Source organism: Paraburkholderia yinzeri, assembly GCF_046581065.1.
GTDB lineage: Bacteria > Pseudomonadota > Gammaproteobacteria > Burkholderiales > Burkholderiaceae > Paraburkholderia.
The window spans coordinates 1-56,431 of sequence record NZ_JBFOCJ010000002.1; the positions used below are offsets into that span (position 1 = coordinate 1).

Sequence of the window (56,431 nt, forward strand, 5' to 3'; positions counted from 1 at the left end):
GGCAATCTGCTGCTGCACCGCGTGGGCGCCCGCATCTGGATGTGCCGCATCATGGTGAGCTGGGGCGTCGTCTCGGCGGCCACGGCCCTCGTGCACACGCCCGCTTCGTTCTGCACGCTGCGCTTTTTGCTGGGCGTGGCCGAGGCCGGGTTCTTTCCCGGCATCATCTACTACCTCACGCAGTGGTTTCCGCAGGCCGCCCGTGCGCGCGCCATCGGCGTCTTCTACTTCGGTGCGCCGCTTGCGTTCATCGTCGGCGGTCCTTTGTCCGGATTCCTGATCGATCTGCACGGCACCTTCGGCGTGGCGGGCTGGAAGTGGCTCTTCCTCGTCGAGGGCGGACTCGCGTCGGCGGTAGGCGTATGGGCGTTCTGGTATCTGACCGACCGCCCCGCCGACGCGCGCTGGCTCAGCGCCGACGAACAACGCGCCTTGAGCGACGCGCTCAGGGTCGATGCGCGCGAAGCCGCCGCTCACGGTCCGCGCGACGCGCTGGCCGCACTCGTGGACCGGCGCGTGCTGGCCTGGGCGGCGATCTATGCGCTGATCCAGATGAGCGTCTACGGCGTGATCTTCTTTCTGCCGCAGCAGGTGGCGTCGCTCGTGGGGGCGCGCGTGGGGCTCAAGGTGGGTCTGCTCGCGGCACTGCCCTGGCTGTGCGCTGTGGCGCTCACGTGGGTCGTGCCGCGTCGCGCCGACCGGCTCGGCAACCATCGCGCATGGGCCGTGCGCCTGCTCGTGCTGGCGGGGCTCGGCATTGCGGTGTCCGGCGCGGCGGGCAGCCCGCTCGTGGCGATGATCGGCCTGTGCTGCGCCGCGAGCGGTTTCATCGCCGCGCAGCCGCTGTTCTGGACCTTTCCGGCGCGCTATCTGGCGGGCGCCGCTTCGGCGAGCGGCATCGCGCTCATCAACTCGCTCGGCAGCCTCGGCGGCTTCGTCGCACCCATGCTGCGTGCCGGCGCCGATCACGCTTTCGCTTCGCATAGCGCCGGCCTCGAACTGCTCGCCCTTGCGAGTCTCGCGGCCGCGCTGCTGGTTCTCATCGTCGTTCCCCGCGCCGGCGCGCGGGCGGCCTCATCGTTCGAGCCGCCCGTGGGGCGCGTGCGGTAACCCACTTCAAGGAGCAACGCCTCATGGCCATGCCTACCATCAAACACGTGCGCGCCTTTACCGTGCGCGGCGGCGGCGCCGACTACCACGACCAGGCCGCCGGCCACTGGATCGACGACCACATCTCGACGCCGATGGCGCGCTATCCCGAGTATCGCGCGAGCCGCCGCTCGTTCGGCATCGACGTGCTGGGCACGCTCGTCGTGGAAGTGGAGGCGAGCGACGGCACGGTGGGCTTTGCGGTGACGACGGGCGGCGAGATCGGCGCGTTCATCGTCGAGCGGCATCTCGCGCGCTTTCTCGAAGGCCAGCGCGTGACCGACCTCGAGAAGATCTGGGATCAGATGTACTACGCGACGCTCTACTACGGCCGCAAGGGCGTGGTGCTCAATACGATCTCGGGCGTCGATCTGGCGCTGTGGGATCTGCTCGGCAAGCTGCGCGAAGAACCGGTGTATCAGTTGCTGGGCGGCCCCGTGCGCGACGAACTGGTGTTCTACGCCACGGGCGCGCGTCCGGACCTCGCGAAGGAGATGGGCTTCATTGGCGGCAAGCTGCCCTTGCAGCACGGTCCGGCCGAAGGCGAGGAGGGGCTGCGCCAGAACATCGAGAAGCTCGCTACGATGCGCGAGCGCGTGGGCGACGACTTCTGGCTCATGTACGACTGCTGGATGAGCCTCGACGTGCGCTATGCCACGCGGCTCGCGCAGGCCGCGCACGAGTACGGCCTGAAGTGGCTGGAAGAGTGCCTGCCGCCCGACGACTACTGGGGCTATGCCGAACTGCGCCGCAACGTGCCGCGCGGCATGATGGTGTCCACCGGCGAGCACGAGGCGACGCGCTGGGGCTTTCGCATGCTGCTGGAGATGGGCTGCTGCGACCTGATCCAGCCCGACGTGAACTGGTGCGGCGGCATGACCGAGCTCATCAAGATTTCGGCGCTCGCGGACGCGCACAACGTGCTCGTCGTGCCGCACGGTTCGTCGGTCTACAGCTATCACTTCGTGGTCACGCGTCACAACTCGCCGTTCGCCGAGTTCCTCATGATGGCGCCGAAGGCCGATCAGGTCGTGCCGATGTTCACGCCGCTCCTGCTGGACGAGCCGGTACCGGTGAAGGGCCGCATGAAGGTGCCGGACACGCCGGGTTTCGGCGTGCGCCTGAACCCGGACTGCGCGCTCGCACGGCCGTATACACACTAACTGCGCCACTAACCGCGCGCCAGCATTCACGAGGAGAACGACGTGCTGCTCAAGGACAAGGTGGTGATCGTCACGGGCGGGTCGCGCGGTATCGGCCGCGCCATCGCTCTCGCCAGCGCCCGCGAGGGCGCCGATGTCGCGATCAATTACTGGGGGGACAACGACGCGTCGTACGGGCGGCGCGCGGCCATTTCCGAAGTGCTCGACGACATTGCGCGGCTGGGGCGCCGGGCGATTGCCGTGGAGGGCAACGTGGCGGCGCCGCAGACGGGCGTCGACCTCGTGCGCGAGACCGTGGAAAAGTTCGGCCGGGTGGACGTGCTGGCGAGCAATGCGGGCATTTGCCCGTTCCATGGGTTTCTCGACATGCCGCCGGCCGTGCTCGAACGCACGATAGGCGTGAACCTGAACGGCGCGTTCTATGTGACCCAGGCCGTGGCGCGGCAGATGAAGGAGCAGGGCACGGGCGGCGCGATCGTGGCGACGAGTTCGATCAGCGCGCTCGTGGGCGGCGGCATGCAGACGCATTACACGCCCACCAAGGCGGGCGTGCACTCGCTGATGCAGTCGTGCGCCATTGCGCTCGGCCCCTACGGCATCCGCTGCAACTCGGTCATGCCGGGCACGATCGCCACCGACCTGAATGCGGAGGATCTCGCGGACGACGCCAAGCGCGCGTATTTCGAGAAGCGCATTCCGCTCGGCCGGCTCGGTGCGCCCGAGGACGTGGCCGAATGTGTGGTGTTTCTCGCCTCCGAGCGCGCGCGCTACGTCACGGGCGCGGCGCTGCTGGTGGATGGCGGCCTGTTCGTGAACCTTCAGTGAGGCGCGAGCGTTTCCGCGTGTGCGCGATCATGAGCGACGGCTTCGTCCGCCTTGAAAGGCTGGGAAAAACGCCGCAGCAGGCCCACGAAATGCTCGGCCGGCTCCGCGAGCGGTTCGCCCTTGCGCGTGAGCACGCCGAAGCCGGGCAGGCTCTTGCCGATCTCGATCGGCAGCACGGCGAGCAGGCGGCCGCGCACGTGATCGCGCACGACCGACTCGGGCAACATGGCCACGGCGTCGAAGCTTTCGAGCAGTTGCAGCGTGGCGAAGATCGACGCCGATTCCGTGAGATTGACGGGCGTGGCGAGCCCGGCGCGCGCCAGTTCGCCCTCGAACAGCTCGCGGGCGGGGCTCGTGATGGGCTGCACGACCCACGGCCAGTTCATCAGCTCCGCGAGCGTGATTCGTTCGCGGCGCGCGAGCGGATGCTGCGAACGCACCACGAGCACGAGCGGTTCGCGCGCAAGCGGCTCGAAGCCGAAATCGTTGTGCTGCAGCGGCGTGGTGAGGCGCCCGAGCGCGAGATCCACTTCGCGGCGATGGAGCAGTTGAACCACCTGATCGCTCGTTTCGCCGAGGATGCGCACGTTGAGCAGCGGCCGTTCGGTCTTCAGCATGGCCACGGCCTGCGCGAGCAGGTCGGGCGCGGCGCCCATGATCGCGCCCACGGTGAGTTGGCCGTGGCCGCCGCGGCGCTTCACGTCGAGGTCTTCGGCGAAGCGCGTGAGGTCGGCAAGGGCGCGGCGCGCGTAGGCGAGCGTCACGACGCCGAGCGCCGTGGGCTGCATGCCGCGCGCATTGCGCTCGAAGAGGCGAAAGCCGAAGGCCTCCTCGATGTCGCTGAGCATGCGGCTGCCGCTTGGCTGGGCGACGTTGATGGCGTCGGCGGCCTGATGGACGTTGCGCGTGTCGTCGAGCGCGACGAGCAGCGCGAGGTGCTTGAATCGGAGCCGGTTGACGAGTGCGACAACGGCGGTCGGATGGTTCATTAGCGATCCGGTTTATGTATCGCCCGATCCCAACATCGGATTGGTTGGCTATCGATGCGGGAATTATAGTCGGTGAAAACTGCCTGGGAATCCACGAAAACCAGAGGGCAGGATGGAGACACGAGCATGGAGACTATCGCGTTTCGCATGGTGCTCAACCCCGGACAGCGCGACGAGTACGCGCGCCGGCACCGCGAAATCTGGCCCGGGCTGGCGGCGGAACTCACGAAAGCGGGCGTGAGCGACTACTGGATCTTTCTCGACGAAGCCACGAACCATCTGTTCGCGGTGCTCAAGCGCCGCGACGATCACACGATGGAGACGCTGCCCACCCTGCCCATCATGCGCAGATGGTGGGATTTCATGGCCGACATCATGCAGACGGGCGAGGGCAACGTGCCCGTGCAGGCGCCGCTCGTGCCGCTCTTTCATCTGGCGTGAGCGCGAGGGAGCCTCTTATGCAAGTCGTCGATCCGCACGTCCACTTCTGGGACCTCGCTACGCATCATTACCCGTGGCTCGCGAATCCGGGCGTGTCCTTCGTGGGCGACGCGCGCGCGCTCCGCTTCAACTACCTGCCCGCCGACCTGCTGCGCGAGGCCGGCGACATCGACGTGCTGAAGGTCGTGCACGTGGAGGCGAATCACGATCCGGCCGATCCGGTCGAGGAAACGCGCTGGCTGCAAGGTCTCGCCGACGCGGGTCGGGAACATGCGATGCCCGCGGCGATCGTCGCCGCCGCAGACCTCAGTGCGCCGAACGCCCAGGCCGTGCTGGAAGGCCATGCCGCGTTTTCGCGCACGCGCGGCATTCGCCAGATCCTCAACGTGCATGCCGACCCGCTCTACGACTATGTGGGCCGTCATTTTCTGCGCGACGCCGCGTGGCGCGCGAACTTCGCTTTGGTCGCCCGCTATGGCTTCTCCTTCGATCTGCAGCTCTATCCGTCTCAGATGGAGGAGGCGGCTGCGCTCGCGCAGGCGCACCCCGATATCGCGTTGATCGTGAACCACGCGGGCATGTTCGTGGACCGCAACAGCGTGGCCGGCTATCGCGCCTGGCGCGACGGGCTGCGCGCGCTGGCCGCGTGCCCGAACGTGACGGTGAAGATCAGCGGGCTGGCGATGTTCGATCACCAATGGACCGTGGAGAGCCTGCGCCCCTATGTGCTCGAAACGCTCGACGCGTTCGGCGTCGAGCGGGCGATGTTCGCCTCGAACTTTCCGGTGGACCGGCAGTTCGGCAACTATGACGACCTGTGGCAGGCGTATGCGCAGATCGTGAGCGGGGCAAGCGAGGACGAGCGGGACGCGCTTTTTATCGGCAACGCCGAGCGCATTTACCGGATCTAGCCGGCAGGACGACAGGAGACGCGTGTGGAAACCCAGGCAACGACCGGCGCCGTACCCCGGCTCGAACTCAGGCAGGCCAGCAAGTCGTTCGGGCGCGTGCGCGCGCTGGTGGACGGCAGCCTGACGCTGCAGCCGGGCGAGGTGCATGCGCTCCTCGGCGAGAACGGCGCGGGCAAGTCGACGCTCGTGAAGATTCTCGCGGGCGTGTATCGCCCGGACAGCGGCACCCTACTCATCGACGGCGTCGAGCGCCAGTTCGCGACGCCGGCCGAGGCGCGCGACGCGGGCATTGCCGTGATCTATCAGGAGCCCACACTGTTCTTCGACCTTTCGATTGCCGAGAACATCTATATGGGCCGTCAGCCGCTCGACCGGCTCGGGCGCATCGACTACGACGCGATGCATCGCGACGTGGCCGCGCTGCTTGCCTCGCTCGGCGTGGATCTGAAGGCCGGGCGTCTCGTGCGCGGCCTTTCGATTGCCGACCAGCAGGTGATCGAAATCGCGAAGGCGCTCTCGCTGAACGCGAACGTGCTCGTAATGGACGAACCCACGGCGGCGCTCTCGCTGCCGGAGGTGGAGCGGCTTTTCACGATCGCCCGCAAGCTGCGCGAGCGCGGCGTGGCCGTCCTCTTCATTACGCACCGGCTGGAGGAAGTGTTCGCGCTCACGGAACACGTGACGATCATGCGCGACGGCGCGAAGGTATTCGACGCGCCCACCGCCACGCTCAGCACGCAGGAGATCGTCGCGAAGATGGTGGGCCGCGACCTCGCCACCTTCTATCCGAAGGCCGACGTGGCGCCGGGCGAGGTCATGCTGCGCGTGCGTGGGCTCACGCGCCGCGGCGTGTTCAAGGACATCTCGTTCGACGTGCGCGGCGGCGAGATCGTGGCGCTCGCGGGGCTCGTGGGCGCGGGGCGCAGCGAGGTGGCGCGGGCGATCTTCGGCATCGACGCCTGCGATTCGGGCGAAGTGCAGATCGCGGGCAAGCCGCTCGCCATGGGCAAGCCCGCGGCGGCCGTGCGGGCGGGGCTCGCGCTCGTGCCGGAAGACCGGCGCCAGCAAGGGCTCGCGCTGGACCTGAGCATCGCGCGTAATGCCTCGATGACGGTGCTCGGCAGGCTCGTGCGTTTCGGCCTCATCTCCGCCGCGCGCGAAACGCAGCTCGCGGGGCAGTGGGGCACGCGCCTGCGGCTGAAGGCGGGCGACCTGAACGCACCGGTGGCCACGCTCTCGGGCGGCAACCAGCAGAAAGTGGTGCTCGGCAAATGGCTGGCCACGGGGCCGAAGGTGCTCATCATCGACGAGCCCACGCGCGGCATCGACGTGGGCGCGAAAGCCGAGGTCTACGGCGCGCTCGCCGATCTCGTGCGCGAGGGCATGGCCGTGCTGATGATTTCCAGCGAATTGCCCGAAGTGCTCGGCATGGCCGACCGCGTGCTCGTCATGCACGAGGGCCGCATTACGGCCGATATCGCGCGCGCCGACGCGAACGAAGAGCGCATCATGAGCGCTGCGCTGGGCGAAGCCAACGTCCACCTGGGGCACGCCGCATGATGCGTCATACCACGACCCCTCATCCGCCGCTGCCGCACGGGCCGCATGACGGTGCGCCGTCCGAGCGCCGCCGCGTGCCGGCGCTCGCCGAGGCGCTGGCGAAGAGCCGCGAGACGACGCTCTTCGTCGTGCTGCTGCTGATCGTCGGCGGCACGGCCCTCGCGCAGCCGCAGTTCCTGAATTTGCAGAACCTGCGCGACGTGCTGCTCAACGTCTCGATCGTCGCCTTGCTCACGGCGGGCATGACGATCGTGATCCTCATGCGGCATATCGATCTTTCCGTGGGCTCGACGGTCGGTATCAGCGCGTATGCGGTCGGCAGCTTCTATGTCGCGTTTCCGCATATGCCGGTGATCGTGGCGCTGGGCGCCGGCTGCGCGATCGGCTTCGTCGCCGGAGGCATCAACGCGCTGCTCGTGGCGGCGGGCCGGGTGCCTTCGCTCGTCGCCACGCTCTCCACGCTCTATATCTTTCGCGGTGCCGACTATGCGTGGGTCCACGGCGGGCAGATCAACGCGACGAGCCTGCCCGACGCGTTCTCACGGCTCGCCACCGGCACCGTGCTGGGCGTGCCGGTGCTCGCGCTCATTGCGCTCGCGCTGCTGGTCGGGCTCTCGGTCTACCTGAAGCAGTTCCGTCCGGGCCGCGAATACTACGCCATCGGTTCCAATCCCGAGGCTGCGCGGCTTGCCGGCATCAACGTGGAGCGGCGCGTCGCCACGGGTTTTCTGATCAGCGGCACCATCGCGGGACTGGCGGGCGCGCTGTGGCTGGCGCGCTTCGGCACTGTCGAAGCGAGCACGGCCAAGGGCATCGAACTGCAGGTCGTGGCCGCCGCGGTGGTGGGCAGCGTCGCGATCACGGGCGGCGTGGGCACGATACTCGGCGCGACGCTGGGGGCGCTCGTGCTGGCCGTCATCAGCATCGCGCTCGTGGTGCTGCATGTTTCGCCGTTCTGGGAGCAGGCCATTCAGGGTGCGCTGATCGTCGCGGCCATTGCCGCCGACACGCTGCTGGCCCGCTCCGTCGCCAAACGCATGATGAGGAAGCGCGATCATGGCTAAACCCGATTCCGCTCTGCTGACCCGCCGCCCCGGCCTGCCGCTCAGTTGGGAAGCGCTGCTGGTAGTAATCCTGATCGTCTCGCTGGTGGCCGGACGCCTCCTGTCCCCCGTGTTTCTCAGCGGCGACAACGTCGGCAACATCCTGGCCGACCTCAGCGAAGTGTCGCTGATGGCGCTGCCCATGACGCTCATCATCGTGGCGGCCGAGATCGATCTTTCGGTGGCCTCGGTATTGGGCGCGTCGAGCGCGCTGATGGGCGTGCTCTGGCACATGGGGCTGCCGATGCCGCTCGTGGCGCTGCTCGTGATCGTCGGGGGAGCGCTTGCGGGTCTCCTTAACGGGCTCGTCATCGTCAAGCTGAACCTGCCCTCGCTGGCCGTGACGATCGGCACGCTCGCGCTTTTTCGCGGGCTCGCCTATGTCCTGCTGGGCGACCAGGCGATTGCCGACTTTCCGCCGGCGTGGACCGCATTCGGCATGAACACGCTGGGCCATACATTCGTTCCGCTGCCGTTTCTCATCGTGGTCGCGTGCGCGGTGGTGTTCGTCGTGCTGTTGCAGGCCACCGCGTTTGGCCGCAGCCTCTATGCGATCGGCGCGAACAGCACGGCGGCGTCTTTCTCGGGTATCGACGTCGCCAGGATCAAGCTGCGTCTGTTCGTGCTGTCCGGCGCGATGAGCGCGCTTGCGGGCATCGTCTATACGCTGCGTTTCACGAGCGCTCGCGGCGACAACGGCGAGGGGTTCGAGCTCTCGGTGATCGCGGCGGTGCTGTTCGGGGGCGTCAGCATTTTCGGCGGCCGCGGCTCGATGTACGGCGTGCTGCTTTCGCTGCTGATCGTGGGGGTGCTCAAGAACGCGCTCACGCTCGCTGACGTTTCCAGCGAAACGCTCACGATCGTTACTGGCGCGCTGCTGCTTGCCTCCGTGCTGATTCCGAATCTTGCTGCGCGGTGGCGCGCGGCGCGGGACCGGCGCGCGTTGGCGCGGGCGGCGTGATGTGTTGAGTGAAATGCGGCGGTAAAGGTAGCAAGCGGGTAGCAAGCGGCAGTTGTGGCAGCAAGCGGCAGTTGCGGCGGTTCAGCCAGTCGGGAAGGAGGCACGCGGAACGTCAACACGCAGTCAACCATCCGGGCACACGCCCGGTATCCATTGAGGAGACACGTTCATGTTCAAGCCAGTACGTCACATGTGCACAGCGCTGCTGTGCGCGACGCTGTTGGGTGCAGGCCTGGCGGCGCATGCCGCCGGCATCAAGGACGGGCTGAAGATCGCCTTCGTGCCCAAGCAGATCAACAACCCCTATGAAGTGATCGCCGACAACGGCGGCATGGACGCGATCAAGGAGTTCAAGGGCGACGGCAAGGTGGTCGGTCCTTCGGATGCCGGAGCATCGTCGCAGGTGTCGTATATCAACACGCTTATCACGCAGCACGAAGACGTGATCGTCATTGCCGCCAACGACGCGAACGCGCTCGTGCCGTACCTGAAGAAGGCGATGTCCCAGGGCGTCAAGGTCGTCACGTTCGACTCCGATACGGCGCCCGACGGCCGGCAGATTTTCGTGAACCAGGCGGATGCCGAGAGCATTGGCCGTGGCCAGATCCAGTTGGTTTCGAAGCTGATGGGCGAGGAAGGAGAGTTCGCGATTCTTTCGGCCACGCCGAATGCGACCAATCAGAACACCTGGATCAAGTGGATGCAGGAAGAGCTGAAGAAGCCCGAGTACGCGAAGATGAAGCTCGTGAAGATCGCTTACGGCAACGATGACGACCAGAAGTCTTTCGTCGAGACGCAGGGTTTGCTGCAAGCGTATCCGAACCTCAAGGCGATCGTCGCGCCGACTTCGGTGGGGATTGCTGCGGCTGCGCGTTATATCTCTTCGTCGTCGAGCAAGGGGAAGGTGGCCGTGACGGGACTTGGCACACCTAACCAGATGCGTGCGTTCGTGAAGAACGGCACCGTGAAGGCGTTCCAGCTTTGGGATCCGGGTGCACTGGGGTATCTTGCGGCGTATGCGGCCGCGAATCTGGCCTCGGGGAATATTACCGGCAAGGAGGGGGAGTCGTTCGATGCGGGTAAGCTCGGCAAGCGGACGATCGGCAAGAATGGCGAGGTCATACTCGGGCCGCCGACGACTTTCGATGCGCAGAATATCGATAATTTCAATTTTTGAAGTGAGTGGGTTGGAATTTTGATATTTGCGGTTCTTGTTGTTTTGGCGTTTTCTTGTGTTCGTGGTGGTATGCCAGGGTTGCCCCTGTGCGGGGCGGCACCTACTTTCTTTGCCGCGGCAAAGAAAGTAGGCAAAGAAAGCCGCTCACCCCGCCAGTGTGACGCCGTCCGCCACTCGCCCACCTTGGTAGTGGTTCCGGGGCGTCCGTCATCACTGGCCATTAGACGGAGTGACAAGGCGCTCATCCTTCCGGCGGCGCTGCGCGCCCCGAAGGGCATAACCCGAACCAGCGGTATGCACACCGAAATGCCTGACAGCAAGGCCGGTTTCCCTTGCAGACCTGTCTGCGGCGCGCGTAGCGCGCAGCAGGAGGTATGAGTCCTTTGTCAATAGCGTGGAGGGTGCGAGGTGACAGACGCTCCGGAGCCACTGGCTATTGTGGTGCGGGGTGAATGGTGGCTGGCATTAGCGGTGTGAGCGGCTTTCTTTGCCTACTTTCTTTGCCGCGGCAAAGAAAGTAGGTGCCGCCCCGCACAGGGGCAACCCTGGCAGACCGACACGAAAACAAGGAAAGACCAAAACAGCAGGAACCACGAATCAAACACCCCGCGACAAATCCCAAACACGCACCAGACGCAGCCACAGTAAGCACGGCGCCGCCGCGTTACCGAGCCGGCAGGCCCCCACCCCAATTCAGCATCAACTTCTACACTAGAATATCGCATCCACCGCCCCGCACTCCCTCCGATACCGAATGCAAGCGCCCAGCGCCACCGTCCCGATCTCCCTCGTCAACGGCTTTCTCGCGGCGGCTGGCGCGAAAGACGAAGTGACGAACCGTTATCTGAAGCAGGCAGGCATCGCACCGGAACTGCTGGGCGAACCAGGCGCGCGGGTGACCGAAGAGCAGTTCTCGACGCTCTACCAGGCGCTGGCGATCGAACTCGACGACGAGATGCCCGGCGTCTTCAGCCGCCCGTTTCGCAGCGGCACGCTCAAATTCCTCTGCCTGAGCCTGCTCGACGCGCGCAACCTCGAAACGGCATTGCATCGCTTCGGCCAGTTCTTCCACATCGTGCTGGACGACTTCCGTCTCGAGTCCCGCCGCATCGGACCGGTGGCGCAGGTCGAGCTGTGTCCGAACCCCGACTTCGGCCCCCTCGGTCCGCTGGGCCAGGAACTCATGCTCAAGCTCGCGCACGGCGTCGGTTCCTGGCTCATCGGGCAGAAGATCCCGTTGCTGCAAGTGGAGTTCGCCTGCGAGCAACCGCCCCATGCACTCGATCACCGCTACTTCTTCTCGGGACCGGTGCGCTTTGGTTGCCGGGCTACGCTGATGCGCTTCGGCACGGCCTATCTGGATCTGCCGATCCGCCAGAGCAAGCGCAATCTGCGCAACTTTCTCGCGCGCTCGCCCGGCGACTGGATCTTCGAAACGTTCAGCGAGCAGCGAACAGGCCATCGCGTGCGGCAGTTCATGGCCACCGCGCTGCCCGATCTGCCGACCATCGAAGCGGCGGCGCAGAACCTGAATTGCTCCGTGCGCACGCTGTGCCGGCGGCTCGCGGCCGAAGAGACTTCGTTCCAGTTGCTCAAGGACGAGTTGCGGCGCGACATCGCCATCCAGCGCCTCACCGAGACGCAGGACACGATTGCGGCCATCGGCGGCGACATCGGCTTCGACGATCCGAGCGCGTTCCACCGCGCCTTCCGCCACTGGACGGGCAGCACGCCCGGCACCTACCGCGTGCGCGCCTGAGAGGCCTGGCCTACCCAGGATGGGGGGGCGGATCGATCGCAGCAGTGCTGCATGATGCGCCTTGCGGCGCCACGCCCTGCATCTGCACGCGGGCTGGCCGGCACGGCGTGGCCAGATTTGTCACCAGGTGGGCAGATTTGGACAGTCGGCGAAGCCGCTTTGGCGCTACGATCTGCCCCAGATCCCGCCGTTCCCGCTCCTTTACCGACGAGACCCGCGGCGAGACCCATGGCGAGACCCGCGCCGCGGCGCCACCCTCTTACCGCACCACTGGAAGGACCATCATGAGCTACACCGCCCCCGTCAAGGACATGCTGTTCGTGCTGAAAGAACTGGCCGGAATTGACAGCGTCGCTGCGCTGCCGGGCTTCGAGGACGCGAATCTCGACACGGCGCAGGCGGTGCTCGACGAAGCCGCGAAGCTGTGCGGCGAAGTGCTTGCGCCGCTGAACGTGGAGGGCGATCGCGCGCCCAGTAGCTGGCGTGACGGCGAAGTCACGGCGACGCCGGGGTTCGCGCTCGCATTCCGCCAGTTCGTCGAGGGCGGCTGGCAAGGTTTGCAGCACCCGTCCGAGTACGGCGGTCAGGCGCTCCCCAAGTTGATCGCGACGCCGTGCATCGAAATGCTCAACGCGGCGAACCTGTCGTTCGCGCTGTGCCCGCTCTTGACCGACGGCGCGATCGAGGCGCTGCTTACGGCAGGTACCGAAGAGCAGAAGGCGCGCTACGTGCCGAAGCTGATCTCGGGCGAATGGACCGGCACGATGAACCTCACGGAGCCGCAGGCGGGCTCCGATCTCGCGCTCGTGCGCACGCGCGCCGAACCGCAGGGCGACGGCAGCTACAAGGTCTTCGGCACGAAGATCTTCATCACGTGGGGCGAGCACGACATGGCGGACAACATCGTCCACCTGGTGCTCGCGCGCACGCCCGATGCGCCCGCCGGCGTGAAGGGCATTTCGCTCTTCATCGTACCGAAGTTCCTCATCAATGAGGACGGCTCGCTCGGCGCGCGCAACGACGTGCATTGCGTGTCCATCGAGCACAAGCTCGGCATCAAGGCGAGCCCGACTGCCGTGCTGCAGTACGGCGATCATGGCGGCGCCGTGGGCTACCTCGTGGGCGAAGAGAACCGCGGCCTCGAGTACATGTTCATCATGATGAACGCGGCGCGCTTCGGCGTGGGCATGCAGGGTATCGGCGTGGCCGACCGTGCGTATCAGAAAGCTGTAGCGTACGCAAAGGAGCGCGTGCAGAGCCGTCCCGTCGACGGATCGGCGGTGCAGTCCGTCACCATCATTCACCACCCCGACGTGCGCCGCATGCTGGCGACCATGCGCGCCCTGACCGAAGGCGCCCGCTCGCTCGCCTACGTGGCGGCGGCCCACAGCGATCACGCCCATCGGCATTCGGACGCTGCGGAGCGCGCACGTCATCAGGCGGTCTACGAGTACCTCGTACCCATCGTGAAGGGCTGGAGCACGGAGATGGTCAACGAGGTGGCAAGCCTCGGCGTGCAGGTGCACGGCGGCATGGGCTTCATCGAGGAGACGGGCGCCGCACAGTATTACCGCGATGCGCGCATTCTCGCGATCTACGAAGGCACGACGGCCATTCAGGCCAATGATCTCGTGGGCCGCAAGACCGTGCGCGACGGCGGTGCGGTGGCGAAGGCGCTGCTGGCCGAAGTTGCCGCCACGGTCGATGCACTGGCGAAGGCGGACGGTCCGGCGGCGGCATCGATGCGCGCGCAACTGGAGCAGGGCGCAAAGGTGCTGGCGAACGTGGTGGCGTTCGTCGTGGCGAACACGAAGACCGATCCGAATGCGGTGTTCGCGGGCAGCGTGCCGTATCTGAAGCTGGCGGGCGTCGTGCTGTGCGGCTGGCAAATGGCGCGCGCGTTGTTGGCCGCGCAACGCAACCGCTCGGACGACCCGTCGTTCCATGACGCGAAGATCGCGATTGCCCAGTTCTATGCGGAGCATGTGCTGCCGCTCGCGAGCGGTTTCGAGGCGTCCGTGCTCAGTGCGCGCGGCGCGCAAGGCGTGCTCGCGCTGGCGGAAGACCAGTTCTGATTGGCGAGTCTGGGGCCGGGCGGCATTCTTGTCGCCCGGCCCGCTCGCGAAAATTCCTGATCTGCTGTAACCCCACCGAACTTCCAGCCGAATTAACAGCAGGGTCCAGGCGACTTGTGCCGCCTTACCGATCCGCTGACCCGCGCGCCCGCGCGGGCGTGCCGCTGTGGAGGGACATCATGCGCCTCGTTGGTCTGCTCGGTGGTTTCCTGTTGATGCTCGCCTTACTGGTGGCGAACGCGTCCTATGCGTCGGATGCTTGCCACGCGACGAGCGGGCCCGGTACTGCGGCCGTGGTTGAGCTCTATACGAGCGAAGGCTGTTCGAGTTGCCCGCCGGCCGATCGCGAGTTGAGCATGCTCTCGCGCGAAGCCAGTCCGGGATCGGCCGTGATTCCGCTCGGCTTGCACGTGACGTACTGGGACAGCCTGGGCTGGCAGGACGTGATGGCGCAGAAGGTCTTCGACGCCCGCCAGAGCGAACTCGTGGCCGCCGGTCACGGCACCTTCGTCTACACGCCGGAATTTTTCGCGAACGGCGAGGAGATTCGCTCATGGCATGGCACGTTGCCCGAAGCGATCCGCAGGATCAACACCACACCCGCGCCGGTGGAGATAGCGCTGACGACGCGCTCCGATGCGAATAACACCGTCGAGCTGGAGGCGAGGGTTACGCCTCGCGATACTCGTGCGTTACCGGCGGACGGCGCGCAGCTCTATTTCGCCGTTACGGAAGACGGGCTCGTCTCGCATGTGCTGCGAGGCGAAAACGGCGGCACGACGCTTTCGCACGACAGTGTCGTGCGGCTCTGGGTGGGGCCTGTTTCACTGGGTTCGCAGGGCGGAATCGTGCGGCGCGATATCGCCGTGCCTCCCCAATGGGACCGCGCGCGTCTGCATTTTGTCGCACTGGTGCAGAACGGGCGCGATCAGGTTTTGCAGGCCGTGAGGGCTGGAACTTGCGGGGCCTCGTGAGCGAGGCAGCGCCTCACGAGGCCGCGTGGTGGACCCATCACCATCAGAACGTATACGCAATCTTCCCAAACGCCGTCCGCCCAAGGCTGTTATACCCATAGGCCGTCATGTACTGCCGGTTGAACAGATTCGCCAGCGAGGCGGACAGCGCGAGGTGCGGATTGATCTGATAAGAAGCGCGCAGACTGACCGTCGTCCACGAAGGCAGGTAAATTGTGTTCTCCTGATCGTCGAAGGTCGATCCGTTGTAGAGAATCGAGATGCCCGTGCTGAGCGCGTGGAGGTGGAACTCGTCCCACGTGTGATCGACGCTCAGGTTGACTGTCTGCCGCGGCCGGCGGTTCAGCCAGGTATCGTCGGTGACGTCTTCCGGATTCAGCAGGCCGACGGTGAGGCTCACCGGCGTGGACTTGCCGAGCGTGCCCTTGTATGAGAGGTCGATGCCCTGGATATGCGCACGGCCGACGTTGAACGGTATAAAGGTCTCCGAACTGTAAGCAATCAGGTCGTGGAAACGCGTGTCGTAGATGGCGGCCGTGAAGGTGCCGAACGACGTGTTGGCATCGAGGGCCGCTTCGACGCTGTCGCTGCGTTCCGGTTGCAGATCGGGATTGCCGTACTGCGGATAGTAGAGATCGTCGAACGTTGGCAGGCGGAAGGCGTTGCCATAAGACACGCGCGCCGTGTAGACCGGCGTGATCTCCCACGCCAGCGAGACATTGCCCGTGTTCACCGTCTGGCCTTCGACGATCTCGTGGCGCCCTGCGAGGAACAGCGTCCACGGGCCGAGCGTGGTCGACTGGTGCAGCGACACCGCCGAATCGTCGCGGGTGGGTACGCCGGTCGGGATATCTACCGGCAGGAAAGCCTGTTCGCGCGTGAAGTCGTAGGCGAGCTTCGTCTCTCCGGTGAATGGCAGTCCGAACAATCGGTTGCCCGTCTCCTGGTGCGTGAGCGACGTGGACGTGCTGAAGCGCGTGGAGTCGATTTCGTCGGTGGGAATCGTCGGATCATTCGCGTAGACGAACTGACGATCGGTTGCGTAGCCCACCGACTGATCGAACTGCGTGGTCGGCGTGATGTCCCAGTGGAACGCAATGCCCGTGGTCAGTTGATGATCGAGCTGCCGGTCGTCGCCGCCCGCGTTGTCGTAAGACAGATCGGAGCGGTGATAGAGCATGAACGTCGAGATCGACCAGTTGTCGCGCGCATAGCCGAGGCGCGCATCCACGTCTTGGGCGTGATACGGATTGCGCCCGTCTTCGTGGCCGTAGGCCCACGGCTGGGTCGCGTCGATGCCCGCAGTGTTGTAGTCGTGCAGGCCGAGCGAATACGTCAGGCCGCCCAGCGCGGCCAGCGGCCCGGTGGAGGGGACCGTGCCCGAGGTGCGGACCTGCGTGTCGAAGGTCTTGTTCGAGCCGCCGCCGAACGAGACCGTGGTCTGGTTCGGCTGGTTCGACGCGTGGCGCGTGAAGAGCTGCACGACGCCGCCCACCGCATCCGCGCCGAACGAGGCGGCGGCCGGCCCGGAAATCACCTCGACGCGGTCGAACGCCTCGGTCGGCAGATCGGCCCATTCGGCCTCGCCCGTGGTGGCGGAGCCAATACGTATGCCGTCGATGAAGACGGCCACCTGCTGGGCTGACGAGCCGCGGATGCTGACCGAAGCCGCCGATCCCGGCCCGCCGTTCTGCGAAACCGTCACGCCGGGCAGCGTGGCAAGCGCCTGGGTGATGCTGGGATCTTGCGGAGCGAGACGATCGAGGTCCGCGCGCGTGAGGACCTGGGTGCTCGCGTAGCGCCGGTCGAACGACTGCGGCAGATGCTGCGTGTCGCCGACAACGAGAATGCTCGGCAGCGCGGTTTCGCCGTGCGCCTCGTCAGTCTGATCGGTCTGGTCCTGTTGTGCGAGCGTCGCGTCGTCGGCGGCATGGGCGTTGTGCCACGCGCAGGCCGTCACGGCCGACGTGAGAATGAATTGTTTTAGTTTCATGTGCGGGGCTGAGGTCAGGGCTGTCCCTGCAGCGAGCAGCCGCGCGTAGCGGCGCTGGCGCTTCGGGACACCCCGCCCGTTGCGGCTGCATGGACCTCGGTTGATGGCAGGTCTCCTGGCTCGCGGGTCTGCGTCCTCTGCCGGCCTTCCCGGTTTCCCAGTGGCTCGCGCGGGCATGGACTCGCCGCTCACAGTTGCGGGGGCAGCCGCAGTCTCGAAGCGCGCGTTTTTGAGGCGCGCCTTTACTGCGTTCCCTTTTGATCCCGTCGCCGGGAACCATCAGCGCGCAAGGTTAATGCGCCATGGTTCGCCGCGTCAATTGTCCGGGCCGCGGGTGATGCGAAAAAGGCACGGAAGGCGCGCAGCACGAGGTGCGTTTCCCGGTGCGTTAGCGGCCGGCGCCCGAAATAAAAATGAAAGAAATCCCCGGTCGAGCGGGCCAGTCCGCATTGCCGCTCCGGCTGCAGCGGTGCGTGGATGCCCGGTCTGCGCGATTCCCGACATGATTCCAAACATAACTGCTACGCAGCGTTAGCCACGCGGACCTTTTGCTAGCATGGCCCTCCCTGAATTTCAGGTGTCGTCATTGATCCGGAAGTCAGGGGTGCATAGCGGGTGCACAGAGGGCGCGCGGCGTCCGCTCATCCGGATCGGATCTACAGAAGAAGGGGGAGACGTATGGACATGCTCGGCATGTACCCGACGTTTTACGTTCCGGGCATCGGTACGGCCTGGGTCATGGGGATCATCGGCGTGATACACGTCGTGGCGTCCCACACATCGGTCGGCGCTTCGTTTCTGTTCGCGCTGCTCGAAACGCGGGCCTACCGCGAGAACAAGCCGCAGCTGATGGAGTTCATCAAGCGCTACGGCATGTTCCTGCTCGTGTTCTCGTACATCATCGGCTCGATCACGGGCCCGGGGATCTGGTATGCGATCACCGTGGCGAGTCCGCGCGGCGTGAGCGGGCTGATCCACAACTTCGTCTGGGTCTGGGCGAGCGAGTGGGTCTACTTCACGGTTGAAGTCATTGGCGTCTACGCGCTCGTCTACCTGATCGGCAAGATCGATGCGCGCACCCACCTGAAGCTGACGTGGTCGTTCGCGCTCGCTTCGTGGGCGACGATGCTGCTGATCGTCGGCGTGCTCTCGTTCATGATGTGGCCGGGCCACGATAGCTGGTACCAGACCGGCTCGACGAGCGAGGCGTTCTACAACGTCAACTTCTTCGCGCAGCTCGGCACCCGCACGGGCGGCATGATCGTGATGGCGGCGCTCGTCGGACTGCTGGTGGCCAGCCGCGTGAGCGATCCCGCGCTGCGCCGCAGCGTCGTGCGCATGATCGCCCCGGTGGGACTCCTTGGCGGCGCCGTGGCCGTCGTGATGTTTTTCTACTACCTGCGCACGCTGCCGCAAAACGCGCTCGTAATGCTCGACACGCATCTGCTGCCCGTCTACGCCAGGGGAATGGTCGCGGTGTTTGCCGTGGCGACGCTCTGGCTCGGCTTCGCCTGGGCCTTCCCGCAGCGCGTCTATACGTCGCTGGCGATTTCGCTCTTCCTGTTCATTGCCGTGGTGGGGGTGTGGCCCGAAGAGCGCATGCGCGAGTCGATGCGCAAGCCGTACGTGGCGGGGCAGTACATCTACGGTAATCAGGTGATCGCGCGCGACGTGCCCGGCAAGGGCATTCATTCGGAAGTCGAGCGCATTGCCGAGCATGGCCTGCTCCAGTTGCATCCGTTCGTGCCGGACCGCCTGAGAACCGTGACCGATGCCAACGAGCTCGAAGTGGGCCGCCTGCTGACCAAGGTGGCCTGCGCGAACTGCCACTCGCTCGAACCGGGCGGCCCGCTGCGCAGCCTGCCCGACAAGCTGCACATGGCCACCGACGAAGACATGATCGCGGCCTTCCTGCGCGGTCCGCTGAAATACGGCACGCAGCCCTACATGCCGCGCATCGACCTGCCCGACAACGAGATTCGCGCCATTGCGCATTACCTCGCAGCCGTGGATAGCGGCAAGAACGTCGACCAGTTGATCGCGCAGCAGCACGCGGCGGAACAACGCGCCGTTGCTGCCGCGAATGACGGCAAGAGCGGTGGCAAAAGCAGCGGCGCGAACGCGGCCGCGCTGGTTGCGGAACAGGAACAACATGCGGCGGGGCAGCCGGCGCCGTCGAGGAACTAGCCATGGATATTGGTGCCGTGATGAACACGATGCGCGACCCCGCCGGGGTACCCGCGCAGCCCGTGGTGTTTCAGATCCTGATGGTGCTCACGTGGGTGGCGCACATTGCCTTCGTGCACCTGGCCATGGGCGCTTCGGGGCTCGCGATCTTCGCGTTTCACCGGCGCGCCGACGGCGCGGCCGGCAGGTATTGGGAGCGCCTCTCGATGGCGATGACGAAGGTGGCCAAGGTCGCCGTGTCGTTGCTGATCGTGCTGGGCGTCGCGCCGCTGCTTTTTACCCAGGTCATCTACGACCCGCAGTGGTACACCTCGAATGTGCTCTCGGGGCGCTGGGCCATCGCCTTCATTTTCACGCTGATCGTGGCCTACTGCTGCTGGTTCGCCTTCTATCACGCCAATCACGAAGGGGCGAAGAAGCACATCGGCGTCTATGCATGGATCGCGTTCGGGCTCTTCTGCCTGGACGGGCTGATCATGCATGCGCTTTCGTATCAGGCGTTGCTGCCCGAGCAATGGATGAACTGGTATGCGCCGGGTGGCATGGTCGACACGCGCGGCGCCGCGCTGCATGCGATCCAGTGGCCGCGGTATGCGTTCATCATGAGCCTCTCCGTGCCGGCCGTGGGCGTGTTCCTGCTCGCTTACGCGCACTACTTCGCTGAGCGCGAGGATCGCGAGCCCGCCTACCGGGCGTTCGTGAGCGACCTTGGCCGGCGTCTCGCGCAATGGGGCTACGCGATCGCGCTCGTCCCCATGCTGGCCTGGCAGTTCGATTTCCCCGCGGGTTCCGGTCTCGCGCTGCATCCGGTGGGCTGGCTCATCGTCGGCGCGCTGGCCACCATGGCGCTCTGGATGCGGCAGCTCGGCAAGGACACGCATGGCTATCAGCCCGCCCTTTGCGGTCTTGCGTTGCTCGGCGTGCTCGCGGTGTGGCGCGAAATCATCCGGGTGCATTACCTGCGGCCGCTCGGCTACACGATCCAGACCTACACGGTGCATGCCGACTGGCCTTCGACGGTGTTGTTCTTCGCGACGCTCGCCGGCATAGGCGGCCTCGTGGGCGGCTTCTATCTCACGCTGCTGTATCGCGCGGGACGCACGCAGGGCGTGTATCGCGCGGACCGGACCGTGGCGCGTCTGGGCACCGGGGCGGTGTCGGTCCTTGGCGTCTGGATTGCCGTGTTCTTCGTGTACGGGATCGCGATCTCGATGCACGACAGCTTCAATTGATGCGGGGAGGCGTCGAAATCATGAACAACATCATCCGGTTCGGACTGGTTCTGCTGTCGCTGTTCTGCGTGACGGCGCATGCGCAGACGTCGGGGGACGCGCCCGACGTCGCGGCGGGCAAGCGGCGCGCCGCGGTCTGCTTTGCCTGCCACAACGTGGACGGCGTGGCGAAGATTCCGGGCGTGCCGAATCTTGCGGGGCAGCACCGCAGTTATCTCGAGGGCGCGCTGCTGGCTTACCGGGACGGCAAGACCCGGCAGAATCCCACGATGAACGCGATGGCCGCGCCGCTTTCGGATCGCGACATCGTCAATATCGCGGCGTATTTCAGTCTGTTGCGTGGGCAGGGCGGGGGTGTGGCGGGAGCCGACGCAGCGGGCGCGGGTGGCGATAGCGGCGGCGTGACGCCGATTCCCGCCGCGGCGGCGCCCGCGAAGGCCGAGGCGGTTTCCACCGCGCCGGTGCGCTCGGGCGAAGCGGTCTATAGTTCGGTCTGCTTCGCATGTCACGCTACCGGGGCGGCGGGCGCGCCGAAGGTCGGCGACAAGGCCGCGTGGATGCCGCGCATCGCGCAAGGCGATGCCACGCTGCTGCAGCACGCGCTGATCGGTTTCAAGGCCATGCCGCCGCACGGCGGATGCGCGGCCTGCTCCGATGTCGAGATCAAGGCCGCGGTGGCGTACATGACCGCGAAATCACGCTAGCGGTGCGCTTGACGGGGCGAAGCGGATCGAAGCGGATCGAAGTCCCGTGCGCGGAGGGCTTCGATCCGGCGGTGGGGGCGATTCGATCGTCGAGGTCGACCATGCCTCGCTTGCAATCCGTAGGGTTGTCTGAAATTTGACTGTAAGTCGCCGTTGCTAGAGTGGGCCGAAGCGCTTCTCCGCCCGTGGCCGGACCGCGTCCGGGCGAGAGTGGCGCCAAAAACAAGAGCGACCCCTCATGAACACGGCCCGCGCATTCCGGCTTGCACTCTGGTTCGTTTCCACACTGTTTTTCACCGATCACGCTTCTGCATTCCAGTCTAGCGTGGTCAGCATTCCCAGCGCCGCCATGCGGCAAACCTTGGCCGCGACGGTCGTGTTGCCCGACGACTACGCTCGGGATGGCGGCACGCAACGTTATCCGGTGATCTACCTGCTGCACGGTTCGGGCGGCGACCACACCGACTGGGCGTCGAATTCCCGGGTCGCCGAACTGGCAGACCGCTATCACGTGATTCTCGTAATGCCGGACGGCGGCCATGAGAGCTGGTACATCGACAGCCCCTTCGATCCGCGCAGTCGTTACGAGACTTACGTGGGCAACGAGGTCGTCGCGTGGGTGGACGCGCATTTGCGCACCATCGCCGCGAAACCGGCGCGCGCGATCACGGGACTTAGCATGGGTGGCTTTGGCGCCCTGCGCATTGCGCTCGACCGGCCCGATACCTTCGGCGCGGCGGGCAGTATCAGCGGCGCCGTGGACCCGCGCGCCTGCGAAGACGAACCCGGCATCGACCGCGTGTTTGGCGATCCCGCGCGGAATGCCGAATTCTGGAACCGCAACGCGATCATAGCGAGCGCGAGCGAATTCAGGCGCGCACACATCGACCTGACCATCGACTGCGGCGTGGACGATCATTTCGTCCAGTCGAACCGCGTGCTGCACGAACGGCTCATCGAGCTCGGCGTACCGCACGACTATGCGGAACGGCCCGGCGGTCATACCTGGACCTACTGGTCCAATGCAATCGGCTATCAGGTGCTGTTCTTCTCCACCGCATTCCGGCGCAACGGCTGGAACCCGCCACAAGCGTAAAGGCTGGCCCGACCGGATAGTCGGGCGGCAGGTTTCGTCTCTTGCCTGGCAATGCTTATTGAAATGCCAGGCCATGGTTCCCGGCCGCGTACCAGTCCAATTCCCTCGACGATATCCCGTTCGTATCGCGCCGCCGCGATGCGCCGCGGCACATCGCTTGCGCGCCGGCAGGTGTACGTGCGGCGCGGCCTGCGGGTGTACGCCGCTTTTTCGAACCTGATGACGCGAAAGGAGATCGACGATGAACCGATCGACGAGGCACGCAATGGCATGGGCACTGGTGATGGCGCTTTCGGGCACGGCATGGGCCGCGGGGGGGACGGGGGGCGCCGGCGGCGCGGGTGGCATGGGCGCGGGCGGCAGTTCTGCCGGCGGCTCGGCGGGGATGGGCGGTGGAGGCGGCGGCATGGCGCCGGGCAACACCGGCACTGCGCCGGGCACGACCGGAGTGGCTCCGGGCACGGCCCCGGATAGCGGTTATGGTTCGCCGGGTACGACGGGTACAGGCAGCGGAGCCGGCACGGTGATCGGCGTCCCCTCCAACACGGCGCCGGATACCACGGCACCCGGCTACAACGGCGGCTCGGGCAATGGCAATCCGGCCGGCGGCAACAGCAATGCCATGCCGGCCACGCCGCCGAACACGACGCAATGACGCGTTACCCCCGCGGCATTCCGGGCACCCGGCTTGCTGCGGGAAACGTAACGTGCCGGACCCGGATGCGCCGAGCAACCGGGAATGATGCATGGCACGCAGATGCAGGCTGGGCAATAGCTCGGCCTGTGCCTACGCCGCGCCGCTCACCGCTTTCGACGGCGCAGGGACTTTCCCCGGTGTGACCCGGAGACTGGAGGACGTCATGCTTCAATATGCGCTTATTTTTTTCATTATCGCGATCATCGCGGCCGTATTCGGCTTCGGCGGCATAGCAGCGGGCGCCGCGGCCATCGCGAAGATCCTGTTCTACATCTTCCTCGTGATCTTCCTCGTTTCGCTCGTCCTGGGCATCGTGCGACGCGGCTAACGAGGGCCGGCTATGGCGAGACGCAGCAGCGACTCACGGCGGAGACGCTGCTGCGCCTGCGCGGCAAGTGAGAGGGTCGTTTACCCAAACTTCATTCAAAGCTTCACGCCGCCCGCTTCCGGGGGATCGCCGCGCCGGCTTTCGCCGGGCAGTGCCGTTTCGATGCTCCAGTAAGGGGCGCGGCCATAGTACTCGTGCACGGCGGTGGCCCAGGCGCGGTCGGCCATCGAAGGCCAGTGGCGCTTGTCGAAGCCCGGCGCGGTCTTCACGTGCTCCGAGGGCAGCGCGAGGACAAAACATTTGCGCACGGCGTCGAGCGTGAGCGCGTCCCAGGGAATCGCAAGCAGCTTGTCGCCGATTCCGAGCCGGCCGCCGCTCGACATCACCGCATAGGCGATGCGTCCGCTTTGCACGTCGAGCATGATGTCCTTGATCTTGCCGACTTCGTCGCCTTCCGCGCTCAGGACTCGATCGCCATCGAGCGTGCTTGCGCCCATGACATAGGGGCCAGGGCCGATCGACGATTCGTGCTCGCGCCTGACGATGCGTGCACCATTGCCATCAGGCGCAGGGGAGAGAACCGGGTTGGGCATGACGGACTCCTTCGGATGAGGCGGCGCGGGACCGCCGCGCGTGGCCAGGACGCGTTGCGACGCGCATGGGCCGTTCCCGCGACGGCTGCGTCGCGGGCTGATCCGCGCGATCAATCGGCACGATCAATCGGCTTTGCCGCCACCGTCGAGACCCGCGCCTCGGCGCCAGATTTCCTTGCCGCGCGGCGAGAGTTCGCCACAGCTGTGATCGGGGTCCGGCTCGGTGCCGTAGACGGCCATCTGGCCGCCCGGCGGCTCCTGGGCGCGCTGGATTTCGTGCTTGCGCCGGGCTACGCGCTCGTCTTGCGAGCGGCCTGCATACGCGTTCATGATCGTGCTCCTCTTGAGGACTGCGTTACATCGGGCCGATGTGCAGGGCGAGCAGTACGCCGGCCACGAGCGCACATTCGATCGCTACGATGCCGGTCAGGGAGATGGCGCTCCTCAGCGCGAGATGGGGTTGGTGCGGGAGATTCATATCGGCTTCCTCGAAAGATTCATGTCTTCAGGGAAGCATCCCGCGTTCCTCGATTTGTATTGAGGATTGCTATGAATATTGCCGGACGATTGCGCCATGAAGCATGCTGTTCAAGCCGCTTGTACGCGGCGCAGAATGTCGAGCAACTGGGTGACGGCGAACGGCTTGCGCAGAAAGCCCGCCACATCGGCGTCGGCCGGCGGCGTGACCAGCGCCGAAACGAGCACGAGCGGCACGTGGGCAAGCGCCCGGTTGCGCCTCATTGCGCGCATCAATGCGATGCCGTCCATGCGCGGCATCATGCAGTCGGAGATCACGACGTCGGGCGGATCGGCGAGCGCGCTCCTGAGCGCGTCAGTCCCGTCCGCCGCGGTCGTAACACGGTAGCCTTCCTGGACGACCAGTTCTTTTAGCGCATCGAGCGCATTGGGGTCGTCGTCAACGAGCAATACAGTAGCCATGCATGTGCACCCGCCAGGCGCGATGCTGCCCGCGCCCATGTTTTTGCGTTTCGTTCCCGGCGCGTACGCGCGCGCTCGCGCATCGCGCCTGTCCTGGTTCGGCATTGAGCACGTTCCGTTCCCGCTCGTGGCGGCGCAGCAGTCGTCGGGGCTCACGGCGCGAAAGCGGTTTGTGGCGAGGGTTTTCGCCCGCTACGACGCAGGGCGGCGCGTAGTTGGCAGGGTGTGCGCCGCGTGCCGGATGTAAAACTTTATTTCCGGCCTTGCGTTCAACTCGCGCAATTCGGGTCCAGGCCGCTGGCGGGTCCACGGGCTGCCTCGATCGAGGCAGCCACCTCGGAAAAACTGCCGAACGCCTCGTCGGGGAGTGCCCGCAAGGCGTCTACCACGTCGCGCGCCGCGCCACTATGCTCGGCGGTCTCGATCAGGATGAGAGGGTGTGCGGGATAGCTCACCTGCGCAATCGCGGATGCGATGCGCCGTTTGAAGTCCTGTCGCGCCGCGGCGTCCGTTGCGGCGGATACGGAGGGATACATGGCGGAGGGATACATGACGGTCTCCCGGTATCGGTACAGCGTGCCGGGCGCAGGCGCTGTACCCGGGCGGCGCCCGTCACCAGCGCAGCAGCCGCGGCCCGAGCCAGGCGCCGATACCGGCCGGAATGGCCATGCCGAGCAGATACCAGACGGCCCAGAACGACACCGCCATTTCGGGGCAATGCAGGGAATAGGCCAGCGTTGCCGTGGCGCTCGCCAGCAGTCCGCCCGTGAAGCCGGCAACCCGCAGGCGCGTGGGCGCGAGGCCGCGCAGGGCCCAGAACACGGCGATGAACGACGGCACCGAAAGGAGTGCGATGTTGAGCGGGCACACGCGCCATGTCTGCCCCATGACGAGCGGCAGGCGCTCGGCAGGCGGTGCGAGCGACACGAGCGCGATGGCGCCCAGCCACACGGCCGCGACCGGCCAGGCCATGGCGGCCCAGGCCATGCGCGGCGCGCCTCCGGGCCGCGAGAGCCGCGTGGTGGCGGCGAGTGCGCCCAGCGCGAGGAAGAACGGCAGCGCGAGCTTGAGCCAGAAGACCGGCGTGGCCGCGACGGTCGCGAGGTCGGGGCGCACGCCGAACACGAGCGCCATCAGGAGCGTCGAACCAAGGCCGCCGGCAATCAGCGCTCTGGCGAAGCGCCGGGCGACCAGATGGCGGTCGACCGGCGTCGCGCCCGTGGCGAGTAGGGAAATGAGGTCCTCTGTCTTCATGATGCGTTCTGAAACTTCAGCGCGAGCGCTTTGAGGCCGCGATGCACCCCCACCTTTACCGCCGATTCCGAGAGACCGGTCAGCTTCGCGGTTTCCGTGACCGACAGCCCTTGCAGCTTCACGTGCAGGATCGGCAGGCGCTGGCGGTCCGGCAACTGGTCGAGCATCTTGCCCAGGTCGCGGCGCGCGTCGGCAGCCTCGTCGTCGCAGGTCGCGAAGATCTCCAGTTCGTCGTCGAGCGGCGTCTGCAGCGCTTCGCGGCGCGAGCGCGCCCGGAAGAAGTCGGTCAGCTTGTAGCGCGCAATCGCATGTACCCAAGCCGTGAGCGGCTCCTCGGGGCGGTAAGTGGCGCGGCCGTTATGCACGGCAAGCAGGATTTCCTGCACGAGATCCTCCACGTCGTCCTGCAACGCATAGAGCCGCTTGCGCAGAAAGCCGCGCAGATGCGAGCCGAGCTCCGAGAGAAAGGCGTGGTAAGCCGTCGTGTCGCCGGCGAGGCCGCGCACGAACAACGCCCTGAGCCGCTCCTCGGTGCCGCGTGCCGGTTCGTTACCGGTAGTTCGGCTCATCGCGAACTCCGGTTACAGCGCGGGTGAAATGTCTGCGGGTGCAAAGGGATTGCGGCGGGCATCAGGCGGGCGGCGCGTGGCGGGTCATGACGGGGCTCCGGTGGCGGTGGACAGGCTCCTCTTCAATAGTCGCGGGCCTTCCGGGCATTCGTCAAGCGTGAGCTGCGGCATGGTTTTCTTTCTGATGGCTTTCAGTATGCGGTGCTGCGGTGCAGGGCGTGTGCGAAGCGTATACGAATGGCGGGGCCAGCGGGTTACAGCAGGCATAAAAAAATATTTTGTCGCGATTGCGGGCCGGCTTGTAACCGGCGCTCCCGCCGATGCGTATTTACAGGCAGATCGGGTATGCATCGCTGCGATGCCGCGAACGATCTGAATACTGTCCCAACATCAACCGATGGAGCCTACATCATGAGTACTCTTAAATTTTCCGCCGCCGCGCTGATTCTTGCCTCGCTCGCTTCCGGCGCCACCGTCGCCCAGGCCCAGACCGGTAGCGTGGAAAAGTGCTACGGCGTCGCGATGGCCGGCCACAACGACTGCAAGGCAGGGGCGGGCACGACCTGTGCGGGCTCGCAGAAGATGGACTACGACGGTTCGCACTGGAAGAACGTCCCGGCTGGCACCTGCACGTCGATCAAGACGCCCTCGGGCCATGGCTCGCTCGAGCCGATGGGCTCCTGACGCACACGGCCGCCCGACGATCATGAATAGGCTCACCGAATGTGGCGCGGGACTCGGTCTCAAGCCGCAGCATTACGACGAAGCGTGCAACTGCGAGGCGCGCGGACTCTGGTTCGAGGTTCATCCGGAGAACTACATGATTGCGGGCGGCCCGCGCCTCGCGTGGCTGGATGCGGTACGCGAACGCCACGCGCTGTCGCTGCATGGCGTATCGCTCTCGCTCGCGGCAGACCGCGTGCCGGATGCGGCGCATCTGAGCCGCCTGCGCACGCTGGCGGACCGGCTGCAGCCGGCGCTCGTGTCCGAACATCTTGCCTGGTCCGCCTGGCGTGGCCACTATCATCCCGACCTGCTGCCGTTTCCGCGCGACGCCGCGGCGCTCGCGCGCATCGCCGACAACATTGCGCGCACACAGGAGGCGCTGGGGCGGCGGATCGCCATCGAGAACCCGTCGCACTACGTGCGCATCGACGGGCACACGTGGAGCGAGCCGGAGTTTCTCGCGGAACTGGTGCGGCGAACAGGCTGCGGCTTGCTGCTCGACGTGAACAACGTCTATGTGAGCGCCTGCAACATGGGCTTCGATGCCGCTGCCTGGATCGATGGCTTTCCGGGCGAGGCGGTGATGGAGATCCATCTCGCGGGACACAGCGTGGATGAAGAAACGCAGCCGCCGCTCCTGATCGATTCGCACGATGCCCCCATTGACGATGCCGTGTGGAAGCTTTATCGCCATACGATCGATCGCTTCGGTCCGCGGCCCACGCTGATCGAGCGCGACGACCATATTCCCGGTTTCGATGCGTTGCTTGTCGAACGCGACGCGGCCCAGGCCGTGCTCGATGGCGTGGGGGTTCTCACATGAATCCGACCTTGACCGGCTTTCAGGACGATTTCGTGCGTGCGCTCCATGGCGCCCCCGCGGAGGACTCGCGCGTGGCCGGGCTCATCCTGCAGCCGGGCTTCGCCGTCTACCGCAACACGGTGTTCAAGGGCTGCGTCGATGCCTTGCAGGCGAATTTCCCTACGGTGGAGCGCCTTGTCGGCGTGGACTGGTTTCGTTCGGCCGCGCTCATCTACGCGCAGGCGACGCCGCCCGACGACGCGCGGCTTCTGCTCTATGGCGCGACGTTCCCGGCGTTTCTGGCCGGCTTCGAACCGGCCCGCGAGTTGCCGTGGCTCGCGGACGTCGCGCGGCTCGACCGGTTCTGGGTGGAGGCGCACGTAGCGGCCGACGAACCCGCGCTCGCGGCGGCCGAAGTGGCCCGCTACGCGCCTGAAGCGTTTGCCCAACGGGTCCTGAAGCCGCACGCGAGTGCGCGCTGGGCCTGGTTCGGTGCGCATCCGGTCTACACGATCTGGCGCACCAACCGCGAAGCGGTCGCGCTGCCCGAAGAACTCGCATGGCACGGCGAGGGCGCCCTGGTGTTGCGCGCCGGCGCAAGCGTGACGTGGCGTGCGCTGGGTCAAGGCGCCTGCGCGCTGCTGGACGCCTGCGCGGCGGGGCGCGAGCTAGGGGAAGCGACGCTGGAGGCGCTCGAAGCCGAACCCGCACTCGATCTTGCCGTCCTGTTCTCTGAACTGTTTGCCGATGGCGCGTTTAGCGCCGCCATGTCCTCCGGAGATGGGAAGCAATCCGAAACGAATGGAGCCTGAGATGAACACACCCCGGAACGCAACCCGGGACATCGCCACCGATCGGAACACTTCTTCCCGGTACTGCTTGTACTCGGACTCTTCGCGCGCGGTGCGGCGCTCGCACTCCTTGGCATGACCACGGTGATCGAAGTGTTCGTCTATCCCGATGCGCGGCCCACGCATCTTTCGTGGGCGGGCCTGTTGCTCTATATGATCGGGCGCGGCGGAGGCGTTCTGTCGCTCGATCATCGGTTCGGCATCAAGTAGAAAACAGCGGAGGGACTGGCGCGGACAGCAGATTTCGTCAGATATTTATTCGCCGCATCGCAGCGCAGCCGCCGAAGAGGCGTCTGCGCTGTTGTTTTTTGGACGCAAGCTATGCACAGCGAATCATTTGGAAAGCGGATCGCCACGCTAATGCGCCGGCGGAACAAATTGAAATGCACTGCGCATAGTTACGGCCGTAAAGCGATTTACGCGGCAGTTTTTACTGGATAATTATCAAACATGCATTTTGCGTGCTGACCCGCGTTTCGTACCGAACGTCATGCCACGCGCTACGCGATACCAGAGCGCGCTTTCCGGCACGCAAGCTTCTCTTCCTTCATAACCAGTAGCGATTACGCGAGGCGGGAATCGTGCGGATGTCGGGGCGTCCGTCCATGGGCGGCCAGCAGCCGCAAACGATATCGCCGCCGCGTTCGTGCGCCGAAGCAGCGCTGCGACGGCCTCGCCGTTCCTCCGCCGTTCCTGTGTGCGCGGCTCGCGCGCAAACCCATTCTGGCGAAACGGTCATGTTCCGTTTCGCGTCGCGATGGACCTGTGCGTACACCATTGCGTCATCCGCTTTCGTAAGCCTCTTGCAGGCGTGCCGTGCCGGCTCACGCATGGCGCGCCTGTCAAGGCAATTCCACTGGCCAGTCTCCCGTAAGGATCCCTGACGAAATACGTTGCCTTCGGGGGGCGGCCTTCAACCGCAAGGAGCCTGAGATGAAAGTTGGTAGCAACTGGCGTAACGCCCACCATCACGACGCGGCGTTGCCGTCCTTTCTCGCCGCGCGCGTGGACCGCTATTACCAGACGCGCGTGCAGGAGACCTGGGCGGGCGGCCATATCATGCATGGGCGCGCGCCGGGCGCCGACGCATTGCATCTGTCGAGCAACGATTACCTTTCGATTGCCCGCCACCCCGAAATTCTCGATGCGATGTGTCGCAGCATCCGCGACGAAGGCAACGGTCTGCTGATGTCGGGCATCTTCCTGCACGGCGACGACTGCCCGCAACTGCGGCTCGAGGACCGCTTCGCCTCCTGGATGGAAGCCGAGGCGAGCGTGCTGTGCCAGTCGGGCTTCGCGGCCAACACCGGGCTCATCCAGTCCATCGCGGACGCGCAGACGCCGGTTTATGTGGACATGATGGCGCACATGTCGCTTTGGGAAGGCGTCCGCAGTGCCGGCGCACGTGCGGTCAGTTTCCTCCACAACGAGGTCGATCATCTCGAGCAGCGCATCCAGCGCAACGGCCCGGGCGTCGTAATCATCGATTCGGTCTACAGCACGAACGGCAGCGTGGCGCCGCTCGCCGCCATCGCAGACGTCTGTGCCGAGCACGACTGCGTGCTCGTGGTCGACGAATCGCATTCGCTCGGCACCCACGGGCCGCGCGGCGCCGGGCTCGTTGTCGAGCTGGGGTTGACCGACCGCGTCCACTTCCGCACTGCGAGCCTTGCGAAGGCCTTCGCGGGGCGGGCGGGCATCATCGGCTGCTCACGGCGATTTCAGGAATATTTCAAGTTTGAGGCACTGCCCGCGATCTTCAGCTCTACGTTGCTGCCGCACGAGGTGATGGGCCTGGCGGCCACGCTGGACGTGATCGAACGCGAAGACTGGCGCCGCACGCGGCTTGCCGCAAATGCCAGGTTTCTGCGCACGCGGCTGGCCGAACTGGGCTACAACCTGAACGGCAGCGAGGCGCAGATCATCGCGCTGGAAGCGGGCCCCGAGCAGCAGACCATCGTGCTGCGTGATGCACTGGAAGCGCGCGGCATATTCGGTTCGGTGTTCTGCGCGCCGGCGACGGCACAGAACCGCTCGCTGATCCGGATTTCGGTGAATGCGGCGTTGGGCGATCAGGAACTGGAACGGCTCGTCGACGTGTGCGACGAGATTCGCGACGAGGTGGACATGTGGAACTGGCCGTCGACACGCCGCCTCGTGCAGCGCGGCGCAGGCCGTTCCCGCGGGCATCGGGCGCAGCCGGCGGCGGCACTTGCAATGGCGTCCGTGCCGGCCTGATCGCGGAGAGGGCGAAAGCCCGGAGGCGGCGTGGGACTCAGTGCGGGTTCCACGCCGCCTGGAACTCGCTGTCGAGCTGCTGCAGGAATGCGTCGTACGGTACGACGGTATCGAGCGCAAATCCCGCCGGCTCCTTGACGACCGCGTAGGTGTAGCGGCGCTCGCCATGGAACATCGATGCCGGATGCATATATGGCTGCCACTCCACGCATTGCTCGGGGTAATAGCCTTCGGTATGCCAGAAATAGGGCAGGCTGCGATGCGCGTCGAGTTCGGCGAGGAAGCCGGTGGGTGCGCCCTGTTCGACAGCGATTTCCCGCACGCCGCGCAGGGTTTCGTCGGTATGGATCACGAGCAGGTAGCCCGTGCCCGCGCCGTCGAACATGAGGATGCCGTGCGGCTGGTACGAGAGGTAGTGCTCGACGATGCCGTGCGATTCGAAAATCCGCTTCACATGCGCGGCGAGCGCGCCGTCCTTGAGGAAGGCGTATTCGGAAACCGACAGCGCGTCGCGCACGGAGGCGCCGGCCTGGTCGAAATACGCGTCCTGCATATCGCGAATCGCGTGGTTCAGCGTTTCCACGGCATCGGATTCGTGCTTGCGGATGAAACGGTCGATCAAGCCTTCGTTGAAGCTGCGTACGGCCACGTGCTCGTCGGCCTTGCCGGTGAGCACGATTTTCTTGACCGACGAGTCGGACAGGCGGCGGCAGAACTCCATGCCGTTGATCTCGGGCATGTCGTAGTCCACCACGACAACCGAGACCGATTCGAAGCGCGCGGGCTGATGTACGAGGCTGCGAATGGCGTCGACGCGCATGGAGATGACCTGGTGCGCATCGTTTTCCTCGGTGCGGTCCAGATAGGGACTGAAAATCGGTTCGGCGGCCTGGCCAGACGTTTCGCGGTGGTTCAGGAATCGCAGTGCGCGAGAAGGCGAGTTGAACATCCGGAATGCGAGTTGCGGATCGAGCTGCAGGCTCAGATTCGACAGGAACGCGGCGCTATCGTCGACGAAGGCGACGGTGGTGGGGTAAGCAAACGGCGTGAGGGCTTTCGTCATGGCGCAGGGAATGTCAAAACGAACTCGGTGTACTCGCCTTTCACCGAAGAGCAGGTTATGGCTCCTCCTATCGCCTGCATGACATCGTGGCAGAACGCTAGTCCGATGCCGGCTCCCAGTGAGACGTCATCGGTGGTGGTTGCCGAAGTATAAAAGCGGGTAAAGATATGCGGCAAGATTTCCGGAGAAATACCTGTGCCCGTATCGCTGAAAATCAAACGATTTATACGCGAACCGGTTTCGAGCCGGATCGAAATATATGCGGTTTCAATATTGCCCATGTGCCGGAAAGCATTTTTCAGCAAATTGAAGAGTACGTGAACCGTGAGTATTTCCGAGCCCCGGAACGAAAAATCGGGCCGCAGATTGCAGTGCACGCGCTGCCGGTCGCCTTCGCGAAAAGGGAAGCGCGCGAGCGCCGTTTCCACGCACTGGGTGATCGAGCACGACGTTGCGTTTTGCATGTTTCCGCCCGCGAAGCGTGCGGTGGCGAGCAGCATGTCGATGATCGCATTCGAGTAGAGCGCTTCCTGTTCGATGCGGCCCACCACGCCTTGCAACGAATGCAGGTGTGCGCCGCGAATGCGCGGCACGGGCAGGCGGTGGCGCTGCGCGAGCACATAAGTCTGCAGCAGGGCGGGCAGATAGCGCATGACACCGGCCGCGCCCACGCGGATCGCGACAAGCGGCGTGCGCAGTTCGTGCGCCACGCTGCCGGCGGTGGCGAGCATGGCGCGCTCCTGTTCGATCTGGATGCGCTCCTGGTCGTAGTTCGCCACTGCGCCGATGGCGACGGCAAACGAAAAAATCGCGAGATGCGTGAGGTAATTCGCGCCGATCACGATCGGATCGGTGGTGAGGCAATAGGCGAGCACGGCGAGGCCGATGCCGACCACGAACTGGAGCACGAGCATCAGCCAGTCGTGCAGCAGCACCATGACGAAGGCCGCGATCAGCGCGCTTTCCACCCACACTTCATTGCCGCTGTTTTTCAGCAGCATGAAGGTGAAGAAGAACGGAAGCGCATAGAGCGTAATGCCGTACCAGTACCACGCCAGCAGCTTTTTCGCGGCGAGGGGCCAGTGGTCGTAGACGATAACCGGCAGGAACAGCACGGCGCCGATCAGCCGCAGCGTGAGATTCTCGTACGGCTGCGGAAACAGGTCCTTCCAGACATAGTAATAAAGCGGGAAGCCGACGCAGGCCACCACGGCAAACGGCTGCATGCGGCGCTTCGCATACTGGAGGTTGCGCATGGCCGGCGCGAAGGCGCGTACGAGGAACAGCGGCAGCGACGCCCAGGCGCGCCGCAGCTTCATCCGAAGCGTGGGTCTCGAAACGGTCATCGGGGTGAAATGGCTTGTTGTTGTTACCGGTCGCGCGGACCGGCTTTGCTCCCTTAAGCGGGGCCGGCAACTCCAGACGATATCACCAATGTATCGCGCCGATGCAACGTCGCCGGCCCAACGGGCAGGCTGACCCGCCGCTAACGTTTGCATCCGATGCGAGACGCATAGAAGCGGGGTGTCACGCGATTTTCATACCGGGATCTTCAAATCGTTATTGATTCGGATGCCGTATCAATTGATGGCGAATCGCAATGCCGCAGATTCTGCCCAGGAAGGATGCGCCGCAGATTTAAGCACGATCGTTCTAAAAGAGGTAGGATGCTGCTCACGGAAGGCGCGTTCCGCGCCCGCATTGCGCCGAATACGCGCCATCTACGGAGACTACGACCCCATGGACCTCGTTGCGGAATTGCCCGCCGGCCTGACCGGCATCGAACAGTTGCGGCATATGATGCAGGTCGGTGGCCGCGCCCCGATCGGCAACGCGCTCGATTTTTATCTCGTGGAAGTGGAAGAAGGGCGCGTGGTGTTCGAAGGCGTGCCGGGGCTCGGTGTCTACAACCCGATTGGCACGGTGCACGGCGGTTATGCGGCCACGTTGCTCGATTCCGCGTGCGGCTGCGCGGCGCATTCGCGCCTCGGCGTCACCCAGGGCTACACGACGCTCGAACTGAAGGTGTCGTATCACCGCGCCATGACCGTCGATACCGGGCCGGTGCGCGCGGAAGGCCGCGTGCTGACCATGGGCCGTCGCGCGGCCTTTACCGAAGCTACGCTCACGGATGCGGCCGGCAAGGTCTACGCCACGGCCACCTCCACGCTGCTCGTGTTCGAACGCTGACACGGCGGCCGCGGCGCCCCGGGCGTCGTTGCCAGGGGCTCTGCGCCTCAGACTGCTTCAGACGGCGCCGCCCGCCTTGTCCTCGATGAGCCGCACGAGCGTATGCAGCAGCCGGTTCGCGGGCGTGGCGACGCCGAGGGCCTCGCCACGCCTCACGACGAAGCCGTTCAGATAGTCGATTTCGCTGCGCTTGCCGCGCGCCATGTCCTGCGCTGTGGACGAGTACTGGCCGGGCATGGTTTCCGCAATGCGGCGCACGGCCAGCTCGATGTCGGGCGGCAGGTTCACGCTGTCGGCGCGAGCGACCGCCACGCATTCGGCCACGACGTCGCGCATCGTGTCGCGCACGCCCACGCCCTGCACAAGACGGCCATAAGGTAGTTGCGCGATCGCCGAAAGCGCGTTGTACGCGCAGTTCAGGATCAGCTTGGCCCACAGCGCGCCGCGCACGTTCGCGGAGATTTCGGTGGGCACGCCTGCCGCGGCGAGCGTCTGCGCCACGCTTTCGCTCTGCGAAGAAGGCTCGATCACGAGTTCGCCGCGCCCGTGATGGCGCACGTGGCCCGGTCCCGCCATTTCGGTGGCGACGTACACGACCGCTGCCGCGACTTCTTGCGCGATCGTGCCCCGCAGGCGCTCGGCGTTGTCCACGCCGTTCTGCAGCGTGAGCACGAGCGTGTCGGCGGCGAGATGCGGGCCCATGGCGGCGCCCGCGCTTTCGGTGTCGGTCGATTTCACGCAGAACAGCACGAGTTGCGCTCCCTCGACGGCGGCCGGATCGGCGCTGGCGACGAGATGCGGACGGCCGATGCGTTCGTCGAACTGCTGCGTTTCGAGGCGCAGGCCGTCGCGCCCCACGGCCTCGACGTGCTGCGCCCGGCCGATCAGCACGACCTCGTGTCCCGCGCGCGCCAGCATGCCGCCGTAGTAGCAGCCCACCGCGCCCGCGCCCATGACGGCGACTTTCATACGGTTTCCTCCATTAGCCAAGGCAAAGGCGCATTCAGCGCAATTCGAATCCGAGTGCGTTGAGCGCCTCGCGCAAGCGGTCGCGGCCGTGCAGCGACTCGCGGCTGCGCCAGCGCGGGAGCGAGCGGGCCGTCCAGCCGGCCGCGCGTTGGCCCTGCGCGATCTGGAAAGCGCCCATCAGCGCATCGTACTCGGCGATGCCGGGTTCCTGCCCGGCCACATCGTACTGTTCGCGATGCAGCACGACCGGCTGTGGCAGGCGCGGCTTCACCTGCGCGGGCCGCGCCGGGTCTTCGTAGCCCACGCACATGCCGAACACGGGCAGTACGCGCGGGGGCAGGCCAAGCTCGGCGGCGACCTGCTCGGGATGATTGCGGATCGCACCGATATAGACGGAGGCGAGGCCGAGCGATTCGAGCGCAACGACGGCGTTCTGCGCGGCGAGCGCCGCGTCGATCACGCCGACGAGCATCGTTTCCAGGTAGTCGAGACCTCCCACCGCCGCGCCGGTGCGCTTTGCCGCGCCTTCGAGGCGCGCGAGATCGGCGAGCCACACGAGAAAGAGCGGCGCTTCGCGAATCTGCGACTGGTCGCCGGCGAGCGTGGCGAGGCGATCCTTGCGTGCGGGATCCACGACTGCCACCACGCTCCACGTTTGCAGGTTCGACGAGGTGGACGCCGACTGCGCGGCGGCGACCAGCGTTTCGAGCGTGCCCGCGGGCAGCGGGCGATCCGCGTAGGCGCGCACCGAGCGGTGGGCGAGCAGCGTGTCGAGCGTGGCGTTCCAGGCGGGCAGCGGTGCTGGCCAGGGTTTGCCGTAGCGCGCCTCAAGGGTGCTATTGGGGGACGCGGCAAGGCGGTCGGGCGGGGTCGCGGTGGACATCGTTTCTCCGGCGGATCACTCAGGTTGTGCGGCGGCGCAGGGTCCATGCCGCGCTCGCCAGGCGCCGTATGGTACACGCGCTGCCGGTTTGCCGCCGGGCGACGAATAGCGGCGCCGGGCGTGGCGCGGGCCGGCGGAGGCGTTGGGGGCTCCGGTCGGTTTTGGGCAGGCGGCTTGCGCTGCCGCTATGATCGATTGACCGGCTGTGCCGCGTTCCTTTCCGACTGGCCGCTTCCTGGCCCCTCATCCCCCCTTTATCACGAGGCGATTCATGTCTGCGAATACCCCTGCTACGAATTCCCAGTCTCCGGTGTGGTTCATCACTGGCTGTTCGACGGGCTTTGGCCGCGAACTCGCGCTTGCCGTCCTCGCGCGCGGGTGGCGCTGCGTCGCGACGGCGCGCAACAAGGCGGTCCTCGAAGACCTCGCGCCCGAAGCCGGCGAGCGTCTGCTGCGGGTGGGGCTCGACGTCAACGACCCCGCGCAGGTCGATGCGGCCGTGAAGGCCGCGCACGCGCAGTTCGGCGCCATCGACGTGCTCGTCAACAACGCGGGTTATGGCTACCAGAGCTCGATCGAAGAGGGCGACGAACGCGAGATTCGCGCGCAGTTCGACACCAACGTATTCGGCCTCTTCGCGCTGACGCGCGCGGTGCTGCCGGGCATGCGCGAGCGCCGCAAGGGCCATGTGATCAGCATTACGTCGGTGGCGGGGCTCGTGGGTTTTCCGGGCTCGGGTTATTACGCGGCCACCAAGCATGCCGTCGAGGGCTTTTCCGACGCGCTGCTCGCCGAAGTCGGCCCGCTCGGCATCAAGGTGACCTGCGTGGAGCCGGGACCGTTCCGCACCGATTGGGCGGGGCGCTCGCTCGTGCAGACGCCGAGCCATATCGCCGATTACGAGCAGACCGCCGGTGCGCGCATGAAGCGCACCGCCGAGGGCAGCGGCCACCAGCCGGGCGATCCGGTGCGCGCGGCGCAGGCGATGATACGCGTGACCGAAGTGGAGCAAACGCCGCGCCATCTCGTGCTGGGTGCGTTTGGCGTGGGGGCGGTATCGGAGCGTTTGCGTGCGGCGCTGGCCGAGATCGAAGCCTGGCGCGAAGTGAGTATCGGCGCCGATTTCCCCGCGAATGCGTGAGCGCTGCGCGGCGCCTGAGGTTTGCCTCGTTCGACCCGCTTGTTCGACCCGCCTGTTCAACCCGCCGTTATCACGAGCGTGCCGGTGGCGACGAGCGCGCCGCGCCAGAGCCAGTCGAAATTGATCCAGCCGCGCCGCAGCAGGCCGAGCCCGATGTACTCGTAGGCCGCGAGCGCGATGGCGGCCGTCGTGGCGAGTGTGGCGAGCGTATGCAGCGCCGTGGCGCGATATCGGTGATGAGCGGCGGCACCGCGCCGAAGCCTTTGAGCATGGGCGGCAGCAGGTCGGGGTCCGCGGGTCCGGCGGGGATCTCGATGATCTTGCGCGCGGCCCATTGGTTGCCATCGAGGTCGCCGTCCAGATACCACTGCCAGATCGAAGCCGAAAGATCCTTCAGGCTGATCACCGAATTCACGAAGCCATAGGGCCGGGTGGGATTGTGCGCGGGCCGCAGTTCGAACACGAGCTGATTTTCCGCGCCGAAATCGAGCGTCTGTTTGTGCCGGCGCGTGTGCAGATGTATGTCGAAGCTTTCGTGGTCCATCAGGAAAATGCCGCCCGGCGCCTCGCCTTCGGCATTGGCGAGCGCCGTGACATAAATGCCCTCGGGGCCGCAATGCACGGTATGCGGGCGCGTGTAGCCGGCGCGCCGCGCAACGGTTTCGGGTTCGTGCACGCGCACGATATGCGGCTTGCGCGGATCGGGCTTCGTATCGACGATATGGATGCGCGACGAACGCAGTCCCGGTACGACAAGATAGCGGCGCTCCGAATGCGCATGCGGTGCATTGGGACACAGGCACGAACTGCATGCGTTCCAGCCGAAGTGGTGCAGTTCGTCGCCGGCGTTGGGCATTAGCACGCGGTGGACGATGCGGCCGTATTGCGCGGATGCCGGATCGAGGTCGACGACGTCGAGCGTATCCGGAACCTGCCGGCCGGGGTCGAAACTCGCGACATACGCGAGGGTTTCCTTCGGTGCATCGCTCGCCATGCGTGCGGACGGATAAAACGTCGGATCGGGATTCCAGGTGGCCATGGCAATCCCCCTCGTCGGTGAGCCCCTATGATGCACCGGCTGCGCGGACTGCGTCTGCTTTGTGTCCCTTATTCCTTGCAGGCAGAAGCTTATGAGAGAAAGCGATAAAAATCATGGCATGCCAGGCAGCCGATTATCCGTTCTGCGAAAACAGTGATTTCATTTTGCTGGCATTTATCTGCGGGCTATCCCTAACTAGACTGTGCTCAACGGATGCAGAAAAGAACTGCACCGACAATCAAGTTCTCGGAGGTAGTGTCATGAAATCGCTTATCAAGGCTGTTGCGCTCGCAGCCGTTCTCGCAGTTCCTGCCGTTTCGTTCGCTCAATCGCAATCGGACAATGGTCCGATGACGCGCGTTCAAGTGCGTAATGAGCTCGCGCAGCTCGAGGCGGTTGGCTATCATCCGCAAGCCAACGATCACACGTATCCGGACCAGATCCAGGCAGCCGAAGCGCGTGTGCACGCAATGAACGGCGACCAGACGAGCGGCTATGGCTCGGCCACGGGTAGCTCGTCGCAAAGCGGCGGCGCGGCCGATACCTCGGCCAGCAGCTACTCGGCGCCGGTGCGCGTGTACAACGGCCACTAATGGGGCCAGCGGAGCCTCGGGCTCCGGTCAGGCTTCATCGCGCCGCGCGAACTTCAGGGTTCGCGCGGCGTTTGTATTTGATGGCGCGATGCTGCGGCCCGCAGTACGGCGTGTCATGGTATCAGCGCGAATTTCCGACGCCATGATCGGCAATCCAGGCCCGCGTTTCTTCGAGCACTTCGTCTGATAACGTCGGGTCGTCGATCAGGCGCGCAAGGATCACGGCACCCAGCATCGCCGACCAGGTACCGATGACATTCCTGCGCGCCTTCACGGCTTCCTTGCCGGTGTGGCCCGCGCTGAAGCGCTCGATCTGCTTTTTCAGGCCCGCCGCCATGACGGCGCGCGCCTCCGGCGTCTGCCGCACCGTTTCGGCGCCGAGCGCCGCGGTGGGGCAGCCGGCTGCCACGTCGTCGCGGTGCGCGGGCGAAAGATACGCCGCCGCGAAGCGTGCGAGATCGGCGTTGCCGGCCTCGCCCTGAGCGAAGACGTGAGCCAGCGTCTGCGCAATCAGTTCGTCTTTTGACTTGAAATAGCCATAAAAGCCGCCGTGCGTGAGCCCGGCGGCATTCATCACGTCGGCCACGGTGACCGCGTCGTAGCCGCGCGCCCGGAACAGCACGCTCGCGGCCTCCAGAATCTTCGCGCGATTCAGCGCCACCTGCTCCCGGCTCACCCTCATCGTTCTCTCCCCGTTCGCATCGACGAATGCTTGACATTATATATGATGGCCATCATCATAGATTTATACATGATGATTGTCATGTATAAATATCCGATTCCCGAAGGAGATTCACGATGTCCGATCGTCCTGCAGTGCTGATTACGGGTGCGTCCACTGGTATTGGCGCTGTCTATGCCGACCGCTTCGCGCAGCGCGGCCACGACCTCGTGCTGGTTGCGCGCGACCTTGCGCGTATGGAAGAACTGGCGGCGCGATTGCGCGCGCGAGATGGGGTGAAGGTGGAAATCGTCGGCGCCGATCTGACTGGGCGCGCCGACCTCATGCGCGTGGAAGCGCGTCTGGCTGAAGACGAACGCATCGGCATCCTTATCAATAACGCCGGTGCGAGCCTGCCGGGTACCTTCGTCGAGCAGGGGCCGGAGGCCGTGGGCAAGCTTATCGACCTCAACGTGACCGCACTCGCTCGCCTTGCCGCCGCTGTCGCGCCGCGCTTCGCGCGCGAGGGTAAAGGGGCGATCGTCAACATCGCTTCGGTGCTGGGGCTGTTGCCGGAATACCGCATGAGCGTGTACGGCGCGACGAAGTCGTTCGTGCTGTTCCTGTCCCAGGGGCTGCACCTCGAACTCGGCGAACGCGGCGTGTACGTGCAGGCCGTGCTGCCCGCGGCAACGCGTACCGAAATCTGGGCGCGCGCCGGCAAGGACGTCAATGCGCTCACGGGCGTGATGGAAGTGGGCGACCTCGTGGACGCCGCGCTCGTGGGCTACGACCGCCGCGAGACGATCACGATTCCGCCGCTGCCGGACGCACGGCAATGGGCCGATTTCGATGCGGCACGTCTCGCGATGGGAGCGAATTTCGCGCAGTCGCAGCCGGCCGAACGCTATCGCAGCGCGGCGCGCTGAGCGAATGGCCGCCTTGGCCTGTCAAGGGCGCGGGGCGGCGGGGCGTCGTTTCGGGGCGCGCTGGGCGGCGGTCACCGCCGTGGCGGCCTCGTTGGCGCCGCGCTGCATGAGCCGGTCGGCGAGCACTTCGAGAAAAACGGCGAGATCGGTCTCGCCGTACTGGAGCACGAAGCCGTCGACGACTTCGGCAATCGCCGCCGCCCGGCTCTGGGCCGAGAGCGTGCTCGCGATATGCGAGGCGCCGCGCGCCAGCTCCAGGCGGTACTGGTCCTCGCATGCGGTGGCGCTTATCGCACGCCGGTTTTTCTTTGCATAGTCCATGGTCTCGTCACTGGCAGACATCGCCGGTGCGGGCGCCCCTGTTCGTATCGCCCGCACCGGTTTGCCGCCCCCGGCGCCCGTAGGGAATTGGGTCTTCGCGTGGCCTGCACGGCCATCAGGCCACGACGGTCTGTTTTTCTGATGAGAGGGTCGGGTCGATGGGCTATTTGAACCGCAGCGCGGGGGAGCGGCAATACCTGGAATCAGGTAGGGGCAAGGGAAAAGGCAGCACGGCGGCTCGTTGAGCGCGCACAATTGTGCGAAGCTGACGCCGTCGCCCGCACCCGCGGGTTCCCACCACGCCCTTCGCTTCCGCGTCTCGCCACGGAGCCATGAACCCAGCGCTGCCCGACCTGCCCGAATCCGTCCTGCCCGGACCGCTCCTGATCGTCGAAGACGAACTGCTGACCCAGCGGCGCCTGGCTGCCATACTCACCGGTCTTGGCTATCAGGCCGAAGCCCTGCAGTTCGCCGGCGACATTGCCGCCGCGCGTGCGCTACTTGCCGAGCAGCCGTTTGCGATGGTGCTGGCCGATGTGGGCCTGCCCGACGGCAGCGGTATCGACCTGATACGCGAGCTTTCCCGACATGATCCGGCGCTGCCGATTCTGGTAATCTCGGCGTGGAGTACCGAGCAGATCATCGTCACGGCGCTGCAGGCCGGGGCGACGGGGTATCTGCTGAAGGAGCGCGACGACATCGAGATTGCCTTGTCGATCCGCAGTGCGCTGCGCGGCGGCGCACCGATCGACCCATTCGTGGCAAGACGCATTCTCGATCTGGCGGGAGCCGGGAGAGCGGCGGAAGGGGCCGGCAGCGGGGTGCCGGCCACGCCGCCCGGGCCGTCGCTGAGTCCGCGCGAGATCGAGATTCTCGGGCTGGTGGGAAAGGGGCTCACCAATCGCGAAATTTCGGAGGTGCTGTCCTTGTCCAGGCTGACCGTCGAATGCCACATCAAGAACATCTACAAGAAGCTGGCTGTCAATTCGCGCACGCAGGCCGTGTTCGAAGCGCGCACGCAAGGCTGGCTGCCCTGATCTGTTTTCTATGCTGGCTGCATGCGGCGATGGCTGCACCGGCTGGTCCTTCTGCTTCCCTTCCTGCTTTTACTCCGCTTTTTACCCATATCGAGGCCGCGCGCAGCGACTGGCGCGCGCAGCAGCCGCCCGCCACGGGCTGGGCGAGCGTGACGCTGCCCGACGAATGGACCGCGCGCTGGCCGGGTTTCGACGGCGTGGTCTGGTATCGCCTCACCTGGCAGCAGCCGGCGAATGCGCGGCCGCTCGCCGTCGGCATCGACTATCTGAACATGGCGGGCGCGGTTTATCTGAACGGCACGCTCTTAGAGCGTGATGCCTCGCTGGTCGAGCCGCTTACGCGCGCGTGGAATATGCCGCGCTATGCGCTGTTGCCTGCGCCGCTCCTGCATCCCGGCGAGAACACGCTGCTCGTGCGCGTTTCGGGCCTTGCGCCGTATCAGCCGGGGCTGGGCGGCGTCGAACTGGGCGACCCCGCGGTGCTGGCGGCGGTGCATGCCCGTTCGCTGAACGTGCGCTACGACCTGCAGTTCTTCAGTCTTGCCGTGACGGCGACGCTAGGGTGCTTTTTCTTCTCCCTGTGGCTCATGCGCCGCGACGAGACCGCCTACGGCTGGTTCGGCCTGCTGTCGTTTACCTGGTGGTGGGTTGCGCTCAACCAGGTGGTGACCACCCCCTGGCCGTTCGCGAGCACGAACGGCTGGGAGCGCGCGAACTCGGTGGCGCTGATCGTCTACAGCGCGGCGTTCACGATGTTCATCCTGCGCTACAGCGAGCGGCGGCTACCCCGGTTCGAACTGGCGTTGTGGGCCGTGGTGCTGGTCGGTGTGATTGCGATGGTCGCAGTGCCCGAGCGTCTTGTTTCTGCCACGCGCGATGTGCTTACGATCGGCCAGGCCTGTAATTTCTTCCTGACCTCCGGCGCGTTCCTGGGGTTCGCCTGGCGTCACGGCCGGCCCGATCAGCGTATCGTCGCGCTGAGTGTCGCGGTCTTTATCGCGGCGGGCATGCACGACTTGCTCAGCTTCGTCGGCATTCTCGACGACAATTTCTACTTCACCGCACTGACCGCGCAACTGCTGATGGTGTCGATGGCGCTGATGCTCGCCTGGCGCTTCGTCACCGCCTTGCGTCGCGTCGAGCGCTTCAACGACGAACTGAATTTCGGCATCGCCGCGGCGCGCGCCGAACTGGGACAAACGCTCGCGCGCCAGCACCAGCTCGAAGTGGCGAATGCGCGGCTCGCCGAGCGCGTGCGGCTCGCGCACGATTTGCACGACGGTCTGGGCGGCACGCTCGTGAGCGCCATCGCGGAGCACGAATATGCGCCCGGCGTGCTGCCCGAGGGCCGCTCGCTCGCGATCCTCAAGGAACTGCGCGACGATCTGCGCATCATCATCGACGCGGCATCGAGCCAGGAGCTCGGCGAATATGCGCTGGCAGGACAACTGGGATCGCTGCGGCACCGGCTCATGCGGCTCTTCGAACGCCAGCGCGTGGCGTGCCGCTGGACGCTCGAAGGGATCGAGGGCTGCCGCATGCCGGGCGCACGCGGACTCGACCTGCTGCGCATCGTGCAGGAAGCCCTGACCAATGTGCTCAAGCATAGTCAGGCCTCCCAGGCGAGCGTGGAGCTGCGGCGTGTCGGCGATACGCTGAAGCTGACCGTTACCGACAACGGGATCGGCTTCGACATTGGCGACGCCGCGCACGGCGGTGCCGGCATGCGCAGCATGCGCGCTCGCGCGACGCGGCTGGGCGGGGTGCTCGTGGTGGAGTCGGCGCCGGGCGCGACGCGCATTGCGCTCGACATGCCGCTCGATATGCCCGCGGACACCACGGGCTGAGCCGTCCTTCTCGATATCGATTCCGCGATCTCGCGGGCGAGATGCATACGCCGGACAGTTACGACGCGTCGTGTCGTGTCACGCGGTACGATGCTGCGCTCGCCGGACTGGCGAGCCAGACGCCATGGACGAGAACAACGGGATCGGTCGATGCAAACCCATAACGCAAAGAAAATCGGGTGGTGGACGGCGGCGCTTGCCGCAATGCTGGGCGCAACGGCGCTCTTCGCCTGGCGTGCCGATGCCGCGCGCACGCTGAGCGTATCGCCGGTCGGCACGGTCGCGCAGGCGCGCCAGGTCGTGATCAAATTCGACGAGGCGATGGTCGCCTTCGGCGCCGCGAACGCGAAGGACCCGGCGCACGTGCAATGCAGCGACGCGGCGGCGGGCGAGGGGCAGGGCCGCTGGGTCGACGAAAAGACCTGGGCGTGGGACTTCAGGCACGATCTGCCGCCCGACGTGCAGTGCAGCGTCGTGCTCGACGATGCGCTCAAGTCGACGGCCGGCAATGCGGTGACGGGCGCGCGCCGCTACGCATTCTCGACCGGCGGTCCGTTCCCGGTGGACGTGCAACCCTGGGGCGGGACGATCGAGGAGAACCAGGCATTCGTCCTGACGCTCAACGGGCCAGCCACCGACGCCTCGGTGCGCGGACACGTGTGGTGCGAGTCCGAGGGGCTCGGCAACCGCATCCCGGTTCGCAACGTGGATGTGCCGGCCCGCGTGGCGCTCCTCAAGCATTTCCACCTGGAAAAGGACAGCGCGCGCGTACTCACGCTCGTATGCCAGCAGACGCTGCCGTCGAGCGCGAAGATGCAGCTCGTCTACGGCAAGGGCGTGGCGGGCCCGCATGGCACGCCGAACGACACGGAGCGCCGCTACGACTACACGGTGCGCGAGCCCTTTACGGCGAAGTTCAGTTGCGAGCGCGAGAATGCCAAGGCGCCTTGCACGCCGCTGCGCCCGGTGCGCATCGATCTGAGCGCGGCCATTACGCATGCCGATGCCGAACGCTTCCGGTTGCGCGGCCCGAACGGCGAGATCGCGCCGACCTTCGCGAAGGACGAGGCCGGCAACGACGTCACGACCGTCGAATTCGCGGCGCCGCTGCCGGAGCGCGCGCAGCTCACGGTGCTCGTGCCGGACGCGCTCAAGGACGAAAGCGGCCGCCCGCTCTCGAACGCCGACCTGTTTCCGCTGCAGGCGGCCACCGCGCCCATGCCGCCGCTCGCGAAATTTTCGTCGTCCACCTTCGGCATCATCGAACGCTACGCGGAACCCGGCATGCCGCCGCTCGTGCCCGTCACGGTGCGCAACGTCGAGGCCGATCTGCACGTCGCGGGGCTCAACGCGGGCGAGGCGCGGTTTTCAGAGCTGGCGGTGGGCTCGGACACGGACATGCGCCGCTGGATGCGCCTCGTCGAGACCTTCGACGCCTATGGCATGACCGAGTCGGCAATCGAAAAGCAGATGCCCGGTCTGCTGGCGCGCGCAAGGTCGCCGGTCGTGGTGCCGCCTTCGGCAGACGGAGATTCGGACCAAAGCGCGGACCAAAACACGGACAGTGGCGGCCAGCAAGAGCGCACCGTCGACGTACGCTCGCTTTCGCTGCTGGCGGGTCAACCGGGCGTGCAGACCCTCACGCTGCCCAAGGCCGATCCGAAGTCGTTGCGGCCGTTCGAGGTGATCGGCATTCCGGTGCAAAAACCGGGTTTCTACGTGATCGAGCTCGCTTCGCCTTCGCTCGGCGCGTCGCTGCTCGGCAAGGCCGCGCCGATGTACGTGCGCACGGCGGTCCTCATCACGAATCTGGGCGTGCATTTCAAGCAAGGCCGCGAGAACAGCGTGGTCTGGGTGACGACGCTCGACAAGGGCGAGCCGGTGCCGGGCGCGGACGTGCGCGTATCCGACTGCAACGGCGAGCAGATCGCGCAAGGCCGGACCGATGCGCACGGACTCCTGAACATCGAGGGTGCGCTCACGAACCGCAGCACCTGCGGCGAGGACAGCTATAGCGGCTTCTTCGTCTCGGCGCGCATCGACGATCCGAAGACCGGGCCCGACATGGCGTTCGTGCAGTCCGACTGGAATCGCGGGATCGAGTCATGGCGCTTTAACGTGCCGACGGATACGAGTCCCGAGCCCACCGTGCGCGCGCATACGGTGTTCGACCGGCCGCTCTTTCGCGCGGGCGAGACCGTCTCGATGAAGCACTTCATCCGCGCGGAGACGATGCATGGCCTCGCCTTCCCGGCGCAGTATCCCACCCGCGTGACGATCCGCCATACGGGCAGTGGGCAAACGTATCATCTGCCGCTCACCTGGTCCGCGGACCATACCGCGGTATCGACGTTCAAGCTTCCCGCCGAAGCGAAGCTGGGCGAGTACGACGTCTCGCTCGACGACGGCGACGCCTCCGCGCAGGACAGCGGCAGTGGCGACGAGAGCGCTGATAACAGCGATGGAGACAATGGCGGCGCCGTCCACATGAATTACGACAGCGGCAGCTTCCGCGTGGAGGCATTCCGTCTTCCCGTGTTCAAGGGGACGATAGCCGCGCGCAACGAAAAGACCTCGCCGCTCGTCGCCGCCAGGGAAGCGCCGGTCTCGCTGCAAATCGACTACGTTTCGGGCGGTGCTGCCTCGAATCTGCCGGTGCAGGTCTCGGCGCTCGTGAAGGATCTGACGCCCGCTTTCACGGACGATTTCAGCGACTTCAGCTTCGCGCCGTGGACACCCGCTTCGGCAGGCGACGAGGCGACCGACGACGAAGAAAGCACTCCTCAGGAAGACACCGAAACGGCCCGGCTCGTAGCCGACAAGGAGCCGCTCACGCTCGACCGCAACGGCGCGGGCGCACTGGTGCTGAAGAACCTGCCCACTGTCGATACGCCCAAACGCCTCGCGCTCGAAGCGACCTTCGCCGATCCCAACGGCGAAGTGCAGACGATAGGCGGCAGCGCCACGCTGTGGCCCGCCGCCGTGGTGGCGGGCATCAAGGCGGGGAGCTGGGTGTCGGTGGGCGACACGGTACCGGTCACCGCGCTTGCGCTAGACCTGCAGGGCAAGCCGCGCGCGGGCGTGAAGCTCGAAGTGCGCGGCGTGGCGCGCATCACGACCACGTCGCGCAAGCGCATGGTGGGCGGCTTCTACGCCTACGACAACCATACGCAGACGCACGATCTGGGCGCGCTGTGCAGCGGGAAAAGCGACGACCACGGGCTATTGACGTGCAAGGCAAAGCTTGATGAGGCGGGCAACATCGACCTGATCGCGACCGCTACGGATGGCGATGGCCACGCTTCCACGGCCACGACTTCCGTCTGGGTCACGCGCGAGGACGAACTGTGGTTCGGCGGCGATAACACCGACCGCATCGACGTGCTGCCCGAGAAAACGAGCTACGAGCCCGGCGAAACCGCGCGCTTTCAGGTGCGCATGCCGTTCCGCTTTGCGACGGCGCTCGTCGCCGTGGAGCGCGAGGGCATCATCGAAACGCATGTCGTGCAGCTCGACGGCCGCGACCCCACCATCGAGCTCAAGGTGGGCGACCAGTGGGGGCCGAACGTCTACGTTTCGGTGCTTGCCTTGCGCGGGCGTATCCACGAGGTGCCCTGGTATTCGTTCTTCACATGGGGCTGGAAGGCGCCGCTCGAATGGGCACGCGCGTTCTGGTACGAAGGCCGCCAGTACGAGGCGCCCACGCCGCTCGTCGATCTCTCGAAGCCCGCCTATCGTTATGGGCTCGCGCAGATCCGCGTGGGCACGGCGGCGCACCGGCTCGACGTGAGCGTGACACCCGACGCGAAGCGCTACACCGTGCGCGGCGTTTCGCATGTCGCGCTGCGCGTGCAACTGCCGAACGGCCAGCCGGTACCGGCCGGCACGCAGATCGCGGTGGCGGCCGTCGACGAGGCGCTGCTCGAACTCATGCCGAACGAGAGCTGGGATCTGCTCGATGCCATGTTCCAGCGGCGCCCATACGGCGTGGACACCTCGACGGCGCAGATGGAGATCGTGGGCCGGCGCCACTTCGGCCGCAAGGCGGTGCCCGCGGGCGGTGGGGGCGGGCACGCCGCGACGCGCGAACTTTTCGACACGCTGCTCTACTGGAACCCGCGCGTGACGCTCGACGCGAAGGGTGAAGCGCGCGTGGATGTGCCGCTCAACGACTCGATTACGCGCTTTCGCATCGTCGCGGTCGCGGCGAGCGGGACGGAGCGCTTCGGTACGGGCAGCGCGACGATCGAGAGCACTCAGGACCTCCAACTGATTTCGGGTTTGCCGCCGCTCGTGCGCGAAGGCGATGCGTTCCGCGCGCAGTTCACGCTTCGCAACACGACGGCGCGCGCGATGAAGGTCGTGGTCACACCGAACGTGCCGCCGCTCGCGCTCGCGCCGCAGACCGTGGATCTCGCGCCCGATTCGTCTCGCGAGGTCGCGTGGACGGCAACGGTGCCCGACGGATTGGCCGACGCCGAATTGCCCGCGCTGGTCTGGAACGTGAGCGCGGCGGAACAGGGCGGGGCGCATGCCGCCGACGCCGTGAAGCTCACGCAGCGCGTCACGGCGGCGCTGCCGGTAACGGTGCAGCAGGCCACGCTCGCGCAGGTGGACGGCACGCTCTCCCTGCCGGTGGCGCCGCCCGCGAACGCGAGCGTCACGCAGCAGGGGCGCGTTCGCGGCGGCATCGCGGTATCGCTGCAAGCGAAGCTCGCGGATGGCCTGCCGGGCGTGACGCGCTGGCTCGACCGCTATCCGTACAGTTGTCTCGAGCAGCAGATCTCGGTGGCGCTGGGCCTACGCGATCCGGCCCGCTGGCAGGCGGTGCTCGCGCACCTGCCTGTCTATCTGGACGGAGACGGCCTCGCGAACTACTTCCCGCCCACCGACGACAGCGCGAACCACGGCAGCCCCACGCTGACTGCCTACCTGCTTGCCGTGACGGACGAGGCGGCGAAGCTCGACCCGCGCTTCGCCCTTCCCGACGCGCTGCGCGCGAAGATGGAGGACGGCCTCACGCGCTTCGTGGAAGGCCGCATCGAGCGCAATACGTGGGCGCCGCGCCGCGATCTGGACTTGCGCAAGCTCGCGGCCATCGAGGCGCTATCGCGCTACGGCGCGGCGAATGCGCAACTCCTCGGCTCCATCGAAATCGCGCCGAACCAGTGGCCCACCTCGGCCGTGATCGATTACTACGGGAGCCTCACGCGCATGCGCGACGTGCCCGATCGCGAGACGAAGCTCGCGCAGCTCGACCAGATCCTGCGCGCGCGGCTCACGTATCAGGGCACGCAGCTCACGTTCTCGACGGCGGACGAGGACGATCTCTGGTGGCTCATGACGGGCACCCAGGTGAACGCGGCGCGTCTTGCTCTGGCGATGGTCGACAACCCCGCGTGGAAGGACGAGATGCCGCGTCTCGTGGCCGGACTGCTGGCAATGCAGCGCAATGGCGCTTGGGAGACGACGACCGCCAACGTTTACGGCTCGCTCGCCGTGGAGCGTTTCTCGCGCGTCTTTGAAAGCGTACCGGTTACCGGCACGACGAAGATCCAGCTGGGCGGCACCGGGCGCGATGTCTCGTGGAGTGCCGCGCCTGCCGGCGCGGCCTCGGGAGCCACGGCTGCCACGCGCTCGGCGGCGGTGCGCGGCACTTTGCTCGACTGGCCGGCGGCGCGTTCGGACGCGACGAACACGCCCACACTCGCGCTGACCCAGGAAGGCAGCGGCAAACCGTGGGCGACGATCGAAAGCCTCGCCGCCGTGCCCCTGCGCGCGCCGTTCGCAGCGGGCTACCGCATCGCGAAGACCGTCACGCCGCTCGAACCCGCGGTGAAGGGCGTCTACACGCGCGGCGACGTGCTGCGCGTGCATCTCGACATCGAGGCGCAGACCGACATGACCTGGGTCGTCGTCAACGATCCGGTTCCGGCCGGCGCGACGATCCTCGGCTCGGGCCTCGGGCGCGATTCGGAGGCGGCCACGCAGGGCGAAAAGCAGGAGCAGGACGGTCCGTGGCCCGCATTCGTGGAGCGCGATTTCGACGGCTATCGCGCGTACTACGATTATCTGCCGAAGGGGAAGGTGTCGATCGAGTACACGGTGCGACTCAACAACGTGGGCACGTTCGGGCTGCCGCCCACGCGAGTCGAGGCGCTGTACGCGCCCGCGACGTTCGGCGTCCTGCCGAATGCGCCGGTCGTCGTGAAGCCTGCGCCGCAAGCCCAATGAGCGGAGCGGCGATGGGTGCCCGATGCTTTGTATCCGCGGCGGTGCTGAGCATCGCACTGCTGCCGGTCCCGGCGCTCGCGCTGCCTTCGTACGACGACGTCCGCGCGCAGTGGCGCAGCTCCGACTGGGTGTTGCTCGCCCGTGACGGCACGCCGCTGCAGCATACGCGCGTCGAGCGCACGGCGCGGCGCGGCGACTGGGTGGCGCTCGCCGACGTTTCGCCTGCGCTGCGCGACGCGATCGTCGTTTCGGAGGACAAACGGTTCTACGAACACAGCGGCGTCGACTGGCGAGGCGCGGCCGCCGCGGCCTGGGCGAATCTCTGGAATACGCGCACGCGCGGCGCCTCCACGGTCACGATGCAGCTCGCGGGCCTGCTCGACGACAGCCCGAAGCGCTCGGGGCAGCGCTCGTTCGGCGAGAAGGCCGTACAGGCCGTGGACGCGCTGCGCCTCGAACAAAGCTGGCGCAAGGACCAGATACTCGAAGCGTATCTGAACCTCGTGCCGTTTCGCGGCGAGACCGTGGGCCTCGCGGCCATTTCGCAGACGCTGTTCGGCAAGGCGCCCTCCGGCCTCGACGACCGCGAGGCCGCCGTGACCGCCGCGCTGATCCGCGCGCCGAACGCGCCGTCCGCGAAGGTCGCCACCCGTGCGTGCCGCATCCTGCGCGATCTGCACGACGCGAGCGGTTGCGCCAATCTCGACGGCTTCGTGCAGATGGCGTTTGCGCGTCCGGCGGTGGCGGATGACTATGCCGCATTCGACGGCGCCGACGCGCTCGCGCCGCACTTCGCGCGGCAGGTCGCGAGCGCCATGCATCCGGCGGCGGGCCAGCGCGTACGTTCGACGCTGGACGCAAACCTGCAGCGCTTCGCGCGCGACACGCTTACGCGCACGCTGATCGAGCTGAACCGGCCCGACCACTCGCGTAACGTGAAGGACGGCGCGGCCGTGGTGCTCGACAACGCGACGGGCGAAGTGCTGGCCTGGGTGGGCTCGTCGGGCGCGCTTTCGGCGGCGCGCGAAGTGGACGCGGCGCTGGCGCTGCGCCAGGCGGGTTCGACGCTGAAGCCCTTTCTTTACGCCGAAGCCATCGACGAGCGACGCGTGACTACGGCATCGCTACTCGACGACGCGCCGCTCGACCTCGCGGCAGGCGGCGGCCTCTATATGCCGCAGAACTACGACAAGGGCTTCAAGGGTTGGGTGAGCGTGCGCACGGCGCTCGGGTCGTCGCTGAACGTGCCTGCCGTGCGCACGCTCGTGATGGTCACGCCGCACCGTTTCGCGAAGACGCTCAAGGCGCTTGGGCTGCCGCTGAACGAAAGCGGCGACTACTACGGCTACAGCCTCGCGCTGGGCAGCGCGGACGTTACACTCGTCAGCCTGACGAACGCGTATCGGGCGCTTGCGAACGGCGGAGTGGCAGGCCCGATCGTCGAACTGCCCGGCGGCCAGGCGCCGTCCGCCGTACCCGCTCGCGGCGCACGTGTGCCCAGCCGCGTATTTAGCCCCGAAGCAGCGTTCATCATCACCGATGTCCTCGCGGACAACAACGCCCGCACGCGCACGTTCGGCTTCGACAGTCCGCTCGCCACACGCATGTTTTCGGCGGTGAAGACGGGCACGAGCAAGGACATGCGCGACAACTGGACAGTGGGTTACACCTCGCGCTACACGGTGGGCGTTTGGGTGGGCAATGCGGACGGCTCGCCGATGTGGGACGTTTCCGGCGTGAGCGGTGCGTCGCCGGTGTGGGCGGCGATCGTCGGCTATCTGCATCGCGGCGTGCCGAGCGTGGCGCCGGCCGCACCGCCCGGCGTCGAACGCGTGCGCGTCACGTTTGCTAACGCGCTCGAACCGGCACGCAGCGAGTGGTTTCTCGCGGGCACGGCTACGCCCTACGTCGGGCTCGCCGCGAATGCTTCGGATATTGCAAATGTTGCAGGCGGCGGGCCAGCGCAGATCGGCAACCCGGTGGACGGCACGATCTTCGCGCTCGACCCCGACATCCCGGCCGCACGCCAGCGCGTCTGGTTCGAGCGCGCGGCGGGATCGACGGCGCAGGTGACGTGGCGGCTCGACGGCAAGCCGCTGGGCACGGCAGCACGTGTGGCGTGGCTGCCGTGGCCGGGCCGGCACGTGCTCGAACTGGTGGATGCGCGCGGGCAGACGACGGATTCGGTGCGCTTCGAAGTGCGCGGGGCGATGGCGAAGGCAGGCGCGATGCCGCAGGTTCGAACGCCGGCCGGTGTGGCTGCCCGCTAGTTCCGGTGATTAATTAATTTGCAAGGTGAGCTGAATAGTTTTCGTAAGGGGCAGTGTCTATAACTGCCTAAAGATTTCCAGAACGATGCCGCAATACCTCACAGGGTAGTAGGGCCCATAGGGGGCAGGCGTAGACGTTCATCCGGAGGTCGTCATGAAAACTGATAAGCAAAAAACCATGCGCTGGCTGGCCGGCGCGGCCGGACTGGTCGCGTTGGCAGGGATGTTTGCCGTACCGGCCTGCGCGCAAAGCGGCGGGCGCATTACGTTTACCGGCGCGATTGTGGCTCCGGCGTACGACATTGCGGTAGCGTCCGAGCGTGCCGCTGTCGGAACGGGAAGCATCGCGTATGACGGTGACGGTGCGTCGGGTGAGACCGTGTCCTTCATTGCGTCGCCCGGTAGCGCTCCGGCCGCCGATGTCGCGCTCATGGCGGCCAATCCGGCGCGGCAGGAAAATCCGCTAGTTTCCCGGGCGGTTGCAGTCAGTCTTGTGAACCGCGTGGGCAAGCAACTCACCCCGGATGCGGATGGGCACTACAAGCTGGACCAACACGGCGCAGTGATGGAACTGAAGTCCGCGTCCGCCACGCCGGGCGGCACACCGCTTGTCGTCGTAGTCAGTTACAACTGATCAGACCGGCGACCCGGGGCGCATCCGCCCCGGGATTGCGCCATCGCCCATGCACCATTGATCGCGAAGCCGGGCTGGCCCGGCTTATCGCGGGTGCTTCGGATTTTCGGGCGACCATTTTGCCTGCTTGTTCGCGCCTCAAGTGACGATTCCTGGCAATTCCTGGCGTCGTTTCCCGACGATCTGATCGCTTACGAGGGATCAGATGAGATCGTATTTCGGACTAATCCAGTAGTCAGACCGGGCTGCGTTGGCCGACTATTACACGTGCCATCCTTCTCAGTTGGCCAGGAGTTGGGGCAATGGATCGGGGGCGTGGTGCCGGCTACATATCGGTGCGCAGATCACCGTTCCGCCTCCGGTGGGCCTTCTCTTTCGGCTCTGTCAGTTCAAAGTCAATTCTGGAATCCTTGAAATGAAAAAGGTCGCTATTGCGGCTCTCGTCGCTACGGTGGGTCTGGTTGCCGGCACCGCGCACGCAGACAGTACTTCGCTGAATTTTACCGGCCAGGTGACCGGTGCTACGTGCAATATCAACGGCAACGGGCAGGGTACCAACAACTTTTCGGTCCAGTTGCCGGCGCTGTCGGCTTCTGCATTATCGGCGGCCGGTTCGACGGCCGGTTCCACCCACTTCACCATCGCGCTGACCGACTGCACGCCGGCAACCGGCAACGTGCGTACATTCTGGCAGGGCGCGAACACGCTGTCCGACGGCAATTTGCTGAACAACGGCACGGCCGCCAAAGTGGAAGTCCAACTGGTGGATTACAACAGTGGTATGCATGTCATCAACACTAGCCAGCCGGACGGTTCACAGAATTCGTACGCCGTTCCGCTTTCCTCAGGTGGCAACGCCAACCTGTCGTACGCAGCGCAGTACGCTTCGCCGTTGGGCGGCGCCACTGCGGGTGGCGTGTCGACGAGCGTAACCTACTCGCTGGTCTACCAGTAATCGTGACGCAGGCGGGCAGGGAGAGCAGTCCTTGTCCGTTGCCCAGGACTGGTGCAGTCGCACCAGTCCACGTTGTGGGCTTGCCGCAGCAAGCCCACTGGAGTCAATCACTGCGGCCCGGAAAGCGGCGTATCGCTTTGGCGTGGGTTTGACCAACTTGCTGGAGCAATCGCTGGGCACGCCCAAGCTGAGCCTGTGCCCCCACACGCTGCGCCTTGAGCCGGCCGATTTCCGTGTGCGCTTCCTGGCGTTTGTGTGCGATTTCCTGCTTCAGTTCGGCGTTACGCCGCACGTCGCTATGCACGCGCTCGAGTTGCGCTTCGGCATCCGAAAGCGAACGCGCGATCTGTGCATTTTCGGCAACCAATTCGGCGCGCTGCGCTTCCTCTTCGGCAAGACGTGTCACCTGACTTACCAGATACTGGAACTCCGCCTCCGCAGCGCCGCGGATGGCGGTTTTGCTCGCACGCCAGAGCCGGTTGTCCACATGCAGCGTGGTATAGAAGTTTCGTTCGTCGCCGTGGAAATAGAGCGTGGCCGCGTAATCAAAAGAGCAGTATTGACGAAACGTGAGCAGGGCTGCCGCCGTCTCGAGTTTCTCGACTTCTTCAATATTTGCAGCCGCGATGTTGGCGTGATCGGGGTGCACCCGCATAACGGGCACGGCATGCAGTCGCCCTATGCGATTCTCGATCCCGATCATGGACTGTAGGTGCGAGCCCTCCGGGTCAGCATTCTGCGTCTGATCCGCAGTGTCGGCTTCGGTCGGGATCCTGTGTAGCTTGACTAAATTGTCCATGGGTGCGTCTCCCGCTGAAAAGCGGGACGGTAGAGTCAACGAGACGGCGATGGCTTCGCCGGTTTTTTCGCGTCTGCGGAATGAACGAAGTCGCGCAGCGGGATATTCGTCGCGGGTTCGAAGACGAATATTCGTTCGATCAGGGAATCCCGGGAGTGAAAAGCCAGGGGGTTCTCAATGCGAAAACGCGCAATGAGCGCGTCAATGGCTTCTATTCTGCGATCGCCCTCTTGTAGCTGAAGAGCGACTTCTATCAAGGCAGTACGTTGTTCACGCGTCAGATACACGCTGTTTTCCTTCGGGTCTTTCCGTACAGCAGATCAATCGGGATAGTGGGGAATGTGAGCGCGGCGCCGGTTGGGCACCGTGATTGCGCTACTAACTAGAATTATTGTGTGATCGGGGGCCGGCTGCCTATCGGATAGGTTCGCCTTTTACGGGGTTTCCAGCAGTTCGGGGTTTCGGTGAGGCGAGACCATCGAATGAGATCGACGGCTGGCTGGCGAGTTGCGGGGCGGTGCGAGCGCTGGCGTAGGCGGCGATCGGCGCGCGGTTCGCATGGGGAAGGAGAGCGGTCTTACCGCGGACCCGCTATCAACGCCACGCCAAGCCAGATGCCGCCAAGCAGGCCGACTGCTCGTCCTGCCAGCGTAGCGTGCCGGACTTTCCGGCGAAACCAGCGATCGCGGCGAATTGCCTGCATGGCCGTGGAAACGACCAGTTCGCCGAACAGGAGCGCTGCAGCGGCAGCGACCGCCGGGGCCGTTACCACCACGATGTCCGGATCGACCGTTGCCGGAATGCCAAGACATCTGAAGCACACGACGATGATGGCCGTAATCGCCATGCTGACCAGAATTTCCTGAGCGCCCCGGCCGAACAGCTCGATAGGGTTCACGGCGATCTTCTTAGTCGAACAGAAAGGAAAATGCCGAAAGCGTCAGGAATACGATGGAGATTCCAGCGACAGTGGCACCCAGCAGGACTAACAGGCCCGGGTGATGACGCTTCAGATCGGAAAAAAGACCATGCCGGCTCGTGCCGGACGTTTTATTCTTGCCTTGACCAAGGGGCTTGACTGTCGAATGTGTACCGAGTTTGAGTCGGGAACTATCAATCAGGGAAAATGGGCTCACAACGTATCTCTGCTGCTATCTCTTTCAGTAAGGGGATGAGCATAGCAACGTTATCCCGAGCGTACTGTCGGACAAGTTCCAAACTACGGGCATGCATGAATCCGTTCAGACTGAACGCGCGTGTGCAAGCAGGATCAGAAATATAGTTCGTAGAACGAATCTAAAAAAGAAGCATCATCGTTGAGCGATCTCAACATTTAACAATGGCTATTACTGCGGCGAATCAAACTCCTGTACGCTCCGGTCTCGCCATATTTCCTTGTTTAGAAAGCGATCCAGAACGTGATCAATTCACGAACGCTCACGCCCGCCAGCGACACCCGCTACTACGTCCAGTCCACCCCGTCGTGGGGATCTGCCGCACGCCAATCCGGCTCGCCTACTCGTGTGGAAGACTTCGAGGTCATCCACCGACACACCGTTGAGGAAGTGGA

The 56,431-nt window shown here is 65.7% G+C and carries 51 protein-coding genes, 2 pseudogenes and 1 riboswitch (1 of these 54 cut by a window edge); of the genes and pseudogenes, 34 read left to right on the forward strand and 19 right to left on the reverse strand.

Annotation, left to right across the window (positions count from 1 at the left end; genetic code table 11):
• The 3 genes from WJ542_RS17170 to lra1 form a co-directional block, all read left to right on the forward strand.
• A partial coding sequence (locus WJ542_RS17170) for an MFS transporter (RefSeq protein WP_411190605.1) occupies positions 1-1,110 on the forward strand: 1,110 nt, incomplete at its 5' end.
• Between the two features lie 23 nt (positions 1,111-1,133).
• On the forward strand, positions 1,134-2,312 hold the full coding sequence (rhmD, locus tag WJ542_RS17175; protein WP_411190606.1) for an L-rhamnonate dehydratase: 1,179 nt from the start codon (positions 1,134-1,136) through the stop codon (positions 2,310-2,312).
• Between the two features lie 42 nt (positions 2,313-2,354).
• Positions 2,355-3,137, forward strand: coding sequence for an L-rhamnose 1-dehydrogenase Lra1 (gene lra1, locus WJ542_RS17180; RefSeq protein WP_411190607.1), 783 nt, complete (start codon positions 2,355-2,357; stop codon positions 3,135-3,137).
• On the opposite strand, the gene WJ542_RS17185 is transcribed toward lra1, so the two are convergent.
• On the reverse strand, positions 3,131-4,126 hold the full coding sequence (locus WJ542_RS17185; protein WP_411190608.1) for a LysR family transcriptional regulator: 996 nt from the start codon (positions 4,124-4,126) through the stop codon (positions 3,131-3,133). The genes lra1 and WJ542_RS17185 overlap by 7 nt on opposite strands.
• 126 nt (positions 4,127-4,252) lie before the next feature.
• On the opposite strand from WJ542_RS17185, the gene WJ542_RS17190 reads away from it, so the two are divergent.
• The 9 genes from WJ542_RS17190 (at position 4,253) to WJ542_RS17230 (ending at position 15,087) form a co-directional block, all read left to right on the forward strand.
• Complete coding sequence (locus tag WJ542_RS17190) at positions 4,253-4,567, forward strand: L-rhamnose mutarotase (RefSeq protein ID WP_411190609.1); 315 nt, start codon at positions 4,253-4,255, stop codon at positions 4,565-4,567.
• Positions 4,568-4,584: 17 nt separating this feature from the next.
• On the forward strand, positions 4,585-5,478 hold the full coding sequence (locus WJ542_RS17195) for an amidohydrolase family protein (protein WP_411190610.1): 894 nt from the start codon (positions 4,585-4,587) through the stop codon (positions 5,476-5,478).
• A 24-nt stretch (positions 5,479-5,502) separates the two neighbouring features.
• Complete coding sequence (locus WJ542_RS17200) at positions 5,503-7,038, forward strand: sugar ABC transporter ATP-binding protein (RefSeq protein ID WP_411190611.1); 1,536 nt, start codon at positions 5,503-5,505, stop codon at positions 7,036-7,038.
• Positions 7,035-8,102, forward strand: a complete 1,068-nt coding sequence (locus WJ542_RS17205; RefSeq protein WP_411190612.1) for an ABC transporter permease — start codon at positions 7,035-7,037, stop codon at positions 8,100-8,102. Before WJ542_RS17200 ends, WJ542_RS17205 begins: the two co-directional genes overlap by 4 nt.
• The gene (locus WJ542_RS17210) at positions 8,095-9,102 is read left to right on the forward strand and encodes an ABC transporter permease (RefSeq protein ID WP_411190613.1); all 1,008 of its coding nucleotides are present in this window, start codon (positions 8,095-8,097) and stop codon (positions 9,100-9,102) included. Before WJ542_RS17205 ends, WJ542_RS17210 begins: the two co-directional genes overlap by 8 nt.
• A gap of 169 nt (positions 9,103-9,271) precedes the next feature.
• Positions 9,272-10,279 (forward strand): rhamnose ABC transporter substrate-binding protein, encoded by a 1,008-nt coding sequence (gene rhaS / locus WJ542_RS17215; protein WP_411190614.1) that lies wholly within the window; start codon positions 9,272-9,274, stop codon positions 10,277-10,279.
• 754 nt (positions 10,280-11,033) lie between these two features.
• The gene (locus WJ542_RS17220; RefSeq protein ID WP_411190616.1) at positions 11,034-12,038 is read left to right on the forward strand and encodes an AraC family transcriptional regulator; all 1,005 of its coding nucleotides are present in this window, start codon (positions 11,034-11,036) and stop codon (positions 12,036-12,038) included.
• Positions 12,039-12,322: 284 nt separating this feature from the next.
• Complete coding sequence (locus tag WJ542_RS17225) at positions 12,323-14,113, forward strand: acyl-CoA dehydrogenase (protein ID WP_411190617.1); 1,791 nt, start codon at positions 12,323-12,325, stop codon at positions 14,111-14,113.
• 179 nt (positions 14,114-14,292) lie between these two features.
• Positions 14,293-15,087: a DUF1223 domain-containing protein gene (locus WJ542_RS17230; RefSeq protein WP_411190618.1), complete on the forward strand. Its 795-nt coding sequence runs from the start codon at positions 14,293-14,295 to the stop codon at positions 15,085-15,087.
• A 43-nt stretch (positions 15,088-15,130) separates the two neighbouring features.
• Here WJ542_RS17230 and WJ542_RS17235 read toward each other — a convergent pair whose 3' ends face one another.
• A complete protein-coding gene (locus tag WJ542_RS17235; RefSeq protein ID WP_411190619.1) occupies positions 15,131-17,080 on the reverse strand; it encodes a TonB-dependent receptor domain-containing protein in 1,950 nt (649 codons plus the stop codon).
• 88 nt (positions 17,081-17,168) lie between these two features.
• Positions 17,169-17,376, reverse strand: a riboswitch (cobalamin riboswitch).
• A gap of 397 nt (positions 17,377-17,773) precedes the next feature.
• Here WJ542_RS17235 and WJ542_RS17240 point away from each other — a divergent pair.
• The 6 genes from WJ542_RS17240 (at position 17,774) to WJ542_RS17265 (ending at position 23,324) form a co-directional block, all read left to right on the forward strand.
• Positions 17,774-19,267 carry a c-type cytochrome gene (locus WJ542_RS17240; protein ID WP_411190620.1) on the forward strand — a complete coding sequence of 498 codons (1,494 nt, stop codon included), beginning with the start codon at positions 17,774-17,776 and terminating at the stop codon, positions 19,265-19,267.
• Positions 19,268-19,269: 2 nt separating this feature from the next.
• Positions 19,270-20,499: a hypothetical protein gene (locus WJ542_RS17245; RefSeq protein WP_411190621.1), complete on the forward strand. Its 1,230-nt coding sequence runs from the start codon at positions 19,270-19,272 to the stop codon at positions 20,497-20,499.
• 20 nt (positions 20,500-20,519) lie between these two features.
• Positions 20,520-21,203 (forward strand): c-type cytochrome, encoded by a 684-nt coding sequence (locus WJ542_RS17250; protein WP_411190622.1) that lies wholly within the window; start codon positions 20,520-20,522, stop codon positions 21,201-21,203.
• Positions 21,204-21,441: 238 nt separating this feature from the next.
• Positions 21,442-22,299, forward strand: coding sequence for an alpha/beta hydrolase (locus WJ542_RS17255; protein ID WP_411190623.1), 858 nt, complete (start codon positions 21,442-21,444; stop codon positions 22,297-22,299).
• Positions 22,300-22,540: 241 nt separating this feature from the next.
• Positions 22,541-22,954, forward strand: a complete 414-nt coding sequence (locus tag WJ542_RS17260; RefSeq protein ID WP_411190624.1) for a hypothetical protein — start codon at positions 22,541-22,543, stop codon at positions 22,952-22,954.
• Between the two features lie 205 nt (positions 22,955-23,159).
• A complete protein-coding gene (locus WJ542_RS17265) occupies positions 23,160-23,324 on the forward strand; it encodes a DUF1328 family protein (RefSeq protein WP_411192473.1) in 165 nt (54 codons plus the stop codon).
• Between the two features lie 95 nt (positions 23,325-23,419).
• Here the strand turns inward: WJ542_RS17265 and WJ542_RS17270 are convergent, their stop codons facing one another.
• From WJ542_RS17270 to WJ542_RS17300, 7 genes are all read right to left on the reverse strand, one after another.
• Positions 23,420-23,917 (reverse strand): PRC-barrel domain-containing protein, encoded by a 498-nt coding sequence (locus tag WJ542_RS17270; RefSeq protein ID WP_411190625.1) that lies wholly within the window; start codon positions 23,915-23,917, stop codon positions 23,420-23,422.
• Between the two features lie 123 nt (positions 23,918-24,040).
• Positions 24,041-24,247, reverse strand: coding sequence for a hypothetical protein (locus tag WJ542_RS17275; RefSeq protein ID WP_411190626.1), 207 nt, complete (start codon positions 24,245-24,247; stop codon positions 24,041-24,043).
• Between the two features lie 25 nt (positions 24,248-24,272).
• Positions 24,273-24,395, reverse strand: a complete 123-nt coding sequence (locus WJ542_RS17280; RefSeq protein WP_411190627.1) for a hypothetical protein — start codon at positions 24,393-24,395, stop codon at positions 24,273-24,275.
• 110 nt (positions 24,396-24,505) lie between these two features.
• Entirely contained in the window at positions 24,506-24,856 is a 351-nt protein-coding gene (locus tag WJ542_RS17285; protein WP_411190628.1) for a response regulator, read from the reverse strand.
• Positions 24,857-25,125: 269 nt separating this feature from the next.
• Entirely contained in the window at positions 25,126-25,407 is a 282-nt protein-coding gene (locus tag WJ542_RS17290) for a DUF2795 domain-containing protein (RefSeq protein ID WP_411190629.1), read from the reverse strand.
• Positions 25,408-25,468: 61 nt separating this feature from the next.
• A complete protein-coding gene (locus WJ542_RS17295; RefSeq protein WP_411190630.1) occupies positions 25,469-26,110 on the reverse strand; it encodes a DUF1109 domain-containing protein in 642 nt (213 codons plus the stop codon).
• Positions 26,107-26,679, reverse strand: coding sequence for a sigma-70 family RNA polymerase sigma factor (locus WJ542_RS17300; protein WP_411190632.1), 573 nt, complete (start codon positions 26,677-26,679; stop codon positions 26,107-26,109). Before WJ542_RS17300 ends, WJ542_RS17295 begins: the two co-directional genes overlap by 4 nt.
• A 411-nt stretch (positions 26,680-27,090) precedes the next feature.
• Here WJ542_RS17300 and WJ542_RS17305 point away from each other — a divergent pair, with 411 nt between their 5' ends.
• From WJ542_RS17305 to cqsA, 5 genes and pseudogenes are all read left to right on the forward strand, one after another.
• Entirely contained in the window at positions 27,091-27,363 is a 273-nt protein-coding gene (locus WJ542_RS17305) for a BufA1 family periplasmic bufferin-type metallophore (protein WP_411190633.1), read from the forward strand.
• A 22-nt stretch (positions 27,364-27,385) separates the two neighbouring features.
• Positions 27,386-28,228, forward strand: a complete 843-nt coding sequence (gene bufB, locus WJ542_RS17310; RefSeq protein WP_411190634.1) for an MNIO family bufferin maturase — start codon at positions 27,386-27,388, stop codon at positions 28,226-28,228.
• The gene (locus tag WJ542_RS17315; RefSeq protein WP_411190635.1) at positions 28,225-29,019 is read left to right on the forward strand and encodes an HvfC/BufC N-terminal domain-containing protein; all 795 of its coding nucleotides are present in this window, start codon (positions 28,225-28,227) and stop codon (positions 29,017-29,019) included. Before bufB ends, WJ542_RS17315 begins: the two co-directional genes overlap by 4 nt.
• Before the next feature lie 42 nt (positions 29,020-29,061).
• Positions 29,062-29,268, forward strand: a pseudogene (locus WJ542_RS17320) (DoxX family protein); the annotation flags it as partial.
• A 723-nt stretch (positions 29,269-29,991) separates the two neighbouring features.
• The gene (gene cqsA, locus WJ542_RS17325) at positions 29,992-31,296 is read left to right on the forward strand and encodes an alpha-hydroxyketone-type quorum-sensing autoinducer synthase (RefSeq protein WP_411190636.1); all 1,305 of its coding nucleotides are present in this window, start codon (positions 29,992-29,994) and stop codon (positions 31,294-31,296) included.
• 37 nt (positions 31,297-31,333) lie between these two features.
• On the opposite strand, the gene WJ542_RS17330 is transcribed toward cqsA, so the two are convergent.
• Entirely contained in the window at positions 31,334-32,359 is a 1,026-nt protein-coding gene (locus tag WJ542_RS17330; RefSeq protein WP_411190638.1) for a response regulator, read from the reverse strand.
• Complete coding sequence (locus WJ542_RS17335; RefSeq protein ID WP_411190639.1) at positions 32,356-33,678, reverse strand: sensor histidine kinase; 1,323 nt, start codon at positions 33,676-33,678, stop codon at positions 32,356-32,358. The genes WJ542_RS17330 and WJ542_RS17335 overlap by 4 nt, the downstream gene beginning before the upstream one ends.
• 421 nt (positions 33,679-34,099) lie before the next feature.
• Between WJ542_RS17335 and WJ542_RS17340 the strand changes: the two genes are divergently transcribed.
• Positions 34,100-34,549: a PaaI family thioesterase gene (locus WJ542_RS17340; protein ID WP_411190640.1), complete on the forward strand. Its 450-nt coding sequence runs from the start codon at positions 34,100-34,102 to the stop codon at positions 34,547-34,549.
• A 57-nt stretch (positions 34,550-34,606) separates the two neighbouring features.
• Here the strand turns inward: WJ542_RS17340 and WJ542_RS17345 are convergent, their stop codons facing one another.
• Both WJ542_RS17345 and WJ542_RS17350 read right to left on the reverse strand, forming a co-directional pair.
• The gene (locus WJ542_RS17345) at positions 34,607-35,518 is read right to left on the reverse strand and encodes a ketopantoate reductase family protein (RefSeq protein WP_411190641.1); all 912 of its coding nucleotides are present in this window, start codon (positions 35,516-35,518) and stop codon (positions 34,607-34,609) included.
• A 34-nt stretch (positions 35,519-35,552) separates the two neighbouring features.
• Positions 35,553-36,401 (reverse strand): NADPH-dependent oxidoreductase, encoded by an 849-nt coding sequence (locus WJ542_RS17350; protein ID WP_411190642.1) that lies wholly within the window; start codon positions 36,399-36,401, stop codon positions 35,553-35,555.
• 271 nt (positions 36,402-36,672) lie between these two features.
• Between WJ542_RS17350 and WJ542_RS17355 the strand changes: the two genes are divergently transcribed.
• The gene (locus WJ542_RS17355; RefSeq protein WP_411190643.1) at positions 36,673-37,542 is read left to right on the forward strand and encodes an oxidoreductase; all 870 of its coding nucleotides are present in this window, start codon (positions 36,673-36,675) and stop codon (positions 37,540-37,542) included.
• 226 nt (positions 37,543-37,768) lie between these two features.
• Here WJ542_RS17355 and WJ542_RS17360 read toward each other — a convergent pair.
• Positions 37,769-38,581: pseudogene (locus WJ542_RS17360) on the reverse strand (selenium-binding protein SBP56-related protein); the annotation flags it as partial.
• Between the two features lie 260 nt (positions 38,582-38,841).
• Between WJ542_RS17360 and WJ542_RS17365 the strand changes: the two are divergent.
• Positions 38,842-39,174 (forward strand): DUF4148 domain-containing protein, encoded by a 333-nt coding sequence (locus WJ542_RS17365; protein ID WP_411190644.1) that lies wholly within the window; start codon positions 38,842-38,844, stop codon positions 39,172-39,174.
• A gap of 121 nt (positions 39,175-39,295) precedes the next feature.
• On the opposite strand, the gene WJ542_RS17370 is transcribed toward WJ542_RS17365, so the two are convergent.
• Positions 39,296-39,856, reverse strand: coding sequence for a TetR/AcrR family transcriptional regulator (locus tag WJ542_RS17370; protein WP_411190645.1), 561 nt, complete (start codon positions 39,854-39,856; stop codon positions 39,296-39,298).
• A 116-nt stretch (positions 39,857-39,972) separates the two neighbouring features.
• Between WJ542_RS17370 and WJ542_RS17375 the strand changes: the two genes are divergently transcribed.
• On the forward strand, positions 39,973-40,764 hold the full coding sequence (locus tag WJ542_RS17375; RefSeq protein ID WP_411190646.1) for an SDR family NAD(P)-dependent oxidoreductase: 792 nt from the start codon (positions 39,973-39,975) through the stop codon (positions 40,762-40,764).
• Between the two features lie 21 nt (positions 40,765-40,785).
• Here the strand turns inward: WJ542_RS17375 and WJ542_RS17380 are convergent, their stop codons facing one another.
• Complete coding sequence (locus WJ542_RS17380; protein ID WP_411190647.1) at positions 40,786-41,106, reverse strand: hypothetical protein; 321 nt, start codon at positions 41,104-41,106, stop codon at positions 40,786-40,788.
• A gap of 311 nt (positions 41,107-41,417) precedes the next feature.
• Between WJ542_RS17380 and WJ542_RS17385 the strand changes: the two genes are divergently transcribed.
• The 6 genes from WJ542_RS17385 (at position 41,418) to WJ542_RS17410 (ending at position 54,062) form a co-directional block, all read left to right on the forward strand.
• Positions 41,418-42,122, forward strand: a complete 705-nt coding sequence (locus tag WJ542_RS17385; protein ID WP_411190648.1) for a response regulator transcription factor — start codon at positions 41,418-41,420, stop codon at positions 42,120-42,122.
• A 29-nt stretch (positions 42,123-42,151) separates the two neighbouring features.
• Positions 42,152-43,969 (forward strand): sensor histidine kinase, encoded by a 1,818-nt coding sequence (locus WJ542_RS17390; RefSeq protein ID WP_411190649.1) that lies wholly within the window; start codon positions 42,152-42,154, stop codon positions 43,967-43,969.
• A 150-nt stretch (positions 43,970-44,119) separates the two neighbouring features.
• Entirely contained in the window at positions 44,120-50,203 is a 6,084-nt protein-coding gene (locus tag WJ542_RS17395) for an alpha-2-macroglobulin family protein (RefSeq protein WP_411190650.1), read from the forward strand.
• Positions 50,204-50,214: 11 nt separating this feature from the next.
• Entirely contained in the window at positions 50,215-52,473 is a 2,259-nt protein-coding gene (pbpC, locus tag WJ542_RS17400; protein ID WP_411190651.1) for a penicillin-binding protein 1C, read from the forward strand.
• A gap of 154 nt (positions 52,474-52,627) precedes the next feature.
• Positions 52,628-53,107 (forward strand): hypothetical protein, encoded by a 480-nt coding sequence (locus WJ542_RS17405; RefSeq protein WP_411190652.1) that lies wholly within the window; start codon positions 52,628-52,630, stop codon positions 53,105-53,107.
• Positions 53,108-53,522: 415 nt separating this feature from the next.
• Positions 53,523-54,062: a fimbrial protein gene (locus tag WJ542_RS17410; RefSeq protein ID WP_411190653.1), complete on the forward strand. Its 540-nt coding sequence runs from the start codon at positions 53,523-53,525 to the stop codon at positions 54,060-54,062.
• 103 nt (positions 54,063-54,165) lie between these two features.
• On the opposite strand, the gene WJ542_RS17415 is transcribed toward WJ542_RS17410, so the two are convergent.
• The 3 genes from WJ542_RS17415 to WJ542_RS17425 form a co-directional block, all read right to left on the reverse strand.
• Positions 54,166-54,861, reverse strand: a complete 696-nt coding sequence (locus tag WJ542_RS17415; RefSeq protein ID WP_411190654.1) for a DUF2968 domain-containing protein — start codon at positions 54,859-54,861, stop codon at positions 54,166-54,168.
• Positions 54,862-54,896: 35 nt separating this feature from the next.
• Positions 54,897-55,148: a hypothetical protein gene (locus WJ542_RS17420; RefSeq protein ID WP_411190655.1), complete on the reverse strand. Its 252-nt coding sequence runs from the start codon at positions 55,146-55,148 to the stop codon at positions 54,897-54,899.
• 290 nt (positions 55,149-55,438) lie between these two features.
• Positions 55,439-55,759 (reverse strand): hypothetical protein, encoded by a 321-nt coding sequence (locus tag WJ542_RS17425; protein ID WP_411190656.1) that lies wholly within the window; start codon positions 55,757-55,759, stop codon positions 55,439-55,441.
• A 520-nt stretch (positions 55,760-56,279) separates the two neighbouring features.
• Here WJ542_RS17425 and WJ542_RS17430 point away from each other — a divergent pair.
• A protein-coding gene (locus tag WJ542_RS17430) for a hypothetical protein (RefSeq protein ID WP_411190657.1) crosses the window boundary here: on the forward strand, positions 56,280-56,431 show its start. The gene runs 385 nt beyond the window's last position; the window shows 152 of its 537 coding nt (coding positions 1-152); the start codon lies at positions 56,280-56,282; its stop codon lies off the right edge, out of view.

Bases quoted from the DNA above. Each gene is read 5' to 3' on its own strand.
- rhmD (WP_411190606.1), top strand. From the start codon at position 1,134: ATGGCCATGCCTACCATCAAACACGTGCGCGCCTTTACCGTGCGCGGC.
- WJ542_RS17185 (WP_411190608.1), bottom strand. From the start codon at position 4,126: ATGAACCATCCGACCGCCGTTGTCGCACTCGTCAACCGGCTCCGATTC.
- WJ542_RS17190 (WP_411190609.1), top strand. From the start codon at position 4,253: ATGGAGACTATCGCGTTTCGCATGGTGCTCAACCCCGGACAGCGCGAC.
- WJ542_RS17195 (WP_411190610.1), top strand. From the start codon at position 4,585: ATGCAAGTCGTCGATCCGCACGTCCACTTCTGGGACCTCGCTACGCAT.
- WJ542_RS17205 (WP_411190612.1), top strand. From the start codon at position 7,035: ATGATGCGTCATACCACGACCCCTCATCCGCCGCTGCCGCACGGGCCG.
- WJ542_RS17210 (WP_411190613.1), top strand. From the start codon at position 8,095: ATGGCTAAACCCGATTCCGCTCTGCTGACCCGCCGCCCCGGCCTGCCG.
- rhaS (WP_411190614.1), top strand. From the start codon at position 9,272: ATGTTCAAGCCAGTACGTCACATGTGCACAGCGCTGCTGTGCGCGACG.
- WJ542_RS17220 (WP_411190616.1), top strand. From the start codon at position 11,034: ATGCAAGCGCCCAGCGCCACCGTCCCGATCTCCCTCGTCAACGGCTTT.
- WJ542_RS17225 (WP_411190617.1), top strand. From the start codon at position 12,323: ATGAGCTACACCGCCCCCGTCAAGGACATGCTGTTCGTGCTGAAAGAA.
- WJ542_RS17230 (WP_411190618.1), top strand. From the start codon at position 14,293: ATGCGCCTCGTTGGTCTGCTCGGTGGTTTCCTGTTGATGCTCGCCTTA.
- WJ542_RS17235 (WP_411190619.1), bottom strand. From the start codon at position 17,080: ATGAAACTAAAACAATTCATTCTCACGTCGGCCGTGACGGCCTGCGCG.
- WJ542_RS17240 (WP_411190620.1), top strand. From the start codon at position 17,774: ATGTACCCGACGTTTTACGTTCCGGGCATCGGTACGGCCTGGGTCATG.
- WJ542_RS17245 (WP_411190621.1), top strand. From the start codon at position 19,270: ATGGATATTGGTGCCGTGATGAACACGATGCGCGACCCCGCCGGGGTA.
- WJ542_RS17250 (WP_411190622.1), top strand. From the start codon at position 20,520: ATGAACAACATCATCCGGTTCGGACTGGTTCTGCTGTCGCTGTTCTGC.
- WJ542_RS17255 (WP_411190623.1), top strand. From the start codon at position 21,442: ATGAACACGGCCCGCGCATTCCGGCTTGCACTCTGGTTCGTTTCCACA.
- WJ542_RS17260 (WP_411190624.1), top strand. From the start codon at position 22,541: ATGAACCGATCGACGAGGCACGCAATGGCATGGGCACTGGTGATGGCG.
- WJ542_RS17265 (WP_411192473.1), top strand. From the start codon at position 23,160: ATGCTTCAATATGCGCTTATTTTTTTCATTATCGCGATCATCGCGGCC.
- WJ542_RS17270 (WP_411190625.1), bottom strand. From the start codon at position 23,917: ATGCCCAACCCGGTTCTCTCCCCTGCGCCTGATGGCAATGGTGCACGC.
- WJ542_RS17275 (WP_411190626.1), bottom strand. From the start codon at position 24,247: ATGAACGCGTATGCAGGCCGCTCGCAAGACGAGCGCGTAGCCCGGCGC.
- WJ542_RS17280 (WP_411190627.1), bottom strand. From the start codon at position 24,395: ATGAATCTCCCGCACCAACCCCATCTCGCGCTGAGGAGCGCCATCTCC.
- WJ542_RS17285 (WP_411190628.1), bottom strand. From the start codon at position 24,856: ATGGCTACTGTATTGCTCGTTGACGACGACCCCAATGCGCTCGATGCG.
- WJ542_RS17290 (WP_411190629.1), bottom strand. From the start codon at position 25,407: ATGTATCCCTCCGCCATGTATCCCTCCGTATCCGCCGCAACGGACGCC.
- WJ542_RS17295 (WP_411190630.1), bottom strand. From the start codon at position 26,110: ATGAAGACAGAGGACCTCATTTCCCTACTCGCCACGGGCGCGACGCCG.
- WJ542_RS17300 (WP_411190632.1), bottom strand. From the start codon at position 26,679: ATGAGCCGAACTACCGGTAACGAACCGGCACGCGGCACCGAGGAGCGG.
- WJ542_RS17305 (WP_411190633.1), top strand. From the start codon at position 27,091: ATGAGTACTCTTAAATTTTCCGCCGCCGCGCTGATTCTTGCCTCGCTC.
- bufB (WP_411190634.1), top strand. From the start codon at position 27,386: ATGAATAGGCTCACCGAATGTGGCGCGGGACTCGGTCTCAAGCCGCAG.
- WJ542_RS17315 (WP_411190635.1), top strand. From the start codon at position 28,225: ATGAATCCGACCTTGACCGGCTTTCAGGACGATTTCGTGCGTGCGCTC.
- cqsA (WP_411190636.1), top strand. From the start codon at position 29,992: ATGAAAGTTGGTAGCAACTGGCGTAACGCCCACCATCACGACGCGGCG.
- WJ542_RS17330 (WP_411190638.1), bottom strand. From the start codon at position 32,359: ATGACGAAAGCCCTCACGCCGTTTGCTTACCCCACCACCGTCGCCTTC.
- WJ542_RS17335 (WP_411190639.1), bottom strand. From the start codon at position 33,678: ATGAAGCTGCGGCGCGCCTGGGCGTCGCTGCCGCTGTTCCTCGTACGC.
- WJ542_RS17340 (WP_411190640.1), top strand. From the start codon at position 34,100: ATGGACCTCGTTGCGGAATTGCCCGCCGGCCTGACCGGCATCGAACAG.
- WJ542_RS17345 (WP_411190641.1), bottom strand. From the start codon at position 35,518: ATGAAAGTCGCCGTCATGGGCGCGGGCGCGGTGGGCTGCTACTACGGC.
- WJ542_RS17350 (WP_411190642.1), bottom strand. From the start codon at position 36,401: ATGTCCACCGCGACCCCGCCCGACCGCCTTGCCGCGTCCCCCAATAGC.
- WJ542_RS17355 (WP_411190643.1), top strand. From the start codon at position 36,673: ATGTCTGCGAATACCCCTGCTACGAATTCCCAGTCTCCGGTGTGGTTC.
- WJ542_RS17365 (WP_411190644.1), top strand. From the start codon at position 38,842: ATGAAATCGCTTATCAAGGCTGTTGCGCTCGCAGCCGTTCTCGCAGTT.
- WJ542_RS17370 (WP_411190645.1), bottom strand. From the start codon at position 39,856: ATGAGGGTGAGCCGGGAGCAGGTGGCGCTGAATCGCGCGAAGATTCTG.
- WJ542_RS17375 (WP_411190646.1), top strand. From the start codon at position 39,973: ATGTCCGATCGTCCTGCAGTGCTGATTACGGGTGCGTCCACTGGTATT.
- WJ542_RS17380 (WP_411190647.1), bottom strand. From the start codon at position 41,106: ATGTCTGCCAGTGACGAGACCATGGACTATGCAAAGAAAAACCGGCGT.
- WJ542_RS17385 (WP_411190648.1), top strand. From the start codon at position 41,418: ATGAACCCAGCGCTGCCCGACCTGCCCGAATCCGTCCTGCCCGGACCG.
- WJ542_RS17390 (WP_411190649.1), top strand. From the start codon at position 42,152: ATGGCTGCACCGGCTGGTCCTTCTGCTTCCCTTCCTGCTTTTACTCCG.
- WJ542_RS17395 (WP_411190650.1), top strand. From the start codon at position 44,120: ATGCAAACCCATAACGCAAAGAAAATCGGGTGGTGGACGGCGGCGCTT.
- pbpC (WP_411190651.1), top strand. From the start codon at position 50,215: ATGGGTGCCCGATGCTTTGTATCCGCGGCGGTGCTGAGCATCGCACTG.
- WJ542_RS17405 (WP_411190652.1), top strand. From the start codon at position 52,628: ATGAAAACTGATAAGCAAAAAACCATGCGCTGGCTGGCCGGCGCGGCC.
- WJ542_RS17410 (WP_411190653.1), top strand. From the start codon at position 53,523: ATGAAAAAGGTCGCTATTGCGGCTCTCGTCGCTACGGTGGGTCTGGTT.
- WJ542_RS17415 (WP_411190654.1), bottom strand. From the start codon at position 54,861: ATGGACAATTTAGTCAAGCTACACAGGATCCCGACCGAAGCCGACACT.